Source organism: Micromonospora sp. DH14, assembly GCF_029809455.1.
Taxonomy (GTDB): domain Bacteria; phylum Actinomycetota; class Actinomycetes; order Mycobacteriales; family Micromonosporaceae; genus Micromonospora; species Micromonospora parva.
Genome location: NZ_JARVKT010000021.1, coordinates 57,672 through 111,204 on the forward strand (window position 1 = coordinate 57,672; position 53,533 = coordinate 111,204).

Annotated in this window: 55 protein-coding genes and 1 tRNA gene (1 of these 56 running past the window's edge); 37 read left to right on the forward strand and 19 right to left on the reverse strand. The window is 71.9% G+C overall.

Annotated elements, in window-relative coordinates:
- The 10 genes from QCZ28_RS23890 to QCZ28_RS23935 all read left to right on the forward strand — a co-directional run.
- Positions 1-887 carry the 3' portion of a phosphotransferase gene (locus QCZ28_RS23890; RefSeq protein WP_279518742.1) on the forward strand. 10 nt of this gene lie to the left of the window's left edge, so 887 of the gene's 897 nt are visible here — the last part of the coding sequence; its start codon lies off the left edge, out of view; the stop codon is at positions 885-887.
- A 9-nt stretch (positions 888-896) separates the two neighbouring features.
- The gene (locus QCZ28_RS23895; protein ID WP_279518743.1) at positions 897-3,488 is read left to right on the forward strand and encodes a M16 family metallopeptidase; all 2,592 of its coding nucleotides are present in this window, start codon (positions 897-899) and stop codon (positions 3,486-3,488) included.
- Between the two features lie 10 nt (positions 3,489-3,498).
- Entirely contained in the window at positions 3,499-3,975 is a 477-nt protein-coding gene (locus QCZ28_RS23900; RefSeq protein ID WP_279518744.1) for a hypothetical protein, read from the forward strand.
- Positions 3,972-4,283: a transcriptional regulator gene (locus tag QCZ28_RS23905; RefSeq protein WP_030330380.1), complete on the forward strand. Its 312-nt coding sequence runs from the start codon at positions 3,972-3,974 to the stop codon at positions 4,281-4,283. The genes QCZ28_RS23900 and QCZ28_RS23905 overlap by 4 nt, the downstream gene beginning before the upstream one ends.
- Positions 4,284-4,336: 53 nt before the next feature.
- Positions 4,337-5,488, forward strand: a complete 1,152-nt coding sequence (locus QCZ28_RS23910; protein WP_279518745.1) for a nucleotide disphospho-sugar-binding domain-containing protein — start codon at positions 4,337-4,339, stop codon at positions 5,486-5,488.
- Positions 5,485-6,408, forward strand: a complete 924-nt coding sequence (locus QCZ28_RS23915; RefSeq protein WP_279518746.1) for an ABC transporter ATP-binding protein — start codon at positions 5,485-5,487, stop codon at positions 6,406-6,408. The genes QCZ28_RS23910 and QCZ28_RS23915 overlap by 4 nt, the downstream gene beginning before the upstream one ends.
- On the forward strand, positions 6,405-7,259 hold the full coding sequence (locus QCZ28_RS23920) for an ABC transporter permease (RefSeq protein ID WP_030330377.1): 855 nt from the start codon (positions 6,405-6,407) through the stop codon (positions 7,257-7,259). Before QCZ28_RS23915 ends, QCZ28_RS23920 begins: the two co-directional genes overlap by 4 nt.
- Before the next feature lie 57 nt (positions 7,260-7,316).
- Positions 7,317-7,952 (forward strand): GPP34 family phosphoprotein, encoded by a 636-nt coding sequence (locus QCZ28_RS23925; RefSeq protein WP_279518747.1) that lies wholly within the window; start codon positions 7,317-7,319, stop codon positions 7,950-7,952.
- A gap of 5 nt (positions 7,953-7,957) precedes the next feature.
- Positions 7,958-9,169, forward strand: coding sequence for a glycosyltransferase family 4 protein (locus QCZ28_RS23930; protein WP_279518748.1), 1,212 nt, complete (start codon positions 7,958-7,960; stop codon positions 9,167-9,169).
- A gap of 310 nt (positions 9,170-9,479) precedes the next feature.
- Entirely contained in the window at positions 9,480-10,775 is a 1,296-nt protein-coding gene (locus QCZ28_RS23935; protein ID WP_279518749.1) for a helix-turn-helix transcriptional regulator, read from the forward strand.
- A 121-nt stretch (positions 10,776-10,896) separates the two neighbouring features.
- Here the strand turns inward: QCZ28_RS23935 and QCZ28_RS23940 are convergent, their stop codons facing one another.
- Entirely contained in the window at positions 10,897-11,103 is a 207-nt protein-coding gene (locus tag QCZ28_RS23940) for a hypothetical protein (RefSeq protein ID WP_279518750.1), read from the reverse strand.
- 282 nt (positions 11,104-11,385) lie between these two features.
- Here QCZ28_RS23940 and QCZ28_RS23945 point away from each other — a divergent pair, with 282 nt between their 5' ends.
- The 5 genes from QCZ28_RS23945 to QCZ28_RS23965 all read left to right on the forward strand — a co-directional run bounded on the left by QCZ28_RS23945 (position 11,386) and on the right by QCZ28_RS23965 (position 14,759).
- The gene (locus tag QCZ28_RS23945; RefSeq protein WP_279518751.1) at positions 11,386-11,808 is read left to right on the forward strand and encodes a hypothetical protein; all 423 of its coding nucleotides are present in this window, start codon (positions 11,386-11,388) and stop codon (positions 11,806-11,808) included.
- Between the two features lie 377 nt (positions 11,809-12,185).
- A complete protein-coding gene (locus QCZ28_RS23950) occupies positions 12,186-12,455 on the forward strand; it encodes a LysR family transcriptional regulator (protein ID WP_030330371.1) in 270 nt (89 codons plus the stop codon).
- A gap of 123 nt (positions 12,456-12,578) precedes the next feature.
- Complete coding sequence (locus QCZ28_RS23955; RefSeq protein WP_279518752.1) at positions 12,579-13,817, forward strand: FAD-dependent oxidoreductase; 1,239 nt, start codon at positions 12,579-12,581, stop codon at positions 13,815-13,817.
- Between the two features lie 121 nt (positions 13,818-13,938).
- Positions 13,939-14,015 (forward strand) — tRNA-Ile (locus QCZ28_RS23960).
- 354 nt (positions 14,016-14,369) lie between these two features.
- Complete coding sequence (locus QCZ28_RS23965; protein WP_279518753.1) at positions 14,370-14,759, forward strand: hypothetical protein; 390 nt, start codon at positions 14,370-14,372, stop codon at positions 14,757-14,759.
- 137 nt (positions 14,760-14,896) lie between these two features.
- Here QCZ28_RS23965 and QCZ28_RS23970 read toward each other — a convergent pair whose 3' ends face one another.
- The 3 genes from QCZ28_RS23970 to QCZ28_RS23980 are packed head-to-tail and all read right to left on the reverse strand — an operon-like array spanning position 14,897 to position 16,280.
- Entirely contained in the window at positions 14,897-15,457 is a 561-nt protein-coding gene (locus QCZ28_RS23970; protein WP_279518754.1) for an AAA family ATPase, read from the reverse strand.
- Between the two features lie 35 nt (positions 15,458-15,492).
- Positions 15,493-16,056 (reverse strand): alpha/beta hydrolase, encoded by a 564-nt coding sequence (locus tag QCZ28_RS23975; RefSeq protein WP_279518755.1) that lies wholly within the window; start codon positions 16,054-16,056, stop codon positions 15,493-15,495.
- On the reverse strand, positions 16,053-16,280 hold the full coding sequence (locus QCZ28_RS23980; RefSeq protein WP_279518756.1) for an alpha/beta fold hydrolase: 228 nt from the start codon (positions 16,278-16,280) through the stop codon (positions 16,053-16,055). Before QCZ28_RS23980 ends, QCZ28_RS23975 begins: the two co-directional genes overlap by 4 nt.
- A 332-nt stretch (positions 16,281-16,612) precedes the next feature.
- Between QCZ28_RS23980 and QCZ28_RS23985 the strand changes: the two genes are divergently transcribed.
- Complete coding sequence (locus QCZ28_RS23985) at positions 16,613-17,320, forward strand: uridylate kinase (RefSeq protein WP_279518792.1); 708 nt, start codon at positions 16,613-16,615, stop codon at positions 17,318-17,320.
- Between the two features lie 11 nt (positions 17,321-17,331).
- Here QCZ28_RS23985 and QCZ28_RS23990 read toward each other — a convergent pair whose 3' ends face one another.
- Complete coding sequence (locus QCZ28_RS23990) at positions 17,332-17,763, reverse strand: hypothetical protein (RefSeq protein ID WP_279518757.1); 432 nt, start codon at positions 17,761-17,763, stop codon at positions 17,332-17,334.
- 116 nt (positions 17,764-17,879) lie between these two features.
- Positions 17,880-18,500 (reverse strand): dihydrofolate reductase family protein, encoded by a 621-nt coding sequence (locus QCZ28_RS23995; RefSeq protein ID WP_279518758.1) that lies wholly within the window; start codon positions 18,498-18,500, stop codon positions 17,880-17,882.
- A 159-nt stretch (positions 18,501-18,659) separates the two neighbouring features.
- On the opposite strand from QCZ28_RS23995, the gene QCZ28_RS24000 reads away from it, so the two are divergent.
- The 5 genes from QCZ28_RS24000 to QCZ28_RS24020 all read left to right on the forward strand — a co-directional run bounded on the left by QCZ28_RS24000 (position 18,660) and on the right by QCZ28_RS24020 (position 24,217).
- Positions 18,660-21,422 (forward strand): BTAD domain-containing putative transcriptional regulator, encoded by a 2,763-nt coding sequence (locus QCZ28_RS24000; RefSeq protein WP_279518793.1) that lies wholly within the window; start codon positions 18,660-18,662, stop codon positions 21,420-21,422.
- Between the two features lie 94 nt (positions 21,423-21,516).
- Positions 21,517-22,236, forward strand: a complete 720-nt coding sequence (locus tag QCZ28_RS24005) for a hypothetical protein (RefSeq protein ID WP_279518759.1) — start codon at positions 21,517-21,519, stop codon at positions 22,234-22,236.
- Between the two features lie 40 nt (positions 22,237-22,276).
- Positions 22,277-23,161 carry a hypothetical protein gene (locus tag QCZ28_RS24010; RefSeq protein WP_279518760.1) on the forward strand — a complete coding sequence of 295 codons (885 nt, stop codon included), beginning with the start codon at positions 22,277-22,279 and terminating at the stop codon, positions 23,159-23,161.
- 213 nt (positions 23,162-23,374) lie between these two features.
- The gene (locus tag QCZ28_RS24015; RefSeq protein ID WP_279518761.1) at positions 23,375-23,617 is read left to right on the forward strand and encodes a hypothetical protein; all 243 of its coding nucleotides are present in this window, start codon (positions 23,375-23,377) and stop codon (positions 23,615-23,617) included.
- Between the two features lie 96 nt (positions 23,618-23,713).
- Entirely contained in the window at positions 23,714-24,217 is a 504-nt protein-coding gene (locus tag QCZ28_RS24020) for a hypothetical protein (protein WP_279518762.1), read from the forward strand.
- Between the two features lie 149 nt (positions 24,218-24,366).
- On the opposite strand, the gene QCZ28_RS24025 is transcribed toward QCZ28_RS24020, so the two are convergent.
- The 6 genes from QCZ28_RS24025 to QCZ28_RS24050 form a co-directional block, all read right to left on the reverse strand.
- On the reverse strand, positions 24,367-25,554 hold the full coding sequence (locus QCZ28_RS24025) for an FAD-dependent oxidoreductase (protein WP_279518763.1): 1,188 nt from the start codon (positions 25,552-25,554) through the stop codon (positions 24,367-24,369).
- Positions 25,555-25,636: 82 nt separating this feature from the next.
- Positions 25,637-26,581, reverse strand: a complete 945-nt coding sequence (locus QCZ28_RS24030; protein WP_279518764.1) for an RNA polymerase sigma-70 factor — start codon at positions 26,579-26,581, stop codon at positions 25,637-25,639.
- A 10-nt stretch (positions 26,582-26,591) separates the two neighbouring features.
- Positions 26,592-26,921, reverse strand: a complete 330-nt coding sequence (locus tag QCZ28_RS24035; protein WP_279518765.1) for a hypothetical protein — start codon at positions 26,919-26,921, stop codon at positions 26,592-26,594.
- Positions 26,922-26,956: 35 nt separating this feature from the next.
- Positions 26,957-27,967, reverse strand: coding sequence for an MFS transporter (locus tag QCZ28_RS24040; RefSeq protein ID WP_279518766.1), 1,011 nt, complete (start codon positions 27,965-27,967; stop codon positions 26,957-26,959).
- A gap of 75 nt (positions 27,968-28,042) precedes the next feature.
- Positions 28,043-28,522, reverse strand: a complete 480-nt coding sequence (locus tag QCZ28_RS24045) for a hypothetical protein (RefSeq protein WP_279518767.1) — start codon at positions 28,520-28,522, stop codon at positions 28,043-28,045.
- A 9-nt stretch (positions 28,523-28,531) separates the two neighbouring features.
- Positions 28,532-28,657 carry a hypothetical protein gene (locus QCZ28_RS24050; RefSeq protein WP_279518768.1) on the reverse strand — a complete coding sequence of 42 codons (126 nt, stop codon included), beginning with the start codon at positions 28,655-28,657 and terminating at the stop codon, positions 28,532-28,534.
- 112 nt (positions 28,658-28,769) lie between these two features.
- On the opposite strand from QCZ28_RS24050, the gene QCZ28_RS24055 reads away from it, so the two are divergent.
- From QCZ28_RS24055 to QCZ28_RS24075, 5 genes are all read left to right on the forward strand, one after another.
- Complete coding sequence (locus tag QCZ28_RS24055; protein WP_279518769.1) at positions 28,770-29,789, forward strand: aldo/keto reductase; 1,020 nt, start codon at positions 28,770-28,772, stop codon at positions 29,787-29,789.
- Positions 29,790-29,889: 100 nt separating this feature from the next.
- Positions 29,890-30,684, forward strand: a complete 795-nt coding sequence (locus QCZ28_RS24060; protein WP_279518770.1) for a class I SAM-dependent methyltransferase — start codon at positions 29,890-29,892, stop codon at positions 30,682-30,684.
- A gap of 443 nt (positions 30,685-31,127) precedes the next feature.
- Positions 31,128-31,397, forward strand: a complete 270-nt coding sequence (locus QCZ28_RS24065; RefSeq protein ID WP_279518771.1) for a hypothetical protein — start codon at positions 31,128-31,130, stop codon at positions 31,395-31,397.
- Positions 31,397-32,434, forward strand: coding sequence for a hypothetical protein (locus QCZ28_RS24070; protein WP_279518772.1), 1,038 nt, complete (start codon positions 31,397-31,399; stop codon positions 32,432-32,434). The genes QCZ28_RS24065 and QCZ28_RS24070 overlap by 1 nt, the downstream gene beginning before the upstream one ends.
- 66 nt (positions 32,435-32,500) lie before the next feature.
- On the forward strand, positions 32,501-33,430 hold the full coding sequence (locus tag QCZ28_RS24075; RefSeq protein ID WP_279518773.1) for an LLM class F420-dependent oxidoreductase: 930 nt from the start codon (positions 32,501-32,503) through the stop codon (positions 33,428-33,430).
- Between the two features lie 32 nt (positions 33,431-33,462).
- Here QCZ28_RS24075 and QCZ28_RS24080 read toward each other — a convergent pair whose 3' ends face one another.
- Complete coding sequence (locus tag QCZ28_RS24080) at positions 33,463-33,885, reverse strand: hypothetical protein (protein WP_279518774.1); 423 nt, start codon at positions 33,883-33,885, stop codon at positions 33,463-33,465.
- Between the two features lie 101 nt (positions 33,886-33,986).
- Here QCZ28_RS24080 and QCZ28_RS24085 point away from each other — a divergent pair, with 101 nt between their 5' ends.
- Together QCZ28_RS24085 and QCZ28_RS24090 are read left to right on the forward strand one after the other, a co-directional pair.
- Positions 33,987-34,757: a hypothetical protein gene (locus tag QCZ28_RS24085; RefSeq protein ID WP_279518775.1), complete on the forward strand. Its 771-nt coding sequence runs from the start codon at positions 33,987-33,989 to the stop codon at positions 34,755-34,757.
- Entirely contained in the window at positions 34,754-36,025 is a 1,272-nt protein-coding gene (locus QCZ28_RS24090; protein WP_279518776.1) for an FAD-binding protein, read from the forward strand. The genes QCZ28_RS24085 and QCZ28_RS24090 overlap by 4 nt, the downstream gene beginning before the upstream one ends.
- 81 nt (positions 36,026-36,106) lie before the next feature.
- Here the strand turns inward: QCZ28_RS24090 and QCZ28_RS24095 are convergent, their stop codons facing one another.
- The 4 genes from QCZ28_RS24095 to QCZ28_RS24110 form a co-directional block, all read right to left on the reverse strand.
- A complete protein-coding gene (locus QCZ28_RS24095; RefSeq protein WP_279518777.1) occupies positions 36,107-37,246 on the reverse strand; it encodes a site-2 protease family protein in 1,140 nt (379 codons plus the stop codon).
- 52 nt (positions 37,247-37,298) lie between these two features.
- On the reverse strand, positions 37,299-37,718 hold the full coding sequence (locus QCZ28_RS24100) for a PIN domain nuclease (protein ID WP_279518778.1): 420 nt from the start codon (positions 37,716-37,718) through the stop codon (positions 37,299-37,301).
- Positions 37,715-37,924: a type II toxin-antitoxin system VapB family antitoxin gene (locus QCZ28_RS24105; protein ID WP_279518779.1), complete on the reverse strand. Its 210-nt coding sequence runs from the start codon at positions 37,922-37,924 to the stop codon at positions 37,715-37,717. The genes QCZ28_RS24100 and QCZ28_RS24105 overlap by 4 nt, the downstream gene beginning before the upstream one ends.
- Before the next feature lie 233 nt (positions 37,925-38,157).
- Entirely contained in the window at positions 38,158-39,012 is an 855-nt protein-coding gene (locus tag QCZ28_RS24110) for an alpha/beta fold hydrolase (RefSeq protein ID WP_279518780.1), read from the reverse strand.
- A gap of 263 nt (positions 39,013-39,275) precedes the next feature.
- On the opposite strand from QCZ28_RS24110, the gene QCZ28_RS24115 reads away from it, so the two are divergent.
- Genes QCZ28_RS24115 through QCZ28_RS24130 form a run of 4 tightly spaced genes read left to right on the forward strand, consistent with a single transcriptional unit; the run spans position 39,276 to position 42,763 of the window.
- Positions 39,276-40,175, forward strand: a complete 900-nt coding sequence (locus QCZ28_RS24115; RefSeq protein WP_279518781.1) for an ABC transporter ATP-binding protein — start codon at positions 39,276-39,278, stop codon at positions 40,173-40,175.
- Position 40,176: 1 nt separating this feature from the next.
- On the forward strand, positions 40,177-40,977 hold the full coding sequence (locus QCZ28_RS24120; protein WP_279518782.1) for an ABC transporter permease: 801 nt from the start codon (positions 40,177-40,179) through the stop codon (positions 40,975-40,977).
- Between the two features lie 26 nt (positions 40,978-41,003).
- On the forward strand, positions 41,004-42,134 hold the full coding sequence (locus tag QCZ28_RS24125; RefSeq protein WP_279518783.1) for a histidine kinase: 1,131 nt from the start codon (positions 41,004-41,006) through the stop codon (positions 42,132-42,134).
- Positions 42,131-42,763: a response regulator transcription factor gene (locus tag QCZ28_RS24130; RefSeq protein WP_279518784.1), complete on the forward strand. Its 633-nt coding sequence runs from the start codon at positions 42,131-42,133 to the stop codon at positions 42,761-42,763. Before QCZ28_RS24125 ends, QCZ28_RS24130 begins: the two co-directional genes overlap by 4 nt.
- Positions 42,764-42,779: 16 nt before the next feature.
- Here QCZ28_RS24130 and QCZ28_RS24135 read toward each other — a convergent pair whose 3' ends face one another.
- Positions 42,780-43,691 carry a L,D-transpeptidase gene (locus QCZ28_RS24135; RefSeq protein ID WP_279518785.1) on the reverse strand — a complete coding sequence of 304 codons (912 nt, stop codon included), beginning with the start codon at positions 43,689-43,691 and terminating at the stop codon, positions 42,780-42,782.
- Between the two features lie 75 nt (positions 43,692-43,766).
- Complete coding sequence (locus tag QCZ28_RS24140; protein ID WP_279518786.1) at positions 43,767-45,212, reverse strand: alpha-amylase family protein; 1,446 nt, start codon at positions 45,210-45,212, stop codon at positions 43,767-43,769.
- 219 nt (positions 45,213-45,431) lie between these two features.
- Here QCZ28_RS24140 and QCZ28_RS24145 point away from each other — a divergent pair, with 219 nt between their 5' ends.
- The 5 genes from QCZ28_RS24145 to QCZ28_RS24165 all read left to right on the forward strand — a co-directional run bounded on the left by QCZ28_RS24145 (position 45,432) and on the right by QCZ28_RS24165 (position 53,469).
- Entirely contained in the window at positions 45,432-47,135 is a 1,704-nt protein-coding gene (locus tag QCZ28_RS24145; protein ID WP_279518787.1) for a hypothetical protein, read from the forward strand.
- Positions 47,135-48,598 (forward strand): NADH-quinone oxidoreductase subunit NuoF family protein, encoded by a 1,464-nt coding sequence (locus QCZ28_RS24150; protein WP_279518788.1) that lies wholly within the window; start codon positions 47,135-47,137, stop codon positions 48,596-48,598. Before QCZ28_RS24145 ends, QCZ28_RS24150 begins: the two co-directional genes overlap by 1 nt.
- A 52-nt stretch (positions 48,599-48,650) precedes the next feature.
- A complete protein-coding gene (locus tag QCZ28_RS24155; protein WP_279518789.1) occupies positions 48,651-49,331 on the forward strand; it encodes a redoxin domain-containing protein in 681 nt (226 codons plus the stop codon).
- The gene (locus QCZ28_RS24160) at positions 49,328-50,230 is read left to right on the forward strand and encodes a cytochrome c biogenesis CcdA family protein (RefSeq protein ID WP_279518790.1); all 903 of its coding nucleotides are present in this window, start codon (positions 49,328-49,330) and stop codon (positions 50,228-50,230) included. Before QCZ28_RS24155 ends, QCZ28_RS24160 begins: the two co-directional genes overlap by 4 nt.
- A 95-nt stretch (positions 50,231-50,325) precedes the next feature.
- Positions 50,326-53,469 (forward strand): discoidin domain-containing protein, encoded by a 3,144-nt coding sequence (locus tag QCZ28_RS24165; RefSeq protein ID WP_279518791.1) that lies wholly within the window; start codon positions 50,326-50,328, stop codon positions 53,467-53,469.
- Positions 53,470-53,533: the final 64 nt, after the last annotated feature.

The window sequence follows — 53,533 nt, forward strand, 5'->3', positions numbered from 1 at the left end:
CCACGGTGACCGCGCCGGCCGGCCGGGACTTCGGCACCGGCCTGCTGGTCACCGCGGTACGCCAGGAACCCGCCGGTGGGTACCGGTGGCGGCGCGCCCCCGGGCCGCTGGCGCCCGCGCCGTTCGTGCCGGCCGGCATCGCACCGCGCCGGCTCGGCGCCGCAGGACCGGGCGCGACGTCGGTGCGCTGGGTGGTGGGTGAGCCCGACGGCGACGCCCGCACCTACCGGGTACGGGGCGCGACCTCGGTGGCCGCCGTCCTGTTGGGCGACGGTCCCGAGCCGGCGCTGGCGTCGCTGTTGCACGGGCTCGGCCAGGCGCTGCGCGAGCTGCACGCGCAACCTGTCCCGCCGGGTGTCGCGGCGGGGGGAGCGCCGCGCGGGCTGGTCCGGTTCACCCGCTGGCTCGACGGGCGCTCACCGCACCCGCGTGGCGCGTACGCCGAATCCCTGCTGCGCTCCCGGCTCGGCGCCGCGGCCCTGGGGCGGGTGCGGGAGCACACCGCGCAGATCGCCGCCGACGAGGAGCGCGTCCTGTGCCATGGTGCGCCCGGTCTGGGCTCGCTCATTCCGGCGGAGGGGGAGCCGGCGGGCGCCGACGCGCTCATCGGCGAGGACGTGTGCGCCGCGCCCTGGTACTACGACCTCGGCTGGGTCCTCGGTGAACTCGTCGAGTTGCAGTGGTATCTGGGCGGCGACCGGCCGGCGTGGCAACTGTTGATCAACGCGTTGCTCGACGGTTACGGCCGCGAACTCGACGACCGGTGGCGCGAGACCGTCGCGTTCCGGGTGCTGCTGCACGTGCACGACTACATCAGCTACGTCGGCTGGGAGCCGAAGGTCTTCGACAAATACACCGGGTTCGCCCGGCACCTGCTGTCCTCCTGAGGAAAACCCATGACTGTCCCGGCTGGGTCACGGCCCGCTCATCCGCTGCACCGGCGCACGCTGCCGAACGGCCTGCGCGTGGTGCTCCTGCCCGACTGGCCGACCCCCCGGTGCGCGGTGAGCGTCCACTACGGCACCGGCTTCCGGGCCGAGTCGCCGGGTAGCGAGGGGATCGCCCACCTCGTCGAGCACCTGATGTTCCGGGGCAGCGAGAGCCTGCCGGACGGGCGGTTCTACGACGACCTGCACCCGCTCGGCGGTACGGCCAACGGCACCACGCACGCCGACTACACCGACTACTTCCAGGTGGTGCCGGCCGCGGCGCTGGAACAGGCGCTGTTCCGGGAGGCGGACCGGATGCGCGCGCCGCGGTTCACCGACGACGAGCTGGCCAGCCAGCTCGTCGAGGTGGGCCGCGAGATCGAGAGCATGCGGGACAGCCGGCTGTACGGCAGGCTGCCGTGGCCGGGCCTGCCCGAGGTGATGTTCCGGTCGTTCGCCAACGCCCACGACGGTTACGGCGACGTGGCCAGGCTGCGGACGTTGACGGTGGACGACTGCGCCGCCTTCTTCGACGCGCACTACGTACCCGCGAACGCGGTTCTCACGATCGTGACCCCGCACCCGGCGGCGGCGGTCTGGCCGCTGGTGGAGCGGCACTTCGCGGGGGTGCCCGCCCGGCCGGCGGACCCGCCGCCGTGGATCGCCGAGCCACCGCCGGACTCCGACCGGCAGGTCCGTCAGCGGGTCCCCGACGCGGTGCGGACCGCGCTGGCACTCGGCTACCGACTGCCTGATCCGCTGCGGGAGCTGCCGGACTACGTGGCGTGCATGGTGCTGGGCTGGATGACCACCCGGTGGCGGCCGCCGCGCTCCGGCGTACGCGCCAGCGCCGGCTGCGGCTTCTTCGGGCCGCTGGACGCGCTGGCGCCGGATGCCTTCGTGGTGACCGCCGTGCTGCCGGACGACGTGACGCCGGACGGCTTCGTCGGCGACCTGGCGGCCGAGTGGTCACGCCTCGGCGATCCGGCGCGGGCCGGGGCCGGAGTGCGCCGGGCGGTTGCCGAACTGGCCGGGCAGCACCGCCGGCGGCATGCCCGGCTGGAGGAGCGCTGCCGTGCGCTGGGCCGCTTCGAGCTGCTGTTCGGCCGGGCGGAGCTGGTCGACGACCTCCCCCGCCTGATCGCGGACACCCCGGCTGAGCGGGTGTCCCGGGCCGCTGCGGCGCTGGCCGCCGCGCCGAGCGCGCTGCTCGTCGCCGGCCCGGACGGGGAGGACCGGCCCACCCGACGGCCGGACTCCGCAGCGGCCGGGGCGCCGGGCCGGCGTCCGGGCCGGGCCCGGCGCACCGCCGCGCAGCTCGGTTCCAGCCTGGACGGCCCGCGCCAGCTGCCCGAGCTGGGTGCGGCCGTCCCGCCGACGCTGACCGGGGCGCGGGAGGTCAGCCTCGGCAACGGGCTGCGGGTCATCGCGATTCCCGATCGCCGGGCCGAGCTGGTGGAGCTGCGGTTGCGGCTACCGCTCGGGCCGGACGGCTGGCGTGATCCGCGGCGGGCCGCCGAGCTGCTGCGGGTCCTCGGCGCGCACACCGACGCGGCCCGGCGGGTCGCCGACATCGGCGGCGAGTTGCAGCTGACGCAGGACGGCCAGTGGGCCGACCTGAGCGCGTGGGCGCCGGTCGCGCAGTTGCCGGTGCTGCTGCGGGTGGTGGCCGACGTGCTGGTTCCCGGGCCGCTGCCCGAGTGGCGACCGCTGCCGCCGGCCCGGCCCGCGCCGGTCGCCCCGCAGCAGCGGATGGACGAGGCGCTGCGCCGGCACTGGGCCGGTCGGACCGGGCCGGCACCGGCGGACCCGAGCGCGCTGCACCTGCGGGTGTTCCGTCCGCAGCACGCCACGCTGGTCGTCGTCGGCGCCGCCGACGCCGAGGTGCTCCTCGCGCCGGTCGCCGACGTCCTGGGCGGCTGGCCTGCCGGGCCCGTTGCCCGACCGGCACCTGACGATCCCGGACCGCAGCTGCTGCTCCTGCGGGAGGCGGCCGGCGACACCGTCCATCTCACGCTCTCCGGGCGTGAGCCCGAGATCGGGTCGGCGGAGCCCGCCCGGTATCTGACCACCGCGCTGCTGGGCGGGCACACCGCCGCCCGGCTGGCCGAGCGGTGTCGTCGCCTGGGTCACGCCGATGTCATGTTGGCGCGCCGCGACGTGCTGGCCGGGTATCGGCGGGCGTCCGTGCGGCTGGCAGTGCCGCGGGAGCGGATCGGTGAGGCGGTGGCGGGGGTCCGTGCGGAGGTTGCCGCGCTGATCGCCGAGCCGCCGTCGCAGGAGGAGCTGGCGGCCGTGCGCCGGTACTGCTCGGCGCAGTTGCTGTCGGCCTTCGACTCACCGGCGGGGCTGGCGGACGCGCTGCGGCACACCACGGCCTCGGGGCGTGGCCTGGACTGGGTGGTGCGACGGCCCGAGCTGCTGCGTACGCCACGACCCGTCGACGTGTCCGCCGCCGCCCGGGACCTCTTCGGCGCGCTGAGTCACACCGTCGTGCTGGGTGATCCGCCCGCCGACTTTTCGACGGATCGACTTGCCGCTATGGAAAGTCGAGCCTAGACTTTCCATCATGGAAACAGGAGGAATCATGAACCGGATAGGCCCGCAGGAAGCGCGCCAGGCACTGGTCCAGGTCGCCGGTGGCCGCGAGATCATCGCCGGCCGGGCCGTCGCGCCCTGGTGGTACCACCTGGGTATCGGCCTGTCACTGCTGTGGGCGTTCGCGGCGGTCTCCATCGGCTGGGCGTGGATCCCGTACGGCGTGATCATCGGTCTGCTGGTCGGGCCACTGCTGTTCAATCTCGCGGCCAACCACGTCACCGGCATCTCACTGGACCGCTACCACGCGACCCCCGGCGCCCGCCGGATCAGCGTCCGCGCCGGTGCGGCGCTGCCCGTGCTGATCGTGCTCGGGCTCGCCCTCGAATGGGGTGCCGACCTGCGCGGCAGCATGGCGGTCTGCGGTGTCGTCATGCTCGTCATCACGATCGTCGCCGGCCGTCGCATCGACGCGGCGCTCGTACGTGACCTGGGCCGGCAGGCATGAGGTCCGGCTTCGACGAGGTCATCCACCCGCTCAACCGACTGCAGATCTGCGCCATGCTCAGCCGCGTCGAGTCGCTGTCGTTCTCGACCATCCGCGACGCCCTGGCGGTCAGCGACTCGGTGCTCAGCAAGCAGCTCAAAGTGTTGCAGGAAGCCGGTTACGTGACAGTACGCAAGGAGTCATTCAATTCTCGAATCCACGCTTGGGTGGCGCTCACACCGCTCGGTAGAACTGTCTTCACCGCGCACATGGCCGAGCTTCGCCGAGTCGCCGACAGCGTGGTGACCGACGACCGCCCCCGTCCGTAGCGACCCGATCGTTCGCACCGGCGGCGGCCAACCTGCAAGAGGGGGGAACAACCGTGACGCCAGCCCACTCGCCGCCCGGAGCCCACATCGCCTTCATGTCCGTGCCGCTGCACGGTCACGTGAACCCCATGCTCGGCGTGGTGGCGGAGCTCGTCGGCCGGGGGCACCGCGTCACCTTCGCCACCGCACCCGCCTTCGGTGCGCTGGTCGAGGAGGCGGGCGCCACGCTGGTGCCGTACACCTCGACGTTCCCGACGCCCGGCGCCCCCGGGCGCGGATGGCTCGCCACCGACGACGACGGCCGGCAGGCCGCCACGGTCTTCGCCCGCGAACGCGACGTCGCGCTTCCGCAGGTCGCGGCGGCGTACCAGGGCGACCGCCCGGACCTGATCGTGTACGACACCGTCACCGCCCACGCACCGCTGCTGGCGAGGCACTGGCGGGTGCCGGAGGTGCAGTTCTCACCGACCCACGTCTTCTACTCCGGCAGCGAGGAGCAGATCGGCGCCCCCGTGCGGGTCGCCCCCGACGTCAAGCCGTGCGTGGTGGCGATGCCGCGATCGTTGCAGGTCAACGCCGCGCAGGTGGACGACTCGTACCTCTTCGTCGGCCCGGTGCCGTGGCGTCGACGCACCGACGGTGACTGGACCGCCCCGCCGGGCCGCCCGGTGGCCCTGGTCTCGCTCGGCACCACGTACAACACCCGGCCCGGTGTCTTCGCCGACTGCGCCGCGGCGTTGGCCGGCGACGGCTGGCACGTGGTGATCGCCACCGGCACCACAGTCGATCCGGCCGCGCTGGGCGACCTGCCGGCCGGCGTCGAGGTGCACCGCTGGGTGCCGCAGGTGCGGGTGCTGGAACAGGCCGGCGTCTTCGTGACCGCCGGCGGCACCGGAAGCGTCCTCGAAGGGCTCACCCAGGGCGTGCCGCTGGTGGTGGTCCCGCAGGGCGTCGAGCAGTTCGTGACCGCCGCCCGCGTCGAGGCCCTGGGCGTCGGCCGGGTCGTCCCGCCCCGGGCCTTCGACGCGGAAGCCGTGCGCGACGCGGTGCGGGCCGTCACGACCAGCCCCGACACCCGGGTACGGCTCGACGATCTGCGCGCCGAGATCGCTGCCGCCGGTGGTGCCCGCGCCGCCGCCGACCACATCGAACTGCACCTGCCCCTGGCCGGGGCGAACCCTGTCGAGAAAGGACGCGCGGCATGACGAGCACTCTCACCGCACCGGATCCGGTCCGGACCGCCCCCGCGGAGCCGCCGCCCGTGGTGCGGGTGAGCGGGCTGCGGATGAGCTACGGCACCCAGCAGGTGCTGCGTGGCATCGACTTCACCATCACCCGCGGCCAGATCGTCGCTCTGCTCGGGCCCAACGGCGCCGGCAAGAGCACCACCATCGAGATCCTGGAGGGCTTCCGGCTCCGGTCCGCCGGTGAGGTCAGCGTGCTCGGCGTCGACCCCGCCCGTGGCGACGAGGCGTGGCGGGCCCGGCTCGGCATCGTCCTGCAGTCCTGGCGTGACCACGGCAAGTGGCGGGTCCGGGAGCTGCTGTCGCACTTCGGCTCCTTCTACCGGCCGTACGCGACCGACGGCGTGACGCGGCCGTGGGATGTCGACGAGCTGCTCGCCGCCGTCGGGCTGACCGAGCAGGCCGACAAGCCGATCGCCGCGCTCTCCGGCGGGCAGCGCCGACGACTCGACATCGCCGTCGGCATCGTCGGCCGGCCCGAGGTCCTCTTCCTGGACGAGCCCACCGTCGGCTTCGACCCGCAGGCTCGGCAGGAGTTCCACGAGTTGCTCCGAACCCTGGCCGACGCCCGGATGACGATCCTGCTGACCACCCACGACCTGCACGAGGCCGAGAAGCTGGCCGACCAGGTGCTGATCCTGGCCGGCGGTCGGATCGCCGCCCGGGGGACGGTCGCCGAGCTGGCCCGCGAGTTCGGCGGGGAGGCCGAGGTGACCTGGACCAGCGGCGGCCGGGCGCACAGCGCCCGTACCGCCGATGTCTCCGCATTCGTGCGGCAGCTGATCCAGGATGGCGCCGAGGTCGACGACCTGCAGGTGCACCGGGCCGGTCTGGAGGAGATCTACCTGTCCATGGTGGCGGGCGAGGAGGCGAAACGATGAACGTGACGGGCAACGCCGTACGGCAGGGCCTGAGTCGTGGCGGCACCGAGCTGCGCCAGGTGCTCAGCAACGGCCAGGACCTCGGCAGCAACCTGGTGTGGCTGATCGGCCTGCTGGCACCGATCTACTTCCTGCGCGACAACATGCTCGCCGGCACCGACGTGTCGGTGGCCGCCTTCGTCCTGCCCAGCCTGCTCAGCATGTGCATCGGCTTCAACGGCCTGCTCAACCTGGCGCAGCAACTCGTCGTCGAACGCGAGGACGGGACGCTGCTGCGACTCAAGGCGCTGCCGCACGGGATGGTGTCGTACCTGATCGGCAAGGTGCTGCTGGTCGCCGGCATGGTCCTGGTCGCCTGGGTCGCGGTGCTCGGCACCGGCGCGCTGCTCGTCGACGGTCTGCACCTCGGCGAGGCCGGGCGGTGGCTCACCCTGCTCTGGCTGTTGCCGCTGGGCCTGCTGGCGATGCTGCCCCTCGGGGCGGTCTTCGGCTCGCTGATCGAGAGCCCGCGCAGCATCGGTCTGATCATGCTGCCGGTCTTCGCCCTCGCCACCATCTCCGGCATCTTCCACCCGATCGCCGGGTTCCCCACCTGGTTGCAGGTCGTCGCGCAGGTGTTCCCGCTGTACTGGCTGGGGTTGGCGGCCCGGTCCGCGCTGCTGCCGGAGAGCGCCCTCGCCGCCGAGATCGGCGAGTCGTGGCGGCACTGGGAGACGGTGGCGGTGCTCGGCGGTTGGGCGGTGCTGGGCATGCTGGCCGCGCCGGTGGTGCTGCGCCTGATGGCCCGCCGCGAGTCCGGCTCCACGATGGCCGCCCGCCGTGACCGTGCCCTGAGCCGCCGCGCCGCCTGACCCTGATCCACCCGTTAGCTGTTCGATGTTCATCCGATCCCACCGAGGAGAGTGCTCATGTCCCGACTGGCCGAAGACCTTGTCCTGCTGCTGCTCGACGACGAGAGCGGGCGCAGCACCGTCGACCTCGGCCGCCGGTACCGGGCGGTCGGCAGTGCCGTGCTGCTCGACCTGGTGCGGGCCGGTCGCATCTCGATCCCCGCGTCGGGCGACGCCCGGGAGGCCCGGGTGGTGGTCTCCGACGGCACCCCGACCGGCGACGCCGCCCTGGACACCGCGCTGGCGAAGCTGGGGGAGAAGCCGACGAAGGTCGGCTGGGCCGCCGAGAACCTCGGGCACGACTGCTGGAAGCCGCTGCTGGAACTGCTCACCGCCGACGGCGCGATCCGGGTCGAGGAGAATCGCGTGCTCGGCCTGGTGAAGACCCGCAGCTTCCCGAGCGCTGACGGTTCGCGGGAGCGGGAGATCCGGGCCGGGATCGACGCGGCCCTCAACGGCGCGCGGCCCGACGAGGAGACCGCCGTGCTGATCACGATCCTGCACGGCATCGGCGCGGTCCCCGGTGCCCGGGACGAGGCGACCCGGCAGCGGGCCGCCGAGATCGCCCGGACCGCCTGGGCGTCCGGCCCGCTGCGGGACGCCTTCCACGGGCTGGACACGGCACAGCTCCTGATCCTGTTCGCCGCGAGCTGACCGCCGTGTCGCCCGCCGCCGACCTGGTCCTCGTCGTCGACCACCAGTTGCCGACACCGGACCGCGACTCCGGTTCGTTGCGCCTGCAACGCGTCATCGACGAGCTGCTCGCCCTCGGGCGTCAGGTGGTGTTCCTTCCGCAGAACGGGACGGCCGAGCGGCAGTACGCGGACCGGTTGCGGGCGGCCGGCGTCGGTGTCATCACCGACCGGAGGCAGCAGATCCGGTTCCTCGCCGACCAGGGGCACCGGATCGGCCTGGCGCTGCTCTGCCGCCCCGAGCCGGCGGTGCGGATGCTGGCGCGGGTGCGCGACGCCGCGCCGGGCTGCCTCGTCGCGTACGACACGGTCGATGTGCACTTTCGTCGACTCGACCGGCAGGCGGAGCTGGCCGCCGCGCAGGGCAGCCCGGACCGGTACGCGCTGCGGGCCCGAGCCGACAGCATGCGGGCGGTGGAGTTGCTGCTGACCCGTGAATGCGACGTGACGCTGGTGGTCTCCGACGAGGAGCGTCACCTGCTGCGGGAGTTGGTGCCCGACGCGTGGGTCGAGGTGCTGTCGAACATCCACCGACCGGCGCGGACCACTGCGCAGCGGGCGTCGACGCCGAGGGTGCTCTTCGTCGGCAACTATCTGCACGAGCCGAACGTCGACGCGGCCCGCTGGCTGTGTACCGAGATCATGCCGCTGGTCTGGGCCGAGATGCCGGAGGTGACGGTGGATCTGGTCGGTGACGCGGCGCCGCCGGCGGTCAGGGCCATGGCCGGTGACCGGGTCACCGTGCACGGCTGGGTGCCCGATCTGGCACCGATGTACCGGCAGGCCCGGGTGGCGGTCGCGCCGCTGCGCTACGGCGCCGGCGTGAAGGGCAAGGTGGGCGAGGCGATCGAGCACGGCGTACCGGTGGTCGGCACACCGATCGCCTTCGAGGGCATGGGCCTGGTGGCTGGCGTCGACGTCCTGGGCGGGGAGACCGCCGCGGAACTGGCCGGCGAGTTGGTCCGGTTGCTCCGGGACGACGAGCTGGCCGGACGCCTCGTCGCGACGGCCGGAGCGGGGCTGTCGGCCCGGTTCGACGCCCGGGTGGCCCGGGGGGTCCTGGACCGGTTGCTGAACCGCCCACCTGCCGGTGCCGCACCACGCCAGGCGTCGGCGCCCGGTGTCGATTCGAAATCTTCAATAGCGACTTGTCGGACTGCGTCGGTTTCGGTGGGATAGAGGGGAGCAGGCGCGACCCGCCCGGAGGTGTCCAGTCGGACACCGTCGGGCGGGTAGCCGGGGCCAGTCATATGCCGGGAGTCATCACCTCCGGGCCGTGACGGGTCCCGGCCCCCGCGAGCACCTTCCCCCGGGGTCGCTCGCGGGGGCGTTCACCGCCCCCGCTCCCGTACCCCGGTATGGTCCCGGCAGAATTCAGCGCGGGCCATTCGGCGGAGGCGATACGTCGGCGTGCTCGGCGTATTCTGCTCCCTGGTCCAGCGTCGGACCGCGTCGTATTGGATTACGGAAAGGCACACGAGGTAGTCGCATGGCCACGCAGATTGCTCAGCCCGACTTCGGGCGACGGCTGCGACGCCTCCGCACCGAACGCGGAATGTCCCAACGGGACCTTGCCGTGGGTGCGGTCAACCAGTCCTACATCTCGCTGCTCGAGTCCGGCACCCGGGTGCCGACCCTGGAGGTCGTCGCCCACCTGGTCGGTGTCCTCGGCGTACCGATGGCGGCCCTGGTCGACGACGCCGCCCTGGACCCGGCGCCCGCGCCGACGTCGGGGCCGCGACCGTCCGACGACGGTGCGCGACCGCCCCTGGAGGCCGCCCGGCTCGCCCAGGAACTGGTCACCAGCAGCGCCATCGAGCAGGGCGATCTGGTCCGCGCCGAGCAGGGGCTGACCAGCGCCTACCGTGCCGCCCGGGAAGCCGGTGAGGCGGCGTCGATGCTGAGCCACGGCCTGGCCCTGGAACGAATCCTGGAGCAGCGCAACGACCGGGTCGCCCGACACGCGCTGCTCGAGGCACTCGTCGAGGTCGCCGAGAAGACCGGCGTCCCGGAGGCGCTGGTGCGCGCCCGCATCGCGCTGATCGGGGCGGCCCGTGACGTGGGCCGCCTCGACGAGGCCTTCACCCACATCGAGCTCGCCGAGCAGGAGATCACCAGCACCGCGTTCGTCCGTGGCAGCGAGCACATTCGCCTGTACGCGGTGCACATCTCGGTGCTGAGTGACGCCGGCGGCGGGGCCGAGGTGATCCGGATCGTCGAGCGGATGATGGCGATGGCGCTGGAGCTGGACAGCCCCGCCATCACCGGCCGCGCGCACTGGGTGGCGAGCATCGCGATGGCCCGGATGGGCGAGGTCGAGCGGTCGCTGGAGCACCTGCGCTCGGCACGGGAGATGCTGGCCAACCCCACCACCTCGCTGCGGGACTGGGCGCGGTTCGCCGCCGCGGCGGTGTCCGCGCTGATGGACGCCGAAGCCGACCTGTCGGAGATCACCGCGCACATGGTCGCCGCCCGCGCCGCCATGTCCGCCGCCGATCTCGCCTCCTCACCGTCCGCCGCCGCCAGCCTGGAGGTCCGGTACGCGGTCGCCGTCGGCGAACCGGAGCGGGCGCTGGAGATCGCCAGCACGGTCGACGAGGCCGACCTGTCGGCCATCGAGCGGGTGCGTTTCGTCCTGGCGGTCGGCCGTGCCCAGCGCCGGTGCGGGCGATCCGAGGAGGCCGCCGGCTCGTTGCGCCGGGCGGCTCAGCTCGCCGAGGCGGCTTCGGCGTACCGGCGGGCGGTCCAGATCTGGCGTGAGGTGGATGACGCCCCGGCGTCCTGAGCCGGGTCCGCGCGGAAGCGGTGGGCACATGAAGAAGCCCCCCAGCACCGTCAGGTGATGGAGGGCGCGAAGCCGGCCGCGGCTCCCTCGCTGCCGCGACCGGCCGATCGGGCGTCGTCGTTCACCAGGGCCAGTCGGCCGACGCCGGGGCCGCGAGCTCCGGCGCTTCGGCGACCGCGACGACGCCGGTCTGAGACGTGTCGGTGGCGGTCTCGTCGGTGGCCTCCGAGCCGGCGAACGCGATCGCGGCGAACGCGATCGCCGGCATCACCAGGCGGCGAACGAGGCGGGTGTCGTCAGTGGCGGCGGCTGCGGTGTGCTTCGTCATGCCTCTATGTCTAGTGGCTCGCGTCGCGCCGGTGGAGTCTGGTTCGAATTTTTTGGAGCCAGGCTGATCGGGGGTGGCGTAGGGCTGCCGGCTGCCCTTAAAATCGCGCGCCGCCCCGCCGGCGGCCGGCGGCTCTTTCAAGAGTTCGATATGGCGTTGCCCGCCCCGTCACCCGATGGCTGAGATTGCTTCGGCGAGAGCACGGCAATGTGATCGGTAACCTGCCGCATCATTTCCGCCGCGCCGCTTCCCGAACCATCGATCGGTATTCGGAGGCAATTCATGTCCCTGTCAGGAAAAGTCCGCCGGGTGGTCACCGCGACCGTCCTGATGACTGCCGCCGCGGTCTCCGTCGCCGCGCCCGCGCTCGCCCGCCCGGCCGCCACCACGTCCGTGCTGCCGCTGGCGTGGCAGGTGACCTATGACGGTGCCACGGCGAGCGGCACCCAGACCGTCCAGCAGGACCCGCTGGGCATCGGCCAGAAGCGTACGGTCAAGGGCATCATCACGACCGGCACCGCCACCGGCTGCTTCCACGTGCAGATCCAGCACGGCGGCACCACCTGGGAGTCGCCGGTGACGTGCGCCGGCGAGAGCCCGCAGTCGTTCGTCACGACCTTCCAGACCTTCCTGGTCGGTCGGCCCTCCGCCACCGCCCGGCTGTGCGCGGGCACCGCCTGCGGCGCTTCGACGACGCTCTGGTGACCAGTGCCGGGCGGGCCGCGGCCCCCTGGTCGAGGTCGGGTGCGGGCGGCACCGACAAGCGGTAATCACGAGGACCTCCGGTCGAGGTGGGACTGCCACCTGCGACGGAGGTCCTCGTCGTCGTGCGGGACGACCGACCGCCGACGGTGGCCCTCATTCCGATCCAGTCATCGAGTATGACTGAATCTTCTGTAGCGCATGACTCTGATGGAGTCACCACAAGTTGGCTGTGTACTTCCTGAAAGGTGCTCTGACCGGGCACGATGTCGCTGGGACTTCCGCCGGACGGTATTGACCGGCATGACGAAAGTCATTACTCTGATGACTGCCTGGTGATGACAAGCCAGGCGGAGCCGGTCGATATTCGGGGGTATCAGGTGAACGAGCGCGAACTACAGGCCTTCGTCGCGGTAGCCGAGCACGGACGGATGGACATGGCGGCCCGGGCGCTGGGCTACTCGCAGCCCGCAGTGAGTTACCAGATCAAGTGCCTGGAGATGACCCTCGGCACGAAGCTGTTCGTCCGTACTTCCGCCGGCGTCACGCTGACCCGCTCCGGCGCGTTGATGCTGCCGTCCGTCCAGGCCGTCCTCACACTCATGCGCGGCATCAAGGCCACGACCGCCGATCTGGCGCTCGCCGGTTGACGTTCCTCCCGAACCCCGGGGCCTCGGAACTGCCGAGAACCCGGGGTTCGTTCGCGTCCACGTACTCCTCGCCACCCGCGGCAACCACCGAGGTCGCGCGGCTGATCGGCTTAGGATGAGGGCATGGGCGCTGAGGTCGACGTCGTCATCATCGGCGGCGGCCTGGCCGGCCTCGCCGCCGCCCGCCGACTGCACCGCGCCGGCGTGCCCTGGCGGCTGGTGGAGGCCAGCGACCGACTCGGTGGCCGAGTCGCCACCGACGTGATCGACGGTCACCTCATCGACCGGGGTTTCCAGGTGCTCAACACCGCCTACCCTCGGCTCGGCACGCTGCTCGACACCGACCAGCTCAACCTCGGCTACTTCACCTCCGGTGTGCTGGTCCGCAAGGGCGACAACCTGCTGCGGCTGGTCAACCCGGTGCGCGAACCGACCGGCGGGCCCGGCACCGCGCTCGCCGGGGTCGGCTCCCTGCTCGACCGGCTGCGCTTCGCCGCGCTCGCCACCGGCTGCGCCACCCTGCCCACGTCCCGGCTGCTCGCCGCGCCCGAGACCAGCACCGAGACGGCGTTACGCCGCGCCGGCCTCTCCGACGCCATCATCGAGGAACTGCTGCGACCGTTCCTCTCCGGTGTCTTCATCGACCGGGAGCTGTCCACCTCCAGCCGCGTACTGGCAATGGTGCTGCGCTCCTTCGCCCGCGGCCGGATCGGCCTGCCCGCCGAAGGGATGGCCGCGTTGCCCCTGGCCATCGCCGCGCCACTACCCGCCGACCTGCTCGACCTGGACACCCCCGTCGCGGAGGTCACCCCGGGCCGGGTTCGCACCCAGGCCGGCGACATCCGCTGCCGGGCCGTCGTGGTCGCCGTCGACCCACCCGCCGCGTCCGCGCTGCTGCCAACCCTGGCGAGGGTACGCATGCACAGCTACACCACCTACTACCACAGCGCGCCGGAGCCGCCCCTCACCGAGCCGATCCTGCTCGTCGACGGCGACCGGCGCGAACTCGTCGCCAACACCGTGGTGCTCAGCAACGCCGCCCCCACATACGCGCCCGCCGGACGGCACCTGATCGCCACCTCGGTGGTCGGCCCGACGGCCCCACCCGAGCCGACCATCCGGGCCGAGCTGACCAGACTGTACGGCCGCTCCACCGCCGACTGGACACACCTCACCACCGTCGCCATCCCCGAGGCGCTACCCGCGGCACCACCACCGCAGGGCCAACTGCGCAAGCCGGTGGCGTTGAGGGAGGGCCTGTTCGTGGCCGGTGACCACCGGGACAGCCCATCGATCCAGGGCGCTCTCACCAGCGGCTGGCGCGCCGCCGGCGCGGTGCTGGACGAGCTGCGTGCCGGCTGACAGGCGTACCTGAGCACGCTGTTATATTCCTGTTGCCCATCGTGCTGGCGCAGGCGTGGGCGCCGGCCGGCGCGGTGCTGGCTGCTGACCGCCGAGCGGGATAAGATCCGGCGCGGTGTTCGGGGCGGTAGCTCAGCCGGTTAGAGCAGGGGACTCATAATCCCTCGGTCGCGGGTTCGAGTCCCGCCCGCCCCACCAGCCGTCCCCCCCAGTCTTCGGCGTGCCAAACACCGCTCGACCTTGACCTCGGTCACGGACTCCACCACCAGCAGCCGGCGCTTCACCAGGTCCACCCGCCGCACCCGAAGCGCGGCCAACTCGCCCCAGCGCAGACCGGCCGCGACGTCGCGAGTCGGCCGGCTATCCCGAACAGCCAGAGGTATGGCTGTACTGCGACGCCGAGACGACGCACTCCTACATCAGGCGGCGGGGCGCAGAAGGGTCTACAACTGCCCGACGAGGAGATCAGTTTCCTGCCCGCAGCGGTCTTGCCTGCATCACCTTCCGCGTGAAGACTCAGTCACCATCTCATGCGGTTGGAGCGGAGGACGCATGTCTGCCGAGCAGCTCACCAAGCCGAAGAGAAAAATTCTCGTCGCAGTCGCGGTCGCTATGGTCCTCCTGGTCAGCGCCTACGCCACGGTGAGCGCGATGCATCGTGCGCAGGAGTTTGAGACTTCGGTGGCCTCCTACAGGGCAAGCAGTGACCCCAAGGTCCTCGATGCACGCGTCGAGATGCATCCCGACTTTGAGATCGTGCGCACGAACGCTGACGATCAGGGTGATCATGTGACCTTGCACGTGGTCGCGCGGCAGCCGACCTTGTGGTGGTCGGGCGACGATCACGCGGAGGTGAGATGGGTGCGGGTGAGGCTTGACAAGCCAATCGGTGACCGGCAGGTGCTGGATGCTGTCAGTGGCAGCCCTGTGCCACGAGACTGACTGACCACTCGATTACGGTCCGGGTCCGAGGCCGGGCAGTCCGCATCCAGTCCGCAAGATCCCTCGGTCGCGGGTTCGAGTCCGCCCGCCCCGCCCCGCCCGGCCAGCCATGCTGCCGGCGAGCCGGACAACGACCGTTAGTACCGATCTTCAGGTCTCGCCAGGAGCGTGCCCGGGGTATTCCCGGTGGCCCTGAGAACGATCTGCTGGGCTGCTTGGGCGGGCGTGAGGTGCGTGGTGTCAACGACCTCGGCTTCGGCATGCAGCCAGGTGCGGGCCGCCTCGGCGTAGGGCTCAAGGTATTTGAGGCGGAACGGGGAGGGAACGGGGTGTTCCCCCTCGATACGCCTGCGGAGGGTGTCCTGGTCAGCGTGGAGGACGAAGTGCCTCACCGGTATGGCGTGCTGGGCGAGGCCTCCGCTGATTTCGCGCCAGTACTGCTCGACCAGGACGGTCATGGGCATCACCAGAGTGCCGCCGGTGTAGTCGAGCACGCGGTGGGCGGTCTCGAAGACGAGTTGCCGCCACGGCGGCCAGTGCTGGAAGTTGTCCGTCTCGGGCAGCCCCGGCGTGATGTCCATGAGTGTCTCGCCGACCTTCTCGGCGTCGAACACCCGTGAATTCGGGATCAGTTGTTGCACGAGCGCGCTGGTCGTCGTCTTGCCCGCGCCGTGGGTGCCGTTGATCCATACGATCACGGGGCACACTAACGCGGGCGAGCAACCGGGCGGCGTTATGGACGGGTCGCGGGTTCGAGTCCCGCCCGCCCCGACGGTCGTTCCCCCTGTTCAGCCATGCCGCCGACGGCCTGGACCGATCGCGTCGGGGTTCCGAGTTCGGACAGAAAGGCGCGAACGGCGGCGAACTGTGCCTGAGCGTCGTGATGCACCACGTGACCGGCGGGCAGTTCGGCAAGACGGGCCTGGTCGGCGCGACGGGCGATCATCTCGCGAGCGTGGTCCGCCGCCAGTTCATCGCTGCGCGTTCCACGAATCAGGAGCGTAGGGCAGCTCACCGAAACCCAGTCCTTCCAGTGGTCACCGCTGAGGGCCTGCTGGGACGCGACCGTGTCGCCGATGTCGAATGAGAAGCCCCATCCGTCCTTGAACTGGCGGAAGGAACACTCCAGGTAGGGTGCCGCCGCGCCCAGTGCCGAGGTCAGCGCATCACGCGATGGCGCGTGGCGGGGGAGGCTGGTCGTGAACGACCAATCAACGTCCACGACCGCGCCGATGTCCTCGACGATCAGCGCGGTGACCCGGTCCGCGTACCGCCCGGCGTACTGGTAGGCGTTCACTCCGCCACATAGTCGTCACGCGTATAGCTCTCGGCACGGTCCGACGCTCCATGCCCGCGCTGATCGAGCGCGATCACCCGCCACTCCGGTGCCAACGCCTCAGCCAGCGGCGCGAATGCCGACGCCTCGTTGTAGTGCCCGTGAAGAACCAGGAGGGGAGCACCCGGGCCACCGAAGTCCAGATAGGAAAGAGTCCGACTCCCAACGGTGAAGAACCTACGCATGGCCGGGGATGTTAGACCCGTGATTCCCCGCGCGTCGGGAGCGGTGTGGGGTCCGAGCCCTGCCCGCCCCAGTGTCAGCGTGTCCGGCTGACAGAGGAGACCCTCGGCAGCAGGAGAAGCACGACCAGCCCGTACGCACTCCACTCACGGCGCGCGTCCAGGGCGAGCAACACCAGTGCCACCACGTGTCCGCAGACGACAAGCGGGGGCGGAGGTGCGCCAGCAATCGTGCGACCATACGTGATGTGACCCACTGTGACAGGGTTTCGCATCCAGTTCGCGGCCCGTCGACGGACCGGTGGGGGAGCGATGTGAGACGAGAACCGGCAGACCTGACCCACGGCACCCGCGACGACCTGCTCCACCGCCTGGCTGAGGCGGTCGGGTCCGTGACCGTCACCCACCCGACGCGGGTCGCCGTCGACGGACCACCCGCCGCCGGCAAGACCACCCTCGCCGACGAACTGGCCGTCGTCCTGCGCGACCAGGGCCGCGACGTCATCCGCGCCACGATCGACGACTTCCTCTTTCCCCGGGCGCGGCGTTATCCGCGCGGCGAGTACTCGGCCGAAGGCTGCTACCACGACACCCACGACAACGACGCGCTGAAACGGGTCCTGCTCGACCCGCTCGGGCCGGGCGGAGATCGGCGCTTCCAACACGCGGTCTACGACCGCGCCGCGGACGCTGTGCTGTCCCCGCCGGTCACGACCGCCCCACCCGACGCCGTGCTCCTCTTCGACGGCGTCTTCCTCCTGCGCCCGGAGTTGGTCGACCGGTGGGACCTGCGCATCGTCGTGACGATGGCACTGGAGAAGACAGTGGATCGTGCCGTGTTCCGGGAGCGGCTGGTGTCACCCCGGGCCGACGTCGAACGACGGTGGCGCGAGCGTTACATCCCGTCGCAACAGCTCTACCTCGCCACGGCCAACCCTTTGCGGCACGCCGACATCGTCGTGCACAACGACGAGCCGCAGCGACCGGTCTGGGAAACCGCCCGCCGAGAAGATCCGTTCACCGAAACCCCGGGCGGCCGGTGAGAGAGCCGCGGCTACGGATGGTCCGGGGCAGGGTGCTCCACGTAGTCGCCAAACGGTTCGACGGATCCATCCCACCCGTTCCAACCCCGCTGGGTCACCCGCCCGTCCGCGTAGGTGTACGACCAGCGGGCCCCGTCCTCACCCTCGATCTCCACGGTGCCCTCGCGCACGAACGGCGCAATCGCGACGTAGAAGGCGGTCGCCCGGTCCGACCACTTGGGATCGCCCTCGTCGTCGTGCCCGAACTCGATCCAGTCCGCGTCGCGGACGATGGAGGCGCGGGCCGCCTCCGCGAGGTCGACCAGCGTGCCATCCGACGGAAACCCGTCCGGCCCGTACCAGTCACCTCGTTCAGCCAGCGCGGCCTGGACGGCGATGGCCGCAGCGGTGTCCTCCGACTCCGGAAGGTGCAGACGGCCTGACGGTGCCACGGTGTATCCCACGGCGGCACCCTACAACGGTCGATGTGCACCACGCCGCAGGCGTTCGCTGCCGCCGATGCGGCTGACGCCTGCCACCGTCACCACTCCCTGACCCATTCACGCGGTGGCGCACCGCCTCACTGCAGCACGCGGTAGGTCACGTGCAGCACCGAACTCGCCGCCCGCGCCGTCAGCTGTTCGAGGTTCAGGGGCGGCACACCCTCGAACAGCCGCACGCCGGCACCGAGGGTGAGCGGCACGATGTGCAGCCGAAGCTCGTCGACCAGACCGGCGGCGAGGTACTGGTTGATGGTGGTCGAGCCGCCGTGGATCAGGACGTCGCCGTCGCCGGCCGCGGTGCGCGCCTGCGCGAGCGCCGACTCGATCCCGTCCGTGACGAAGTGGAAGGTGGTGCCGCCCTCCATCGGCTGCGGCTCACGCGCGTGATGGGTGAGCACGAACACCGGCTTGTGGAACGGCGGATCGTCACCCCACCAGCCGTTCCACTGCCGGTCCCACGCGCCGCGCACCGGGCCGAACATGTTTCGCCCCATGATGACCGCCGAGGCGGCTCTGGTCTGGTCGAGTTCGGCCCGGTTCTCGTCGGCGGCGTCGAACATCCAGGAGTGCAGCCCCGCGCCCCAGCCGTCACCGCCGTCGTCGCCGAACGGGCGTTCCTCGGTCTGGTTGTGCCCGGCCGAGTACCCGTCGGCGGAGATGGTCTGGTCGACGATCACCTTGCCGCTACGTGTGGTCACTGCGCTCTCCATCGACGAGTCAGGGGGCGGGAGGTCAGCCTACGACCGACCCCCGGCTCCGGCCGCGCGTGCTGCCCGGCTCGACAGCGGATCGTGTCCAGTGCGCGACGAACAGACCGAGCTCGCTGGGCTCAGGAATAGCCTGACCTGGTGATCTCAATGGCTGGCACCGGCGTGCGTGTCAGGTTGCTCGGGCCGGTGGAGGTGGTCGTCGCCGGCAGTCCGCAGGCGGTGAACGGCCTGCGCCGCAAGGCGGTGCTGGCGACGTTGGCGCTGCACGTGGGCCGGGTGGTCAGTGTCGACCGGCTCCTCGATGTGGTCTGGGGCGACCACCTGCCGGCCACCGCGGCGAACACGTTGCAGCGCCACGTCTCCTACCTGCGCGGGGTGCTCGGCGAGCCGGGATCGATCGTGGCGCGCCAGCCCGGTTACCTGCTCGACACCGGGCCGGACTCCACTGACGTGCAGGTCGCCGAACGTCTCATCGAGCTGGCCCGGCGGTCGACGGACGGCCACGAGCAGGTGAAGCACCTGACGGCGGCGGTGGCGTTGTGGCGGGGTCCACCGTTGGCCGACGTGGCCGGGTCGGCGTGGCTTGAGGAGCAGGCGGAACACCTGGCACGGCTGCGGTTGGAGGCCGAACGGTCGCTCGTCGAGGCCCGGTTGTCCGTCGGTGAGCACGCGGGGCTCCTGCCCGGGTTGGAACGGCTGGTCCGACAGCACCCCTTCGACGAGCACCTGCACGCCCAGCTGATGCTCGCCCTGTACCGCGACGGCCGACAGGGCGAAGCGGTCGCCGCGTACCGACGGCTGCGCGACAACCTGCGGGAGAACCTCGGCATCGACCCGGGTCCGCGACTGCGGGACCTGGAGTGCGCCATCCTGCGCCAGGACACCGCCATCGCCGCGCCCGCCCCGGCCGCGGCACCGGTGGCGGCGCAGCTGCCTCCTCCCGTACCCACTTTCACCGGGCGCGCCGCGGAGCTGGCCGCCCTCGACGCGCTCGTCGAGCGGGGCGGCGCCGTCGTGGTCTCCGGGACCGCCGGCGTCGGCAAGACCGCGCTCGCCGTGCACTGGGCGCACCGCGCGGCCGCACAGTTCCCCGACGGGCAGCTCTACGTCAATCTGCGGGGCTTCGACCCGGCGGCCACACCGACCGACCCGGCGCGGGCGTTGCACGGCTTCCTGGAGGCGCTCGGTGTTCCGGTGGCCCGGATGCCCGGCGACCCGGACGCGATGGTGAGTTTGTACCGCACCACGCTGGCGGGCAGGCGCCTGTTGGTGGTGCTGGACAACGCGCGCGACGCGGAACAGGTCCGGCCGCTGCTGCCCGGCTCACCGCACTGCCTCGCGATCGTCACCAGCCGCGACCAGCTCATCCCGTTGGTCGTCACCGAGAGCGCCCAGCCGGTGCCCCTCGACCTGCTGAGCCCTGGCGAGGCCCGCGACATGCTGGTCCGCCGGCTCGGCGAGCGTCAGGTGGCCGCCGAACCCGCGGCGGCCGACGACATCGCCGACCGCTGCGCGCGGCTACCCATCGCCCTGGCCATCGTGGCGGCCAGAGCTGCCACCAACCGGCAGTTCTCGTTGGCGGCCGTCGCCGGTGAGCTGGGCGACCTGAACGCCTTCCACGCGGGTGACGAGGCCACCGACGTCCGGGCGGTCTTCTCCTGGTCGTGCCGGACGCTCAGTCCGCCCGCGGCCCGACTGTTCCGGCTGCTGAGCCTGCATCCCGGCCCGGACGTGTCCGCCCCGGCCGTGGCAAGCCTGGCCGGCGCTGACGGGCCGGCGATCGGTCCGCTGCTCACCGAGCTGACCCGGGCGAACCTCTTCACCGAGCACTCGTACGGGCGCTACGCGTTCCACGACCTGCTGCGCGCGTACGCGGCCAGCCTCGCCGACGAGGCGGAGCCGCCGGCCGAGCGGCGGGCCGCCGTGCACCGGCTGCTCGACCACTGCCTGCACACCGCGCACGCCGCCGACCTCGCACTGCACCCGCACTTCAGCGCGATCAGCCTCCCGCCGCCCCGCGCGGGCGTGCTGCCGGAACGACCCCGGAACCGGTCGGCCGCCGCGGCGTGGTTCAGCACCGAGGTTCCCGTCCTGCTCGCCGCGGTGCCGCTCGCGGCGCGGTCCGGGTTCGAGGGGCACGCCTGGCGACTCGCCTGGACCATGGCCGGCTTCCTGCACCGGCAGGGGCACTGGCAGGACTGGCTGGGCACGCAACGGATCGCGCTGGCCGCCGCGTCCCGCATCGGGGATCAGGCCGGGCAGGGCCACGCGCACCGCAGCCTTGGTCTCGCCTGCTCCCGGCTCCGACGGTACGACGAGGCCGACGACCACCTGCGGCGGGCGCTCGACCTGTTCACCGACGTCGGCGACGACGCCGGACGAGCGCACACCTGCCTGAACCTGGGTCAGCTGGCGGAGCGGCAGGGCCAGCACCAGCAGGCGCTCAACCACTCCCGGCGGGCGCTGGCCCTGTTCCGGTCGGCGGGGAACCGGGCCGGTCAGGGCTACACCCTCAACGCGGTCGGTTGGCAGGAGGCGCTGCTCGGCAACTACTACAGCGCCCTTGCCTCGTGCGGTGAGGCGCTGCGGATGTTGCAGGAGGTGGACGACGTCCAGGGGCAGGCCGACACCTGGGACAGCCTCGGCCACGCCCACCACCAGCTCGGCGACGACCGGCGGGCGATCGCCTGCTACGAGCACGCCCTCGAACTCTTCACACAGGTCCACGACCGGTACGCCGAGGCGAGCACGTACGTCAATCTCGGCGGCAGCCACCAGGCGCTCGGTGACCTCGTTGCCACCCGTGCCGCCTGGCGACGGGCCCTGACCATCCTCGACGAACTCGGCGATGCCGACGCCGACTCGATCCGCGTCAACCTCGACCAGCTCGACGCGAGTCGACTGCGCTGACGTACCCCGCTTTCAGCGCCGTTTCCGGGCCGCTTCAGCGCGGCCCGGCACTCTTCGGACACCAGTTTCTTCCGCACCAGGAATGGAGCGTTCGATGAGTCTTTTGGCACACCGCCTCGCGGTGATCGGGGTGGCCAGCGCGACGGTGCTGGCCATGTCCTCCGCCGCCGTGGCCCAGACCGTCAAGCCGCCGCGCAAGGGCGCCGACTGCGTGGTCCAGCACGTCGACGAACGCGGCGGAACCGTCCGTACCGAGACAGCGCCCGAAGGCAAGGAGTACGGCGCGTTCCGCTGCGTCGGCGGGCAGTGGACGTTCGGCTGGGCGCCCTTCGCGGCCGACGACCTGATCACGGTCGGTGAGGTCCAGGTCGACCCGGCCGGTGCCGTGTCGGTGCGGCGGTTCACCGGGCCGGCGCTCGGCAACGACCTCACGGTGGGCGAGATCGCCGGCATCGCCCAGGCCGTCAGCGGCAGCCGGGAGGTGTTCGTCGACCGCGCGATCGTGGCGGTCGACGACGGCAAGCAGCGGACCCCGGAGCAGGTCGCGGCGCTGCTGGCGGGCAAGGACGACACCGGGGTACGGGTGCTGGACATCGTCGAGAAGCCGGACGCCGCCATGTCGACGAAGGAGATCATCGACGAGGCCGGCGGCACACCCGAGACGACAGTCGTCTACTTCAGCCTCTGGGGAGCGATCAAGTCGGTGTTCGCCTGGATCGTCGACACGATCGGCGAGATCGGTGAGTGGATCGACGACCACTGCGACTGGGGATCCCCCAACGACGTCGGCGACATCGTCACGTGCCGCTGGTAGCCCGACCGACAGTGCTCATCGAGACAGTGAGGGGAAGAAGATGACAACTCTGCGGGACATCACCAGGCGCGTCGCCGTCGTCACGACCGCCCTGATCGTCGGGCTGACCGCCTCGTACGCCCCGTCGCAGGCCGCCGACGATGCGGCCCGGACGACGATCACCGACCATCCCGGTGCGCCGGGGACGATGCTGCAACGGTTCGAGGAGCTGACCGGCCGGCCCGTCGGCGACCTGGACAAGGTGCTGGCCGTCGACACCGGCGGGCGGAACCTCACCGGCGACGAGCTCGAAGCGCTCGCCACCGGCAAAAAGGTCGACGGTGTCACCGTCGTCGGCACGATCGCGGGCAGCCGGGACGTCCTCGGCACGACCATGGCCGACCTCGCCGACGGGACGCACGACGGCACCGGCGACAGCCCGACGGCGACCTCACTGCTCTTCGCGTCGTCCGCCCCCGGCGGCCGGGAGTGGTGCCTGACCATGTGCGTCGCGTCGGGCAAGTCCATCTGGGAATGCCTGCTGTCGCGCCGGACGGGCGACCTGATCCTCACCCTCGACCTGGCCGGCGGCACCACGATCGGCGAGACGAAGGTCGCCTTCGAGAAGGCCAACGGCGTCGCCGTCGACGGCCCGTACAGCGTGGAGACACTGGTCGGTGAGGATGAGCCGTCGGCGGACGAGATCAAGACGCTCCTCGACGGCAGGGACGTCGAGTCGTTGCGGCGGGTGGCGACAGTGGACGGGCCGGACCCCGGGTGGGCGCTCGCCGACATCGCCGAGAAGTCCGGTGTCGTGTACGCGAAGACCAAGGGACACCTCTTCACCCTCAACCTGCCGATCCTCGGCAAGATCCTGGTGTTCTGCGTTTCGCAGGATGGCGGGAAGACCTGGAAATGCTCGGCCCGGCAATGGGGCGGGTTCTGAGGTGTAGGCCGCCGGACGGTCCCGCTCCGCCCCACCGGTCGAGGCGGAGCGGGACCGCACGCCTGCGGCAGCTGGTCACCGGGCGACAGTGCCAGCGCATGTCCGACAGGGACAGCCGGGAGCCGGGCGTTCCCCGATACTCCTCAGGTGATCAGCAGCGACCCTCGCGGCCCGTGGCCGTCCCGCTCGTCCCACCCGGCGGACAGTTCGACAATGCCGCTCTACATGGTCCTCTTCTTCGTGCTGGGCCTGATTGCCTTCGCCGCGCACGGGGCCGGCGACGGCCGGGAAGCACTCATCATCGCGAGCATCGTCTCGGGGGTGTTCTTCGCGTGTTTCCTGATTCTCTTCGCGGTCTACTGGATCGGATACCTGCTCAAGGAGCACGCCGTCTGGCTGGCCGGGCGCCAGGCTGAATCCGGTGGGCCAGCCTCGGACCAACAGCCGGAGGAGTGAGTCGCCGGCTCGGGCCGGTGGGCCAGAAGCTCCGGTCAATGTCCGGAGATCGACACTGCTGGGGACAGGATCCCGACGATGTCGGACGCTGACAGAATGTCGCACCTGGATGGGGAGCAGCGGGAGCGCGCCGTCTTCATCGCTGAAGCCGAGTTGCTCGAACAGCGGCACGACGGCTGGGCTGTGCTGCAGCGGAAACAGGCCGCATGGTGGCAACGCTGGAACACCCTGACCACTGTCTCGTCGGCGGTGATCGCGGGTGCTTCGGGGGCTGTCGGGCTGGCCTCGGCTGAGCTGGGCACGGTAGCCGCGATCGCCGCCCTGGTGGCCGCCGGCCTGGCCTCGATCGCGAGTAGTTCCGGCGCGGCGCACCGCAGCGAGGTGGCATTCGTCTCCGCTGCGACCAACCAGGCCCTGGCCGACCAGGCCAGGGCCTTCCGGACGATCTGGGCGCCACACCAACCGCTGGCCGATGTGCGCGCCCGGTTCGCCGAGCTCTCCCTGCAACGCGACCAGGCGGTCACCAACGCGCCGTTGCAGTTGGGTCGGCGGCCGTTGGCGCGGTATCTCCGCAGGACCGCGCGCTCGGCCAGCCCCTGACGCTGGACCCGGCTGCTGGCACCTCAATCTGCCGGACAGCCGTATACCTCAGAGGTATGAATATGCCTCTGAGGTATACCGCTCACCACCGCATCCGCCCCGACGAGGATGACCGACGGTGACCGGCCGACCCGCAGTCCGCCGTCAGGTCAGGACACGCCGGTGCGGATCTCCGATCGGGTCGTGACCATGCGGTGGCGGCGCACCGGGTACATGATCGGGTGGGAGATGCTCCAGGCGGCGCCCGCGCAGACGATCTCCTTGTAGCGGGCCGCCAGCTTCCCGGTGAGCAGAGCCGGCTTGGCCCGGTCGTCGGCGGTGACGTACTGGATGAGGCCGTCGCGGCGGCCGAGACTGATGCACTGGTTGAAGTAGCGCAGCGGGGCCTTGGCGAACTTCGCCCGACCGGTGAGCCGCGCGGCGATGGCGTCGGCGGCCTGCCAGGCCATCGGGACGCCCGAGGCGCACGACATCCGCAGCGGCTTGCCGCCCGGTCCCGCGGCGATCGCGGCGTCGCCCACCGCGTACACCTCTGGGTGGGAGACCGACCGCATGCTGTCGTCGACGATGATCTGCCCGGTCTCCGCGACCGCCAGGGTCGTGGCGGCGGCGATCGGGTGCACGGCGAAGCCGGCCGTCCAGACCGTCACCTGGGCCGGGATCTCCCGACCGTCGCGGGTGAGCGCGCCGGTCGCCTCGACCCGCGCGATGTCGGCGTGCTCGTGCACGGTGATGCCGAGCCGGTCGCAGACGCCGCGCAGGTGCTGCTGCGCCTTGCCGTTGAGCCAGTCACCGAGACCGCCGCGGGCGGCGAGCGCGACACGGAGATCCGGGCGGGCCTCCGCGATCTCGGTGACCGCTTCGAGGCCGGTGAGGCCGCCGCCGACGACGAGCACGGTCCCGCCGGCCGCGAGGTGGGCGAGGCGGTCGCGCAACCGCAGCGCCGAGGGCCTGCCGGCGATGTCGTACGCGTGCTCGGCGACCCCGGGGACGCCATGGTCGGCGGCGGTGCTGCCGAGGGCGTAGACGAGCGTGTCGTAGGTGATCTCGTCGGTGCCGTGGTCGTCGGTGAGCGCGACGGTCCTGCGGTCGGCGTCGACGGCGGTGACCCGCGCCAACCGGAGGGTGACGCCGGTGCCGGCGTAGATCTCGCTCAACGGGCGGGGTTTGAGGTCCTGCCCGATCGCGAGTTGGTGCATGCGGACCCGCTCGACGAAATCCGCGTCGGCGTTGACGACGGTGATCTCGGTGTCGCCGGGGTGCAACCGCTTGGCGAGGCGCCCAGCGGCCATGGCTCCGGCGTAGCCCGCTCCGAGGACGACGATGCGGTGCTTCATGGTGGCACTCCTGTCTCGGTTGTGGTCGCTTCCTGAACCGGACAGCGCCCCGATTCCTGACAGGAGCGGGCTATGAGCTGGATCACCAGACGTGCAGGGCGGGATCCTCGTGCTCGGATTCGGACCACCGCCGGCTGGCGCGGCCGAGCTTGTCGGGGTTGACCTGGCTGTGGATGGCAGTGACCCCCTCGGGCGTCACCTGCAGCGACATCACGCCGATGACCCGGTCGTCGACAACGACCACCACCGCCGGAGCGCCGTTGGCGGTGGCGACGTGCAGGGCGGGGCTGCCGCCGACCAGGTCCCGTTTGACGTCGGCGGGCTTGAACAGGCCGCGCAGGAACTTCGCCACCGCCAGTGCGCCGACGATCGGCGCGGACCGGGCCGGGATCTTGCCGCCGCCGTCGGCGGTGCTCGTCACGTTGTCGGTCAGCAACTCGACCAGCCGCTGGATCTCGCCGTTGTTCGCCGCCGTGAGGAACTCCGCGACGATCTTCCGGGCGGTGGCCCGGTCGACCTCCGCGCGGGCCCGCTCGGCGCTGACGTGTTGCTTGGCCCGCCGGTAGGTCTGTTGGCAGTTCGACTCGGTGATGGCGAGGATCTCGGCGATCTCACCGTGCGAGTAGCCGAACGCCTCCCGCAGCACGTACACCGCGCGCTCGTTGGGCGACAACCGTTCCAACAGGGTGAGCACCGCCATCGAGACCGATTCGCGTTGCTCGGCGGTGTCGAGGGGGCCGAGCATCCGGTCCCCGGCGAGGACCGGTTCGGGCAGCCAGGTGCCCACGTAGGTCTCCCGCCGGGCCCGCGCCGAGGTGAGCTGGTTGAGGCACACGTTGGTGAGGACCTTCGTCAGCCACGCCTCGGGCGTCTCGACGTGCTCCCGGTCGGCGGCCTGCCAGCGCAGGAACGTGTCCTGGACGGCGTCCTCCGCGTCGCTGGCCGAGCCCAGCAGGCGATAGGCGATCGCCTCCAGGCGGGCCCTGGAGCGCTCGAACAGCTCCACCTCGTCCGGACTGAGCGGCATGGTTCGATAGTCAACCACGCCCGCGACCCCGCTGACCGATCGACGGCGTACGTCGACACGGTTCACCCGGGGCGGGGCGGGGCGGCGCGGTGGTCGTACCCTTTCGGTGGTGACGTCCGATGCGCTGCGCCGTGCCCTCACCGCCCCCGCGGACCCGCCGCTGCGGCCCCTGCCCGAGCAGGTCGTCGCCCTGCTGGAGACCCTGCACGCGCTGCCGCGTCTCGCCGCGCACCTGCGGGCCGTGCACGAGGTCGCCGCGCAGCTCACCGACGCGGTGGCGGCCCGGTTCCCGCAGCTCCCCTTCGACCGGGAGGCGGTGCTCTTCGGTGCCGCCACCCACGACATCGGCAAGGTCCGGTACGCGGGTGACCCCGGTCAGCGGCTCGCCGGGCTCGTTCCGGCCGTCCGGTGCGGCGGCGCGGGCACTGTCGGCGTCTGGCCGCGCGCCGTCGACCGACGGGTGACGGTGGCGGCCACCACCGCACCGAGGACGGTCGCCGGCCACCACGGCAGGCAACGTGCCAGGCAGCCGAGCGCGAACAGCGCCGTGCCGGCGACACCGACGGCAACGGCACCCCGGGCCGCGACGAGCCGGCCGACGATCAGGCCACCGAGAATCGAACCGGCCCCCTGCGCGCTGGCCAGCACACCGAGGAACGTCGTCGGCAGCCGCAGCTCGGTCACGACGATCGCGTAGGTCCCCGCCGTGGTGAAACCGGACATGGCGATGGACACCGCGGCGAGCACGACCGGCAGACGTGTCGCCCGTGCTCCGAACAGGACCACCAATCCGGTACGCAAGCCGCCGCCGGCTTCGATCCGCTGGTCGGCGGGCGTCCGGCGCAGCCGGAGCACCGCGTACAGGACGGCGACCAGGATCGGCATCGCGGCGCTGAGCACGGCGACGACGTGACCGCCCCGCCACGCGTAGAGGCCGGCCCCGGCGAGGGGAGCGACGAGCTTCATGCCCTCCTGCGCGCTGGAGCGCCACCCGTTGACGTCGCCGAGTTTCGTGGCGGCGAGGGCCGACGGCAGCAGCGCCGTCTCGCCGGCGTCGATCAGCACGTAGCTGACGCCGTACGCGCACGAGACGGTGAAGATGAGCCAGGTCTGCCCCGGCCCCCGCACGGTGAGCAGGGTCAGCAGGGCGGCTGCCAACAGGAGGTTGACGGCGATGACCAGCGGTCGCCGGGGCACCCGGTCGAGCAGGCCGCCCAGCCAGGGCCCAGCGAGCACCGGGGCGTACACGCAGAGCCCGGCGAGGGCGGCGAGGCCGGTGGAGCCGGTGAGGTCCAGGATCCAGATGCCGTTGACCAGTGACATCGCGCTGCTGCCGAAGCCGGACAGCAGGGAGATCGCCACGAACAGGCTCGCGTTGCGACGCATGAGCGCTCCGAGTTGAGTCGAGGTGACTCACATCCTCAAGCGTGAGCTGGGTGCGCGCAATGCTGTTCGACGCTGTCAATGCTCCGTTGACAGTGCGGCGTTGATCTTGGTTGCGGCGGCTCGGGCGGGCGCGGGCAGTCGCTCGCCCGCTTCGGCGAGATCGGTGGCGAGGTGCACTGTCAGCGCGTACAGCGAGCCCGGGGCGGCGTCCAACGCGGCCTCCACAGTGCTCCGGACCAGAGCCGCGCGGCGAAACCGGCTGTCCCACCGCTGATCGGCGCCGATCCACCGGGCGAGGTCGGCGACCGCAGCCCGCAGTGCCGCCACCTGCGGAGGCAGCCGCAGGTCGAGCTGTTGCCGCCGCGACCACCGCGCCGCCACCAGCCGCTGTCGCCGCTGCTCGGCGGCCTGTCGACTGCCGAGGCCGAGGGTCGTCGCGATCTGCGCCCAGGTCGCGCCGTCATGGCGCGCCCGATCGATGATCTCCAGCTCCTGCTCGTCCAGGAGGGCGCGGGCGGCACGCACCTCCGCCAATCGCGCCAGCACCGACGTCATCTGTCAACGTTACATTGACAGGCCCTCGTCGTTGATCACCCTGGGCGCGCGGACCAGGAAGACGTCCACCGGATCCTCGGCGTCGACGGTGAAACCGTGCCGCTCGTACAGCATCCGGGCCGTTGCCTCCGTCACTTGTCAAACGGAACGGTGTTCCGTATCGTTCTTAGCGGAACGTGGTTCCACTTGCTCGGGATGTCGGAGCGGGTGGGCCAGTGTCACCTCACCCTTCCGTGGAGGAACAGCCATGCAGTACCGCACTCTGGGGCGCACCGGCGTCCAGGTCAGCACCCTCGTGCTCGGCGCGATGAACTTCGGCAAACTGGGGCACACCACCCAGGGCGAGGTGACGGCGATCGTCGACGCCGCGTTGGAGGCCGGGATCAACCTGATCGACACCGCCGACATGTACAGCCAGGGCGAGTCGGAGCAGTTGGTCGGCAAGGCCATCGCCGGCCGTCGCGACGACATCGTGCTGGCCACGAAGGCCGGCATGCCGATGGGTGACGAGCGCAATCAGCGGGGCAGCTCGCGCCGCTGGCTGGTCACCGAGTTGGACAACAGCCTGCGCCGCCTCGGCGTCGACCACGTCGACCTCTACCAGATCCACCGGTGGGACCCGACCACCAGCGACGAGGAAACCCTGTCGGCGCTGACCGACCTGCAACGGGCGGGAAAGATCCGCTACTTCGGCTCCTCGACCTTCCCCGCGTACCGCATCGTGCAGGCCGAGTGGGCCGCGCGGGAGCACCACCTGGGCCGGTACGTCACGGAGCAGCCCAGCTACTCGATCCTGCAACGGGGGATCGAGGCCCACGTTCTGCCCGTGACCGAGCAGTACGGGCTCGGCGTGCTCGCCTGGAGCCCGCTCGCCTCGGGCTGGCTCTCCGGCGCGATCCGCGCCGGCCAGGAGATCACCACCAGCCGCTCGGCGCTCCTGCCCGCCCGCTTCGACCTCAGCGTCCCGGCCAACCAGGCCCGGCTCCACGCCGTCGAGCAACTGGCCACCGTGGCCGACGAGGCGGGGCTCACCCTGATCCAGCTCGCACTCGGGTTCGTCACCGCGCACCCGGCCGTGACCAGCGCGATCATCGGCCCCCGCACCATCGACCACCTGCACGCCCAACTCGCCGCCGCGGACACCGTGCTCCCGGCCGACGTGCTCGACGCGATCGACGCGATCGTCGCACCCGGGGTCGACCTCGCCGCAGCCGAGAAGTTCGACACCCCGCCCGCCCTGCTCGACCCGGCGCGGCGGCGTCGCTGAGCCAACGGGTGCGGTGACCGGCGCCGTTGGTCCCGCCCCCGCCGACCATCTCGACTGAACGCCAGCACCGACGGCCCCTGGCCTGTCGTATCGTTCCGGGATGGTGCAGCCGGTGTGGGCGAACGGTGACGCGTACGAGGCGTACGTGGGTCGGTGGAGCCGCCTGGTCGCTGTGGAATTCCTGCGCGGGTTGGCCGTTGCGCCGGGGCGGCGCTGGCTCGACGTGGGCTGCGGCACCGGAGCGCTGACCTCGACGATCCTCAGCCACAACGACCCTGTCGAGATAAGCGGCATCGACCCGTCGGAGGGTTTCGTCGCGGTCGCGCGCACCCGGGTCACCGACCCTCGGGCGGCCTTCCAGGTCGGTGACGCGCGGGCCCTGCCGCTGCCTGATCGTGTCGCGGACGTGGTGGTCAGCGGATTGACGCTCAACTTCGTGCCGGAGCCCGCACGGGCGGTGGCGGAGTTCGCCCGGGTGGTCCGGCCGGCCGGGGTGGTGGCCGCCTACGTCTGGGATTACGCCGAGGGCATGGCGATGATGCGGCACTTCTGGGCCGCCGCCGCACAGCTCGATCCGGCCTCGGCAAGGCTGAACGAGGGGAACCGCACCACGGTGTGCCAGCCCGACGCGCTCCGCACGCTGTGGGAGCGGGCCGGGTTGCGGGACGTGTCGGTCTGGCCGGTCGACGTGCCGACGACCTTCACCGACTTCGCCGACTATTGGACACCGCTCCTCGGCGGCCAGGGGTCGGCGCCGGGGTACGTCGCGACGTTGGCCGAATCCGACCGGGCCGCGCTGCGGGAGTTGCTGGCCACCCGGCTGCCGGTCGAGCCGGACGGGTCGATCCGGCTCACCGCGCGGGCCTGGGCCGTACGCGGCACGCCGCCCGAGTAACCGTCGCGCCGAGCCCCACCGGAGCCTTGTCGCAATTCGGACAAGACGGTAAAGCCCCTGGTAGAGCACTCTTGGGGCAGGTGGAGGTAGACGGGTGGCGGGCCACATCCCGATCCTCCGGCCCGGTTCGAACAAGATCGTCCGTACCGGTGCCGCCCTCACCCAGCCCGGCCTCGAAGCCGCGACGGTCACGGCACAGCTGCCGCTCCGATCGCGCGTACGACAGGCCGAGGCTGCCACCGACACCCCTGCGGGCGCCCGCAGCGGTGCCCCCGCCCACCGGGACAGGGACGTCAGCACCGTCGGCTGTCAGGCAACGCCGTCCGCCGGCCGTGCCCGCCGTCCCCGTGCCCCGCCGGCCTTTCGCACCGTGGACCCCGCCGGGGTCCGGCGTCGCTCGACCGCGCGCCGAGCCCTGGCGACCGAGCCAGAAAGGGCCCGACATGGCCGCTCCCACCGCGACCGCAGCCTTGAACGCATCCGTCTTCACACCGGGTGACCAGATGCTGCTGACCGTGACCTACTCGGACGCCGACACCAAACCGCTGACCGTCACCATCGTGGTTACCGACGCGCAGGGCAACAGCAGCGCGCCGGTCAAGGTCACGGCGGTCATCGACCCGCTCACCGTGACCGTCTCCGACAACTCCGGGCGTACCTGGACCCGGGTTTCCGACAACGGCTCCGTGGCCGTGTACCGGTCGGTGGCGTGATGCCCCGGGTCACCGTCCAGGTCCGTGACGCCGCCGGCAACACCGCGACGGCCGCCGCCGACTACAGCCTGGGCCAACCCGTGCTCGGCGGCTACTACCTCTCCGGGGGTGCCGATCCGACCGCCGACATGGCCGGCGGCAACTTCCGGTCACTCACCCAGTACCGCAGCCTCGCCGACGGCTACATCTTCCCCGGCTACAACCGGCCGTGGCTGGTCAATCTGGGCAAGGCCGGGGTGCAGATGAACATGGTCCTGGAGTTGAAGCACTACGGCGCCTCGAACTACGGAACCCAGAGCTTCTCGGTGGACGGCACCAGCTACACGGTGCCGGCACCGGCGATGACCATCCAGCAGCGACCCGGCACGACCTGGCCGAGGGCGTACGGGTACGGGCAGGTGATCAAGGGGCAGTGCGACGGGTTGCTGGCCCGCGCGCTGTCGCAGTACCGCACGCTCGGCTTCGGGGTGAACATCCAGCTCGCCTCGGAACTGGACACCGACCATGAGTTCGGCACCACCGAGGACGGCAAGGCGTACAGCTGGGCCGAGTCGGACGCGCGGGCGGTGCAGGCGATGAACTACATCCTGACCTGGTTCAAGGCACGGACGCTGCCGGCCGGCACTACCTTCTCGGTGGGGCTGGGCGGTTTCGACAGGGCCTGCTTCCAGCGCACCCACCCGGAGTCGCTGATGTCCCGCCTCGACTATCTCCAGTGGAACGCGTACGCCACCAACGCCAGCCACACCGCGCTGGCCCGGTTTCGTCGCACCAAGGACTGGGCGGTGGCCGATCTCGGCCCGGTGGCGCTGTCCCGACCGGTGATCATCGCCGAGTGGGGGGTGCGGGTGGCCGAGATCCCGAACCAGGCCGCCTGGATCGCCACCGTGCCGGCGGCGATCGCCCAGCTCAACGCCGAGCGTGGACCACGGATCGTGCGGACCAACTACTTCAACTCCGGTTGGGGCACCCTGACGCCGAAGGCGCCCGGGTTGGCGGCGCTTCGCGAGGCGTACGCCAAACGGCCGTACGTCTGAGCTGACGCCGACGGTCCGGTCGGCATAGCGCCGGCCGGGCCGACCGGGGAACCCTATGCTCGGATCATGGAACTTCGGATCTTCACCGAGCCCCAGCAGGGCGCCACCTACGACCAGTTGCTCGCCGTCGCCCGGTGCGCCGAGGACGCTGGCTACGGCGCGTTCTTCCGCTCCGACCACTACCTGATGATGGGTGACGTGAGCGGCGAACCCGGCCCCACCGACGCGTGGACCACGCTCGCCGGCCTGGCCCGGGAGACCAGCCGCATCCGGCTCGGCACGTTGATGACCGCCGCCACCTTCCGGCTGCCCGGCCCGCTGGCGATCACCGTGGCGCAGGTCGACCAGATGAGCGGCGGCCGGGTGGAGCTGGGCATCGGCACCGGCTGGTACGCCGAGGAACACAGCGCGTACGGCATGCCGTTCCCGCCGCTCGCCGAGCGGTTCGACCGGCTGGAGGAGCAGCTTGCCGTCATCACCGGGCTGTGGTCCACCCCGGCGGGGGAGCGGTTCCACCATGACGGCCGGTACTACCCGGTCCGGGACTCGCCGGCCCTGCCCAAGCCGGTGCAGCAGCCGCGCCCACCGATCCTGCTCGGCGGGACGGGTCCGAAGCGCACCCCTCGGCTGGCCGCCCGCTACGCCGACGAGTTCAACCTGCCGTTCGCCTCGGTGCCGGACACGGCGGCGCAGTTCGACCGGGTCCGCGCGGCCTGCGCCGAGATCGGCCGGGACCCGGCCGGGATGGTCTGGTCCAACGCGCTGGTGCTCTGCTGTGGGCGTGACGACGCCGAGGTGGCCCGCCGTGCCGCCGCCATCGGCCGCGAACCGGACGAGCTGCGGGCCAACGGTCTGGCCGGGACGCCCGCCGAGGTGCTGGACACCATCGGCCGGTACGCGGAGATCGGCAGTGAGCGGCTCTACCTCCAGGTGTTGGACCTCAGCGACCTGGAGCACCTGGAGCTGGTCGCCAGCGAGGTGATGGCGAAGCTCTGAGCCGGGCGGGTGGTGGGGAGCGACGCCGCCGGTCAGGCCCGGTGGGCGCCGCTCCCGACCGCGTCCGGGTCGCCCAGCACGGTGTCCAGCCGCCCGTCACGGTCACTGTCGACGTAGGTGATGTCCGGGACACCGTCACCGTCCACGTCGATCTGGACGACGTCGGCGACGCCGTCACCGTCGAGGTCGGTCACCACCTCCACCGAGCCGTCCAGGTGACGGGTCACGATCGTCTGGGCGCCGGGGGCGCGCGGTGGCGGACCGGGCGCCGGCACCGGTGTCGGGGCGGGCGCGGGCGCCGGAGTGGGCCGGGGACCGGGTGTGGGCGACGGGTGACTCGGCAACCCGTCGGCCGGCGGTGCGCTGGCCTGCTCGACCCCGGTGCCGGTGGGGTCCAGCTCCTCCTCGGACGGGAAGACGTCGCCCCGTGGGGCCGGATCACGGTAGCTGCTCATGAGCGTAGGGTTCCCCGACGATGACGAGAACAACCGTGCCCGATCGTCCGGTGTCCCCGGTGCCCGGTTTGGCGGAAGATGCGGGGACCGACGCCACGGTCATGAACGGGGGTCCGAGCGTGGAACTGCGCCGGAGTCGGGGCGCCCGGGTGCTCGCCCTGGTCTGCGTACTCGGCGGGGTGCTCTTGTTGGTCTATCCCAGCGACGGCGCCCTGCTACGGACGATCATCGCGGTGGGGGCGATCGCGCTCGGCGCGGTGGCGCTGGTCAGCGCGTTGCGCCCGTTCCGTTTCGGGATCCACGCGGACGGGCTCACCATCCGACGGCCCGGCCTGCGCCGGGACATCCGGTGGGCCGACGTCGGCGCGCTGGTCCTCGACGAGCCGCCCCGACGCGACGGTCATCCCGAACCGCCGCGACTGCTGCTGGTTCCCGCGCCGGGAGTGCGGCTCGAACCGGTGACCGCCCGTCACCCGATCGACGGCCGACCCGCCATCGAACTGCTCGTTCTCGACCAGGTCCGGGAGCAGCCCGACCAGGTGTCCGCCGCGCTCACCCGCTACGCCGGAGGTCGTTTCGTCGACCTGCTCGCGCTGCGGCGCGCCGCCTTCGACACCCCGGACCTCCCGGTCGGCCTGCGTGGGTACCACATGGACCGGGTCGACCGGTTGATCCGACGCGGCCAGGACGCCCTGATGTCCGGGGACGCGGCGACCCGGCAGGCGGCCCGGGGCGAGATCGAACGCGCCAGCGCGGCCGGGCTGCCGATCGCCCAGCGTGGCTACCACACGCTCCAGACGGATACCGTTCTGGACGCCCTCGTCGCCGCGTTGGCCGACCAGCAGAGCACCGATCGGGAGACCGCCACATGACCGCGCAGGGACCGCACGCCGCGTCGAGCACCGACGTTCCGCGCCGCAACTGGGCCGGCAACGTACGGTACGCCGCGAAGGCGTTCCACCGGCCCACCTCCGTCGACGACCTGCGCCGGCTCGTCGCCGGCAGCAGCCGGATCCGGGCGGTGGGCAGCGGGCACTCCTTCAACAGTCTCGGCGACACCGACGGTGACCTGGTCAGCCTCGCCGGGCTGCCCCCGGTCGTCGAGGTGGACCACGAGCGCGGGCAGGTCACCGTGAGCGGCGCGATGCGCTACGGCGACCTCGCCCGACAGCTGCACACCCAGGGGTACGCGCTGGCGAACCTCGCCTCGCTGCCGCACATCTCGGTGGCCGGCGCGGTGGCCACCGCCACCCACGGCTCCGGTCAGAGCCACGGCAACCTGGCCAGCGCCGTCGCCGGCCTGGAGCTGGTCACCGCCGACGGCGACCTGCTGCGGGTCGACCGCGACACCGACAGGTTCGCCGGCATGGTGGTCGGGCTCGGCGCGCTCGGCCTGGTCACCCGGGTCACGCTGGACGTGGTGCCAACCTTCGCGCTGCGCCAGTACGTACGCCTCGACCTCGACCGGGCGGCGCTCGACGAGGCGCTCGGCTCGGCGTACAGCGTGAGTGTCTTCACCGACTTCCGGACGCCCCGGCTGCGCGAGGTGTGGCGCAAACAGTTGGCGGACCAGCCGCCACCCCCGGCGGACTGGCTCGGCACCACGGCGGCCGACCAGCCCCGGCACCCGGTGCTCGGGATGCCGCCGGAGAACTGCACCCCGCAGCTCGGCGAGCCGGGCCCGTGGCACGAGCGGCTGCCGCACTTCAAGCTCGGCTTCACCCCCAGCAGCGGCGACGAACTGCAGTCCGAGTACCACGTCGCACGGGCGGCGGCGGCTGACGCGCTCGCCGCGCTGGACGACGTGGCGGAGCTGATCGCCCCGGTGCTGCTGGTGTCCGAGCTGCGCACCGTGGCGGCCGACGAGCTGTGGCTCAGCCCGAACTACCGGCGGGACAGCTTCGTGCTCCACTTCACCTGGGTCGACGACACCGCGGCGGTGCTGCCGGTGGTGGCCGCCGTGGAGGAGCGCCTGGCGCCCTTCGCGCCCCGCCCGCACTGGGGCAAGGTCTTCGTCACCGACCCGGCCGAGCTGGCCGCCCGCTACCCCCGCCACGCAGACTTCGCCGCACTCCTCACCGACCTGGACCCCAAAGCCAAGTTCCACACCGACGCCCTGGACCGCCACTTCCCCCGCTGACCTCGGTTGGCCCCGCTTCTCCCGCGTTGATCATGAAGTTATTGCCACTCGGCGCGGCGTGTCGGCGCAATAACTTCATGATCAACGCGATGGGGTGGGGGTGCGGAGGGTGCTGCGTTGGACGGCTCTGCTGATGTCGCTGGGGGAGATGATCCCTGTCAGGCGGCCGTCTCCGGTTATCACCAGGGCTCGGCCGTCGGCGCACTCGGTGAGGCGGGGGAGCAGGTCGTTGAGCTGTTCATCGGGCTTCGCCAGCACCAACTGGTCGGCGCGGCAGGCCACCTCGGCCAGCGTGGTCGATGTCCGCCGCTCCGGCGGTACGCCGCGCACCCGGTCGACGGTGACCAGGCCGGTCGGCCGGCCGTCCTCGGTCAACGGCAGCGCCGAATGCCGGTAGGCGAACAGGTAGTGGTCGACGAAGTCCGCGACCGTCATCTCCGCCGAGGCGGTCTGCGGCTGCGGCGTCATCACATCACCCACCCGGATCCCGCGCAGCGCGGTGCCGGTGCGGGCCTGCCGTTCCTCCATCCCGGCCGCGCCGATCAGGAACCAGCCGATCAGCGCCAGCCACAGCCCACCGAAACCGACCCCGGACAGGAACTGCCACAGCCCCAGGCCGATCAGCAGCACCCCCAGCACCCAGCCGGCCCGGGCGGCGACCACCGACGCGCGGGTCCGGTCGCCGGTGGCCCTCCAGACCGCCGCGCGCAGCAGTCGTCCACCGTCCAGGGGCGCGGCCGGCAGCACGTTGAAGATGGCCAGCAGCACGTTGATGCCCGCCAGCCAGGCCACCGCCCCGAACAGCAGCCCGCTCTGTCCGGCCAGTGCGAGCAGCGCCGCGATGGCACCGAAGAACGCCCCGATCAGCAGGCTGACCAGCGGGCCGACGCCCGCGATCCGCAACTCCGCGCCCGGGTCACGCGGCTCGCCCCGCAACTCGGCGACGCCGCCGAACAGCCACAGCGTGATGCCGTCGACAGTCAGCCCGTTGCGCTTGGCCACCACCGCGTGCGACACCTCGTGGGCGAGCAGGCCGACGAAGAAGACCACAGCCGCGGCCAGCCCGGCCAGTGTGTACGCCACCGGCGAATGATCGGGGTACGAGCGGGGGAACTGGTTCGCGGCCAATCCCCACGCGATCAACGCGAAGATGACCAGCACGCTCCAGTTGACGCCGACCGGCACTCCCGCGACCCGGCCAAGCCGGAAACTGGCCCTCATTCCGGCCCCATACCCCTACTCAGCCCGCCCATGCCAGTCGACGAGGTAGCGGCTAATCAGCCGTCCCGGCCGGGACCACCCAGGCGGTGGGCTGGCCGGTGATCGCGGTGATCAGGTCGAAGTCGCCGTCGTAGTGAAGGACGGTGACTCCGTGCCGCTCGGCGGTGGCGGCGATCAGTAGATCCGCCATCGACAGCGCCCGGTGGTTGCCCTTGTGCAACGCCTGCACCTGAATGTCGATCGCCCGATCCCAGATTTCGTCGGGCATGGCCAGCCACCGGAAGCCGCTCATCAGCCATCTGGCGCGCTGTGCGTCCTTGGCGGTGCGGGCGCTGTGGATGACCTCGATCTCGACCGCCCCGCACACCGCGAGCAGCCCGCGATCGGAAAGCTCGCCGAGCACCGGGGACACGCGTGGCTTGGGCCAGCGAGCGAGGGCTGACTTGTCCAGCAGGTAGTGCTCGTGGTTCACGCTGCGTCCGGCTTGGCCGCCTCGACGGGACCCGTCAGATCGGGCAGCCCTCCGCTCTTGAGCCAGTCGGCGAACTGCCGCCGCTTCTCGCGGTCGACTACAGCCTTGAGGGCAGCGTTGACGGTGGCCTTCTTCGTTGTGGTGCCGAGAATCTGGCCGGCCTCGGCAAGTAGTTCGTCATCGACATCCAGGATTGTCCGGCTCACGGGTGCCTCCTCTAGTAGGCGATACTGGCCGATGATATCAATCTGACGCCTTCTTGATATCAATGCCTACTGAGTCGCCATGGCCGGAGGCGAAGAGTTCCTGTGGCGGAAGCTGACCGGACAACCGCACGCGCCACTACTGCGCCAGGTCTCGCCAGCGGTGCAGCGGGCCGGCCGGGCGCCCTCGCGCTGATCCCCCAACGGGGATGCCGCACCTGTGAGCTGGCGGCCTGTCAGCGGCGGGGGGTCTCGCTGGCGATGGTGGCCTCCCGGGGCAGGGCCGCCGCGCGCAGCGCCCAGTCCAGCGCGTAGTCGGCGATCTTCTCCCAGCCGTCCTGCCCGACGGTGAAGTGCGAGCGGCCGGCGAACTGCTCGTACGCGGTGAGCGCCCGCGACTTCTGGTAGAGCCCGGCGTTGGCGCGGACCACCGACGCCGGCACCACGTGGTCGACCTCGCCGGCCATCAGCAGCAGCGGCGCCCGGTCGTTGCGCCCGACGTCGACCCGGGCTGGCGAGCGCGGGTCGAGGTTGGCGAACGCGCCCTCGAAGTAGACCCGCCCGGCGCCGGGGACGGCGTAGCGTTGCCAGGCCCGGTCGGAGTCCTCCCTGCTCATGGCGTTGCCGAAGGTGTAGGCGAAGTCGTCCGGGGTGAACGGGACGGCCTTGTTCCGGTTGGCGGGGCTGCGCAGGATCGGGAAGCCCGAGCGCAGCTGACTCAGCGGCACCTTGAGCACGCCCTTCACCTGCGCGGGGTGCACCCCGACCGCCGCGGCGCCGAGGCCCCGGTCGACGAGGATCTGGGTGAACAGGCCGCCGAACGAGTGCCCCATGATGATCGGTGGTCGGGGCAGCGCCCGGATGATCTTGTCGTAGTGCGCGACGATCGTGGCGATGCTCTGCTCGGCGATCGGGCTGGGATCGTCCCGCAACTGCTCCACGGACCGGTCCATCCCGGGCCAGGCGGGGGCGATGACCCGCATGCCACGCTCGGTGTACCGCTGCGCCCACCCCTCCCAGCTGCGCGGCGTCATCCAGAGCCCGTGGATCAGCACGACCGTGTCGACCTGGCCCTGCGGCGTGGCACCCATCTCGTCCCCCCGGTGTCGCGGCATCCGGGGCAGCGGTTACCCGCTGCCGTGCCGGGAATTCCTCCGCCGGTTGCTCGCCTCGACGGGTCGCGTTCGGGGGCGGACGTGACAGTGGGCGTGATGACGCAGGGGCATCACGCTCGTCGCGGTGTTTGCTCGCACGGGGGTCACTCTCCGTGGCGTCCGGCCCCTGACAAATGTCACGGCCGGGAGGTGACGGCCGCTCCGGGCATCGGGGTACGCCCCGCCGGAGTATCAGTGCCATGACCAGTACGCATCCGGCTGTCGAGTTGGACGGCCTCAGCAAGAGCTTCGGCGCGGTCACCGCTGTCGACGGGTTGAGCCTGCGGGTGCAGCCCGGCGAGGTGGTGGCGTTCCTCGGCCCGAACGGGGCGGGCAAGACCACCACCATCGACATGCTGCTCGGGCTGTCCCGCCCGGACGCCGGCACCGTCCGCGTCCTCGGCGGCACCCCGGACGACGCGGTGGCCCGGGGTCGGGTCGCCGCCGTCCTGCAGACCGGCGGGCTGCTCAAGGACCTCACGGTGGGCGAGACGGTGCGGATGACCGCCCACTTCTACCGGCACACCCGCCCGGCGGCGGAGGTGCTGGAACGGGCCGGTATCACCGACATCGCCGACCGGGTGGTCGGGCGCTGCTCGGGTGGTCAGCAGCAGCGACTGCGTTTCGCGTTGGCCCTGCTGCCCGACCCGGACCTGATGGTGCTCGACGAGCCGACCACCGGCATGGACGTCGAGGGTCGGCGGGACTTCTGGCAGGCCCTGCGCCGCGACGCCCGACGTGGACGGACCGTCATCTTCGCCACCCACTACCTGGACGAGGCGGACGCGTACGCCGACCGGATCGTGCTGGTCCGGCAGGGGCGCATCGTCGCCGACGGCACCACCGCCGAGATCAAGAACCTGGCCGCCGGCCGTACGGTGCGGGCCACCCTGCCCGGCGCCGACCAGGCCGCGCTCGCCGCACTGCCCGGCGTGGACGCCGTGGAGGTGCGCGGCGACAGCGTGCTGGTGCGGACCGGCGAGTCGGACGCGGTCGCCCGGCACCTGCTGACGCGGACCGCCGCCCGGGATGTCGAGATCACCTCCCGCAACCTCGAGGACGCCTTCCTCGCCCTGACCACCACGCAGACGGGAGCCTGAGATGACCACCTCCACCTCCACCCGCACCGCTGTCCCGGCGCCGGACCGTCGGCTGCCCGCACTGGGCGGCTTCGCCCCGGGTGCCCTGGGTATCGAGCTGCGCCGGGTGCTGCGCAACCGCCGCACCCTCGCCTTCACGCTGATCATGCCGGGCGTCTTCTTCCTCATCTTCGGTCTGCCGCAGGGCGGGCAGTCACTGGACAACGGTCGCCCGGTGACGGCGTACGTCATGATCAGCCTGGCCGTGTACGCGGCCATGGTGGCGACCACCAGCGTCGGTGGTGCGGTGGCCACCGAGCGGGCGCTGGGCTGGAGCCGACAGCTGCGGCTCACCCCGCTGCGCCCGGCGGCGTACGTGGCGACCAAGCTGATCACCGCGATGAGCCTGGGCCTGCTCGCGGTCGTCATCGAGTTCCTGGTGGGTGCCGTGGCCGGCGTCCGCGTCCCGGCGTACGTCTGGCTGCTGTCCGGGCTCGCCGCCTGGGTCGGCTCGCTGGTCTTCGCCGCGTTCGGTCTGTTCATCGGGTACCTGGCGCCGGCCGAGAACGTCATGCAGATCATCGGCCCGGTGCTGGCGGTGCTGGCCATGTTCGGCGGGCTGTTCGTCCCGGTCGAGGTGCTGCCGGACGTGCTCCAGCAGGTCGCGACGTTCACCCCGGTGTACGGCATGGGTGTGCTGGCTCGCGCTCCCCTCACCGGCGACGGGGTGAGCATGGCGGCGGTGGTCAACCTCGTCGTCTGGGCACTGGTCTTCGGCGTCGGCGCGGCCCGGCTGTTCCGCCGGGACACCGCGCGGGTCTGACCGGCCGGGCCGATAGCGTGGACCCGATGGACCTCTCGACGGGGCAGCCCTGGCCGGTGAACCGCCACTGGCGGTTCACCGGTTGGCTGCTGGCCGCGGTCTGGCTGTTCTTCCTCAACGTGCCGCTCGCCACCGCGCTGCGCCAGCCGGAGCTGTGGCGGCGGATCCTCGGTGTGGCCGCCCTGGTCGTGTTCAGCATCGGCTACGTGCTGCTGTTCCAGTGGGCCCGCAGGCTGCGCCAGTCGCTGCTGCCAATCCCGGTGGGTCGGGCGCGGGCCGGGTTGGCGTTGCTGCTCGCGGTGGGCCTGGCCAGTCTTCCGGGCACCGGCGGGGACTGGCTGGCCACCGTGGTCTATGTGGCCGCGGCGGCGGTGTTCCTGCTGCCCCGGTGGGAGGCGTTGGCCACCGTGCTGCTCTGCGCGGTGACCCCGGTGCTGACGTCCTGGCTGGTGCCGGGGTGGGAGGCGGAGAAGGGCATCGTCTTCGCCGTGCTGCTCGCCTCGTTCGCCATGTTCGGGTTCTCCCAGTTGGCTCAGCGCAACAGCGAACTCCGGGCCGCCCAGCAGGAGATCGGCCGCCTCGCGGTCGCCGAGGAGCGGGCCCGCGCCGCCCGCGACCTGCACGACATCCTCGGGCATTCGCTGACAGTGGTGGCGATCAAGGCCGAGTTGGCCGGCCGTCTGATCGAGGTCGACCGGGACCGGGCTGCCGCCGAGATCGCCGAGGTGGAGGCGTTGGCCCGGGCCGCGCTCGCCGACGTGCGACAGACGGTCGGGGCGTACCGCGAGGTCAGTCTCGGCGCGGAGCTGGCCGGCGCCCGGTCCGCGTTGGCCGCGGCGGGCATCGCGGCGGACCTGCCGGTCGAGCTGCCGGAGCTGCCGGAGGAGTGGGACCGGTTGTTCGGCTGGGCGGTACGGGAAGGGGTGACCAACGTGGTCCGGCACAGCGGGGCGCGGTGCTGCGTGATCCGGGTGCACCCGGACCGGGTCGAGGTCAGTGACGACGGCCGCGGTCCGTCCACTCCCGACGCGAGCGGGCACGGGCTGGTCGGCCTGCGGGAGCGGGCGCGGCGGCTGGACGCCGTGGTGACCGTCGGTCGCCGGCCGTCGGGCGACGGCTTTCTGCTGCGGGTGCACAGCCAGGAGGCGGCCCGGTGAGCGGCGGTCCGACGCCGATCCGGCTGTTGCTCGCCGACGACCAGGCGCTGGTCCGGGGTGCGCTGGCTGCCCTGCTCTCGCTGGAGGAGGACCTGACGGTGGTCGCCGAGGTCGGTCGCGGCGACGAGGTGGTGCCCGAGGCGCGACGCAGCGCCCCGGACGTCGCCCTGCTCGACGTGGAGATGCCCGGCCTGGACGGGATCGCCGCCACCTCCGCGTTGCGGGTGGCGCTGCCGACCTGCCGCGTGCTGGTGGTGACCACCTTCGGTCGACCCGGCTACCTGCGTCGGGCGATGGAGGCCGGTGCGAGCGGGTTCGTGGTCAAGGACACCCCGGCCCGGCAGCTCGCCGACGCGGTCCGCCGGGTGCACGCCGGCCTGCGGGTGGTCGACCCGACGCTGGCCGCGGAGACCCTGGCCACCGGCGCGAGCCCACTGACCGAGCGGGAGACCGAGGTGCTGCGGACCGCTCGGGGCGGCGGCACCGTCGCCGACCTGGCCCGGGCCCTGCACCTGTCCGAGGGGACGGTCCGCAACCACCTGTCGGCGGCGATCGGGAAGACCGGCGCCCGCAACCGGGCCGACGCGATCCGGGTCGCCGAGCGCAACGGCTGGCTGCTCGGCGAGTGACCGGGTGTGCCGCCGCTCAGGCGGTCGGCGGCGGCGCGGGCAGTTGGTCGACCACCACCACGCTGCTGCCGGGGCGGACCTCGGCGAGCAGCTCCCGCTGCCCGGAGCGGGTCAGCCGGATGCAGCCGTTCGTGGTGTCCTCGCCCAGCTCGTCGTCGTTGTGCCAGGTGTGCACGCCGATGTGCGCACCGCGCAGCCCGGCCGGCACCGACTCCGGGTCGTCCGGCACCGAACCGAGGGCGTAGATGTCCACCCCGCCGTAGACCGACTCCGGTGGTGGGGTGCGGCCCAGGATGAAGGTCCGCCCGAGTGGAGTCTCCTGGCCGGACTGGCCGAGGCTGACCTCCCAGGAGCGCACCGCCTTGCCGGCCCGGTACCAGGTGAGCCGGTGCGCCTTGCGTTCGACGACGATCTGGTCGCGCAGCGGCACCGTCTCGAACCCGCCCGGGGGCAGCCAGGCGAGCCGCCGGTTGGCCGAGGGCAGCAGGACCGCCGTCCACCCGGCCTGCCGGTCGGCGATCGGCATGGTCAGCTCCACGCCCCGGATCGTCGGTTCGAGGAAGGCGCGCGGTCGACCGCCGGGCGCGTCGTACGCGGCGATCCGTCTGGTCGGGTGCGCGCCGTCGGTCAGCGGCGTGACGTCCATGGTGGCCGGATCGGCGGGGAACCCGCCGGGTGCCGGGTCGTAGTCGACCACCGGCAGACCGTCCGGGGCGGGAGCGGCCGGGAGGACCGACTCGTCCGGGCTCTGCTCCACACTGCTCGGAGTCGGGTCGGCCACCACCACGTTGCTGTCGTCGGGGGCCGTCGAGCTGGGGGTGAGGGCCTGGCCGACCAGCAGCGCGGTCACCAGCAGCGCGGGTACGCCGATGGCGGCGGTCACCCAGACGCCGCGACGGCGGGACGGAGTCTTTCGGTCAAACGACACGAAATCACTCTATGGTGGCGATTGCGCCGGGACCTCCGGTTCGGCGAAACCCGCCGTCCGGAGGCCCCGGTCGAATCAGATTCGCGCGCCGATGTGGATGGCCACGGCGTCGTGCGCGGGCACGTTGGCCGCGAACCAGCCGTTACCGTCCACCGTGATCACTGGTCCGCTGCACGTGCCGCCCGCGTACGTGCCGTGGATGACGTCGCAGTACCGGCCGGCGGGCAACCCCGTGTAGTAGGAGCGGCCGTTCACCGCGGCGTCCTCGTCGTTCACGGTGATGAAGCCCTTGCCGCTGCGGCTGAACGCGATGTGGTTGTCGCCGTTGTCGTACCAGTTGGCCACCCCGGCGCCCTCGGTGGCGTTGCGGAAGCCGACCATGTTGGCGATCACCGGCCAACGGTGCTCGCACTCCCAGCCGGAGTAGCAGGTGGTGTTGAGCGTCTTGTTGGCCCCGTCGGACGGCGGGCCGGCGTCGCGGCTGCTGAAGGTGTAGCTGGACATGACGGTGGGGGAGCCGTACGGCCAGGCCAGCATGAAGGCATTCGCCAGGGCGTAGATCCCCCGGTCCTTGTAGGTCAACACCCCGCCGGAGTCGCGCTGGGTGTCGTGGTTGTCGACGAACACCGAGGCCGGGCCGGTGGGCAGGTGTCCCCAGCCCTCGCCGAAGTTGCGCAGGTACGCCAGCCGCTCGGAGCGGAACACCCGGGCCAGGTCCTTGCCGTAGCGGAACTCGTGCACGTCACCGTTGCCGGTGTACTCGGTCGGCTGGACCGGCTCGCCGGCACCGTGGATGACCTCCTGCACGATGTACGCGGAGCGGGACAGCTTGCCCCTGATCGCGGCGATGTCGGCGGCCGGCATGTGCTTGCTGGCGTCCATCCGGAAGCCGTCGACGCCGAGGGAGAGCAGGTCGTTGAGGTATGAGGCGATCTTCGTGCGGACGTAGTCCGACTCGGTCTTCAGGTCCGAGAGGTTGACCAGTTCGCAGTTCTGCACCTCGTACCGGTCGTTGTAGTTGGCGATGTCGTCGCCGCCGTTGCGCCCGCAGTGGTGGAAGTCCTGGGTCTGGTAGATGCCCGGGTAGTCGTAGTGCGAGTAGGACGAGCCGGCCCAGCCGGTGCCGCCGTTGTCCTGACCGGACATGTGGTTGATCACCGCGTCGACGATCACCTTGACCCCGGCCGCGTGGCAGGTGTTCACCATCGACTGGAACTGGGCCCGGGTGCCCTTGCGGGACTCGATCCGGTAGCTGACCGGTTGGTACGCCAGCCACCACTGGTTGCCCCGCACGTGCTCCTGCGGGGGTGAGACCTGCACGTAGCCGTAGCCCTTCGGGCCGAGGGTGCTCTGGCACTCGCTGGCCACCGAGGGCCAGTTCCACTCGAAGAGCTGGACGATGACCTTCTTGGCGCCGGACGGGGCGGCGACGGCCGGGGGTGCCGTCACTGTGGTGGGCACGAGCAGGCTGGCGATCAGGCCGAGGGCGAGGAGCGCCGAGCCGCGTCGACGTCGGTGCATGGGGACTCCTGACGGGAGCGGGAGCGGGGGTGGTGGTGCGGTGGGGGAACGCCGGGTTGCCGGAATCTTGCAACCCGGGCTGAAATTTGCTGAAAGGTTACAAGCGTGTTGCAGGGAGTGTCAATGCATGCACGTTCGTCACTGTCCGATCTGGTGGGTGGGAGCGGGGTGCAACGCACGGCCGTGCCCCTCGGTTCGATCCCGGCCCAGAAATTTTTCGTGACGGGTGATCCGCACGCCCCGTCGGTCCGTACTGGATGGGGGAGCAGGGGTCGGCCGGTGGTACGCCGCCGCGAGACGATCGAGGAGCAGATGGCCCGGGCACAGCAGGACAAGCAGGCGACGACCGTCCGGACCACCGCCAGCAGTCGGGGGGTGCGTACCCCGTCCCGGTCGGCGAGCGCCCTGCTGATCGCGTCGATGCTCGCCGCGCTCTGGGCGGCGATCATGCTGACCGGCACCGGTCAGACGGCGTACGCGTACGGCTTCTTCTTCACCGAGTTCTTCGCCGGGGTGGTCTCCCTGGTGTCGTTGAGTCTCACCGTCATGCTCGGTCTGCTCGCCACCGACCGGCTGGTGCTGCGTATCCCGCACCGGGTGCTGATGCAGTCGGCGCACCGGGCCACCGGTGTGCTGGGGGTGGCCGGGCTCGGCTTCCACGTCCTCACCAAGATCGGCACGGGGCGGGCGGCGGCGACCGACGCGCTGGTGCCGTTCGTCGGCGGCCGGGGCCTCTACGTCGGGCTCGGCACCGTCGCCGCGCTGCTGATGGTCAGCGTGATCTGGACCGGCATCATCCGCGCCCGCTTCGCCGGCGTCGGTCCGAGGTGGCTCTGGCGCGCGCTGCACTCGACCGCGTACCTGGCCTGGCCGTTCGCCATCGTGCACGGCCTCAACGCCGGTCGGGCCGCAGCGCCCTGGGTGATGTTCAGCTACGCCGGCTGCGTTCTGCTGGTGGTGCTGGCCCTGCTGGTCCGGTTCTCGGTCACCATCGGTCGGCGCAGTCGCGAGCAGCACCAGGCAGCGGTGCGCAACGCGGTGATGGCCGGCCGGGCCGAGGAGGCGAAGACCGCCCGATCGCTGCTGGCCGGGTTGGGTCGGCGCAGCAAGGCCGTCGACAAGCGTCCCGCCTGGGCGGACACCACCACCGCCACCTGGACCGCCCCGCCCGCCCGCCGCGACCCGGAACGGTTCACCGTCCCGGTGGTGCCCGAGCCCGGCTCGCTCGTCGAGCCGACCCGGCCCAGCCGACGCCGACGGGAGGAGGAACCGGCGGCCTACCGCGACACCGAACGGTCCTCGCGCGGCCGGCGCGCCGAGGAGGAGCCGACGCCCCGCCGGTCGGCCCGCCGCGGCGTGGACGACACCGACACCCGTCGACGCGACGAGGAGGAGGTCGAGCCGGTGACCCGGCGGCGCGCCTCGCGTACCCGTGACGAGGTGGCACCGTCCGGGCGGCGACGGGCCGAAGAGCCGGCGGCCGAACGGCCCCGGCGCCGCTCCCGCAGCGAGGACGACGGCAGCCGCTACTCCGCGCCGCCGCAGCCGGCGCTCTCCGAGCCCGAGGAGCCGTGGGACAGCCCGCGCCGCTGGCAGGGCACCGAGCCGATCTCCGCCGGCCCGGTCTCCGCCGAGCCGATCTCCGCCGGCCCGGTCTCCAGCAGCCCGATCTCGTCGGCGCCGCGCAGCGGCAGCGGCCGGCACAGCGCCGAGGACGACCTGCCCGAGGAGCCGGACTACTGGCGCCCGCCGGCCCGGTACGTGCCGGACGAGGTGCCCGTCGACGACACCCCCACCCTGGTCGACCTGGCGTCACGGCGGGCCAAGCGGGCAGCCGGCGAGGGCCGGTCCAAGCGGCGCAAGGCCAGCGCCGACGCGGTGGACGGGGCGTACTGGGCCGGGCTGCGGGGTGAGGCGAAGTGATGCGCACCGCCGTGCCACCGGTCGCCTGTGTGGGCGAGCCCCGGCTCACCGCCGGCTTCGCCGAGTACGGCCGACTCGACCTGATCGCGCACGAGGAGGTGCACGGCCCGATCGGCCCGATGGAGCCGGCGCAGCTGCTCCGACTCGCCGAGGGCATGCAGCTCAAGGGCAAGGGCGGGGCAGGGTTCCCGTTCGCCCGCAAACTGCGCGCGGTGCTGGAGTCCTGCGAGCGGCAGGACCTCGCCGCCGTGGTGGTGGTCAACGCCACCGAGGGGGAGCCGGCCAGCTGGAAGGACAAGGTGCTGCTGACCCGTGCCCCGCACCTGATCCTGGACGGCGCGGCGCTGGCCGCGTACGCCCTGGACGCCGACGAGATCGTGATCGGCGTGGCGGACGACGGGGTCGGCCGGGAGTCGCTGATGGACGCCCTCGACGAGCGCCGGATGCCGGTGCAGACAACGATCGTCACAGTGCCGCACCGGTTCATCTCCGGCGAGGGCGGCGCACTCGTCAACGGGATCAACGGGTTGCCGCACATCCCGCCGGGCACCAAGAAGCGCTCCAGCGACTCCGGGGTCAGCGGCCTGCCCACCCTGCTGTCCAACGCCGAGACGTACGCCCAGCTCGCTATCGGCGCCAGACTGGGCCCGTACGAGTACGCGGCGCTCGGCACCGACGACGAGCCGGGCACCGTGCTGCTCACCGTGACCGGGGCGGCCGGCCGACCGGCCGTTGTGGAGTGCACCGCCGGCATGCCGCTGCGCGACGTCCTCGACCTGTGCGAGGTGCCGGACGTCCAGGGCATCCTGATGGGCGGCTACCACGGCAAGTGGATCACCCCGGAGGCGGCGGAGAAGGCCGAGGTCTCCCGCAAGGGCCTGGCGGCGGTCGGCGGCACACTCGGCGCGGGCATCATCGTCCCGCTCGGTGTGGACACCTGCCCGCTCGGGGAGGCCGCCCAGGTGGTGCGTTACCTGGCCGGTGAGTCCGCCGGGCAGTGCGGACCGTGCAAGATGGGCCTGCCGGACCTGGCCCGCGCGGTGGACCTGGCCGTCGCCGGCAGCCAACCGGCCGACGTGGTGCGGGCCGCCGCCGGCGAGGTGAAGGGCCGGGGCGCGTGCAGCCACCCCGACGGCACCGCCCGGTTCGCGCTCTCCGCGATCGAGGTCTTCGCCGAGGACCTGCGGCTGCACAGCACCGGCGACGGCTGCGGCCGGCGGGTCAAGGGCGTGATGGGGCTGCCGGGCGCACCCGACGCGAACCCGCAGAAGCTCACCCTGGACTGGTCGCGCTGTGACGGGCACGGCCTGTGCGCGCACGTCGTCCCGGACTTCATCCGCCTCGACGCGAACGGATATCCCGCCTTCCCGGCCACCCCCGTGCCGACCTGGCTGCGGGAGGGGGCGCTGAAGGCGGTCAAGGTCTGCCCCGAGTTGGCCCTCCGACTCGCCAAGGCCGAGTAGGTAAGCCTCAGGTCCAGCAAGGGTCCCTTCCGGACCGGAGACGGAGCAGCGGATGCGGATCAGCAGGACGTGGACAGCGGCCGGGCAGGTACGCCGCTGGACAGCGGCCGGGCAGCTGCGCCGCTGGACAGCGGCCGGACCGGTACGCCGTGGCGTCACCGCTGGGGCGCTCGCGGTGGCCCTGTCCGGCGTCGCCGCCTGCACCGGCGTCGCGCCGGGCGGACCCACCGCCGCCGGATCGGCCCCGCCCGCCGTCGCGCCGACCGGGACACCGCCCTCGCCGACCGCCGCGCCGACCGGCGGACCGCCGGCCGCGCCGGCGCAGGTCCCGGACGTGCTGCGCTTCACCGGGACCACGCTCGGCGGGGCCGCGTTCGACGCGGCGCAGCTCGCCGGCAGACCGGTGGTGTTGTGGTTCTGGGCGCCGTGGTGCGCCACCTGCGCCAGTCAGGCCTGGACGGTGGCCGAGATCGCCCCGAAGTACCGGGACACCGTGCCGATCGTCGGCGTCGCCGGGCTGGGTGAGCGCAAGGCCATGAAGGAGTTCGTCACCGAGTTCGAGCTCGACGGCACACCGCAGATCGAGGACAGCAAGGGAGTGCTCTGGAAGCGGTTCAAGGTGACCGAGCAGAGCATCTTCGTGGTCATCGACCGCAGCGGCGCGGTCGTCCACCAGGGATTCCTGGACGGTGAGGCGCTCACCGCCAAGGTAGCCGCACTGGCCGGGGCGTGACCGGCGCACTGCTGCTCGCGCTGACCGCCGGCATGCTCGGCGCGGTCAACCCGTGCGGCTTCGCGTTGCTGCCCGCGTACCTCTCGCTGTTGGTCGCCGGGACGTCGGACACCCGCGGCGCGGTCGGCCGCGCGCTCACCGCGGCGGCCGGGCTGACAGTGGGGTACGTGCTGGTGTTCGGCGCGTTCGGCCTCGCGCTCGCGCCGCTGGCCGGCTGGTTGCGGCCCCGGCTGCCGTGGCTGACAGTGGCGCTCGGTGTGCTGTTGCTGGTGGCCGGCTGCTGGTTGCTCGCCGGTCGGCGGCTGCCCACCCCCGGCTGGTCCGCCCGGGCGCCCCGGCTGACCCGGTCCTGGCCGTCGATGGCGCTGTTCGGCGCGGCGTACGCGCTGGCGTCGCTCGGCTGCGCCATCGCACCGTTCCTGGCCATCGTGGTGACCAGCCTCCAGGCCGGCTCGACCGGCCAGGGGTTGGCGTTGTTCGGCGCGTACGCCCTCGGGATGGGTCTGGTGGTCGCTGTGGCCGCGCTCGGGGTGGCGTTGCTGCGCGACGGTCTGGTGGCCCGGCTGCGCGTCGCCGGGGCGCTGGTGCCCCGCCTCAGCGGCCTGGTGCTGCTGCTCGCCGGCGGTTACGTCGCCTGGTACGGCTGGTACGAGCTACGGCTCGCCGCCGGTCGCCGCGACGCCCTGCACGACCCGGTCATCCGAACGGCCGCCCAGGCCCAGCGAGCCCTCGCCGACGCCCTCGACCGGATCGGCCCAACGGTCCTGCTGGCCGCCCTGGCCCTGCTCCTCCTAACCGCGCTCCTCCTGAAGCGCCGCCCGACCCCAGCCCCCGTTGATCATGAAGTTATTGCCCCGACACGCCGAGGCGAGGGGCAACAACTTCATGATCAACGATGAGGGCGCGGTGGGGATCTGAGGTAACGCGTCGGTCTTGACATCCGGAAACGATCACCGGAGGCTGTCTGACAACGTTGTCACACCGAAGGACCACCATGCGCATATCCGAACTCGAGTTGAGCAGGCGGCGGTTGCTCCTCCTTGGCAGCGCCATCGGCGCTGGACTCGCCATCGCCCGACCCGCCGCCGCCCAGGCCGCGCCATCCGCCACCACGTCACCGGCCGCCGCCATCGGCCCGGTTGCCAAGACCTACCACGCGCTGCTGCTCGCCCACACCCGATGGGCCGAGGAGCAGTGGGATCCGGCGATCAACGCGTACCGCCTCGCGGACTTCAGGTTCGCGGTCGTCCTCGGTAACGCGGTCCTGCTCACCTCGCCCGGGTACGATGCGGCGGCGGCAGGCGTCGACCGGGACACGCTGCACGCCCGTACCGTCGCCACCATCCGCCGCTTCGCGGCCACCAACCGGCTCACCGGCGGCACCGAGTGGGGCCGACAGCTGTTCTGGGACAGCACCTTCGAGCTGTACTTCGTCCTGGCCGCCCGACTGCTCTGGTCCGACCTGGACGAGGTGACCCGCACCAACGTCGACCGCATCGCACGCGGGCAGGCCGCGTACGCCCACTCCCTCGGCACCGGTAACGACCCGCTCAGTGGCAGTTGGACGCCGAACGGCCTCACCGGTGGCTGGATCGGTGACACCAAGCTCGAGGAGATGGGGGTCTACGCCCAGGCGATCGCGCCCGGCCTGGCCTGGGCGCCGGACGACCCCGCAGCCGCGGCGTGGCGCGAGCGGTTCTCGATGTGGACGCTGAACGCGAGTGGACTACCGGCCGCCGACCGGGCCAACCCCACCGTCGTCGACGGGCGGGCGGTCGCCGACTGGAACACCGCCCACAACATCCACGACACGTTCCTCGTGGAGAACCACGGCTCCTTCGGCCCGCACTACCAGGAGGAACTGTGGCGCACCGCGGGTCGTACGGCGGCGCACTTCCTGACCGCCGGCCAACCGCTCCCCGAGGCACTTTCCCGGCAGCCCAACGGCGACCAGCTGTGGCGGACCATGCGGCTGCTGGCCAGCGACGCCGGCGAACCCTTCATGCCGATGGTCGCGGACCGCTACCACCTGTACGGCCGTGACGTCCTGCCGCTCGCCTTCCTCGCGCAGGTCCAGGGTGACCGGCACGCCGCCCGGGCCGAGGCGGACCTCGCCGACCGGCTCATGCCCTACCTGAACTACCCGCCGGAGAATCGGCTCACCAAGTTCAGCGGCGAGCCGAAGTACGAGCCCGAAGCCCGGGCCGAAGTCGCCATCAGTTACCTCTTCCACTCCTGGCGGGCGGCCAACGGCGGCGTGGTCGAGCCGGTCGCCAGCACCGCGTTCTTCGCGGCGGCGGCGGGCACCAGGGACTTCGGGGGGCAGGCCGGGCTGACCGCCCACCAGAGCGCGACCGCCTTCGCCGCGGCGGTCAGCAAGACCGGATTCGTCTCGTTCCAGTGGGCGCCCGCCCACGACAACTGGTTGTTCGACACCCGGGCCGCCTCGCTGCTGCCGAGGCAGTCCGCGCCGGTCCTCGGCCGCACCTCCGCCGCGTACACAGTGGCCCGGGACGGTGTCGACGCCACGGCGACCGTGCTCCGCGTCGCCGGCGGCACCGCCGGATACGTCACGCTGCCCACCGGCACGGTCGTGTACGCCACCACCGGCACCGGTGCCGACGAGGGCACGCTCACCCTGTTCAATCTGGACATGCCCGGCGTACCCGGGCTCACCGGCACCCGTACCTTCACCGGTGAACAGGGGTCGGTCACCCTGGCCGGGCAATCGGGCGTCGGCGACGGCGGCACCGACCAGATCAGCTTCGCGCCTCGCCCCGCCCGGTACGTGCGGATGCTCGGCCGAACCCCCGCCACCCAGTACGGCTACTCGCTGTTCGCCTTCGCCGTGCTCGACGCCGGTGGGGTCGACCGCGCCACCGGCCGGCCCACCACGGCCTCGTCCGCCGACCCCGCCTACCCGGCGGCGCGCGCGACCGACGGCAACCCCTCCACCCGTTGGGCGGTCGCCCGGGAGGAACGCGCACGCGCGGACAGTTGGCTCGCCGTCGACCTCGGCGAGCCGATCGACATCAGCGGCGTGCGCCTGGACTGGGAGGCCGCGTACGGCACCCGCTACGTCATCCAGACCTCGCTCGACGGCACCGACTGGAGCGACGCGGCGGTGGTGCCGGACAGCCCGACCATCGCCGGCTCCTGGCTGGACGTCGACGGACGAGCGGGGCTGGTGGTCCACAACGCCCAGAATCCGATCACCGTGACCGCCACCACGGTCACCCTGTCCAGCGGACCGGCCACCGGCAGCACCCGGCTGGTCATCGAGGGGTACGCGGGCGCGAGCAGGTCGGCCCTGGCCGCCGCGGCGTCTCGAACCCTGCCCAGCGGTGGTTCGGCGGCGTTGCGGGTGAGTGACGCGGACGGATACCTGAGCCTGTTCAACCTGTCCGGCGACGACATCACGGGGGCGGCCGTCACGCTTCCGCAGCCCGCCACGCTGCGGCTGTACCACGGAAGCCAGGTCACCGGATCGGGGACCAGCACCTACCAGGTCGACCTTGCCGCCGCGAGCGCACGCGTCGAGCCGCCCCGGTTCACCGTGACCGCGGCACAGCCGGAGAAGGCGATCCCCGCCGGTACCCGGTTCGAGGTCACCGACTCGCACCACCTGCGGGTCACCGCGCCCGCCGGGCACGTCGTGAAGGTGCAGGTGGAGTCCGCGGCTGGCGGCGCCCGACAGCGGGTGACGGTCCCCGCCGGACACCGCAAGGACGTCACGTTCGCGGGTGCGACGGTGACGCCGACCAACGACCTGGCCCGGTCCCGGACGACCTACCCGACGTCACCGCTCCCGGCCGGCATGACCGACCCGTCGGCCGCCGTCGACGGTGACCCGGGGACCGCCTGGCAACCCGGCCCGAACGGCCGAATGGTGATCGACCTCGGATCGCTGCGGGATCTGGCCTCGGTCCGCCTCACCTGGACCCCCGGTCGGCGGCGGCCGGTCACCGTGGCCACCTCGGCCGACGGGCTCGGCTACGTGACGGTCGCCTCGGTTGCGAAGCCGAAACCCGAGACGACCATCTCGACCAACTCGTCCGCGCGGTACCTGGCGGTCGCGGTAGCCGACTGGCGGCCCGGTGACGCCCGACTGACCCACGCGGAGGTGTTCGGTGCCTGAACCGTCGGGATCGACCACGGTCTGACACCCGTGGCCCGAAACGACGACGGCGGGGGAGGTGCGG

Coding starts and splice junctions, on each gene's coding strand:
- QCZ28_RS23895 (WP_279518743.1), top strand. CDS start 897: ATGACTGTCCCGGCTGGGTCACGGCCCGCTCATCCGCTGCACCGGCGC.
- QCZ28_RS23900 (WP_279518744.1), top strand. CDS start 3,499: ATGGAAACAGGAGGAATCATGAACCGGATAGGCCCGCAGGAAGCGCGC.
- QCZ28_RS23905 (WP_030330380.1), top strand. CDS start 3,972: ATGAGGTCCGGCTTCGACGAGGTCATCCACCCGCTCAACCGACTGCAG.
- QCZ28_RS23915 (WP_279518746.1), top strand. CDS start 5,485: ATGACGAGCACTCTCACCGCACCGGATCCGGTCCGGACCGCCCCCGCG.
- QCZ28_RS23920 (WP_030330377.1), top strand. CDS start 6,405: ATGAACGTGACGGGCAACGCCGTACGGCAGGGCCTGAGTCGTGGCGGC.
- QCZ28_RS23925 (WP_279518747.1), top strand. CDS start 7,317: ATGTCCCGACTGGCCGAAGACCTTGTCCTGCTGCTGCTCGACGACGAG.
- QCZ28_RS23935 (WP_279518749.1), top strand. CDS start 9,480: ATGGCCACGCAGATTGCTCAGCCCGACTTCGGGCGACGGCTGCGACGC.
- QCZ28_RS23940 (WP_279518750.1), bottom strand. CDS start 11,103: ATGACGAAGCACACCGCAGCCGCCGCCACTGACGACACCCGCCTCGTT.
- QCZ28_RS23945 (WP_279518751.1), top strand. CDS start 11,386: ATGTCCCTGTCAGGAAAAGTCCGCCGGGTGGTCACCGCGACCGTCCTG.
- QCZ28_RS23955 (WP_279518752.1), top strand. CDS start 12,579: ATGGGCGCTGAGGTCGACGTCGTCATCATCGGCGGCGGCCTGGCCGGC.
- QCZ28_RS23965 (WP_279518753.1), top strand. CDS start 14,370: ATGTCTGCCGAGCAGCTCACCAAGCCGAAGAGAAAAATTCTCGTCGCA.
- QCZ28_RS23980 (WP_279518756.1), bottom strand. CDS start 16,280: ATGCGTAGGTTCTTCACCGTTGGGAGTCGGACTCTTTCCTATCTGGAC.
- QCZ28_RS24000 (WP_279518793.1), top strand. CDS start 18,660: ATGGCTGGCACCGGCGTGCGTGTCAGGTTGCTCGGGCCGGTGGAGGTG.
- QCZ28_RS24005 (WP_279518759.1), top strand. CDS start 21,517: ATGAGTCTTTTGGCACACCGCCTCGCGGTGATCGGGGTGGCCAGCGCG.
- QCZ28_RS24010 (WP_279518760.1), top strand. CDS start 22,277: ATGACAACTCTGCGGGACATCACCAGGCGCGTCGCCGTCGTCACGACC.
- QCZ28_RS24015 (WP_279518761.1), top strand. CDS start 23,375: ATGCCGCTCTACATGGTCCTCTTCTTCGTGCTGGGCCTGATTGCCTTC.
- QCZ28_RS24020 (WP_279518762.1), top strand. CDS start 23,714: ATGTCGCACCTGGATGGGGAGCAGCGGGAGCGCGCCGTCTTCATCGCT.
- QCZ28_RS24025 (WP_279518763.1), bottom strand. CDS start 25,554: ATGAAGCACCGCATCGTCGTCCTCGGAGCGGGCTACGCCGGAGCCATG.
- QCZ28_RS24030 (WP_279518764.1), bottom strand. CDS start 26,581: ATGCCGCTCAGTCCGGACGAGGTGGAGCTGTTCGAGCGCTCCAGGGCC.
- QCZ28_RS24040 (WP_279518766.1), bottom strand. CDS start 27,967: ATGCGTCGCAACGCGAGCCTGTTCGTGGCGATCTCCCTGCTGTCCGGC.
- QCZ28_RS24045 (WP_279518767.1), bottom strand. CDS start 28,522: ATGACGTCGGTGCTGGCGCGATTGGCGGAGGTGCGTGCCGCCCGCGCC.
- QCZ28_RS24055 (WP_279518769.1), top strand. CDS start 28,770: ATGCAGTACCGCACTCTGGGGCGCACCGGCGTCCAGGTCAGCACCCTC.
- QCZ28_RS24060 (WP_279518770.1), top strand. CDS start 29,890: ATGGTGCAGCCGGTGTGGGCGAACGGTGACGCGTACGAGGCGTACGTG.
- QCZ28_RS24065 (WP_279518771.1), top strand. CDS start 31,128: ATGGCCGCTCCCACCGCGACCGCAGCCTTGAACGCATCCGTCTTCACA.
- QCZ28_RS24070 (WP_279518772.1), top strand. CDS start 31,397: ATGCCCCGGGTCACCGTCCAGGTCCGTGACGCCGCCGGCAACACCGCG.
- QCZ28_RS24075 (WP_279518773.1), top strand. CDS start 32,501: ATGGAACTTCGGATCTTCACCGAGCCCCAGCAGGGCGCCACCTACGAC.
- QCZ28_RS24080 (WP_279518774.1), bottom strand. CDS start 33,885: ATGAGCAGCTACCGTGATCCGGCCCCACGGGGCGACGTCTTCCCGTCC.
- QCZ28_RS24085 (WP_279518775.1), top strand. CDS start 33,987: ATGAACGGGGGTCCGAGCGTGGAACTGCGCCGGAGTCGGGGCGCCCGG.
- QCZ28_RS24090 (WP_279518776.1), top strand. CDS start 34,754: ATGACCGCGCAGGGACCGCACGCCGCGTCGAGCACCGACGTTCCGCGC.
- QCZ28_RS24095 (WP_279518777.1), bottom strand. CDS start 37,246: ATGAGGGCCAGTTTCCGGCTTGGCCGGGTCGCGGGAGTGCCGGTCGGC.
- QCZ28_RS24110 (WP_279518780.1), bottom strand. CDS start 39,012: ATGGGTGCCACGCCGCAGGGCCAGGTCGACACGGTCGTGCTGATCCAC.
- QCZ28_RS24115 (WP_279518781.1), top strand. CDS start 39,276: ATGACCAGTACGCATCCGGCTGTCGAGTTGGACGGCCTCAGCAAGAGC.
- QCZ28_RS24120 (WP_279518782.1), top strand. CDS start 40,177: ATGACCACCTCCACCTCCACCCGCACCGCTGTCCCGGCGCCGGACCGT.
- QCZ28_RS24125 (WP_279518783.1), top strand. CDS start 41,004: ATGGACCTCTCGACGGGGCAGCCCTGGCCGGTGAACCGCCACTGGCGG.
- QCZ28_RS24140 (WP_279518786.1), bottom strand. CDS start 45,212: ATGCACCGACGTCGACGCGGCTCGGCGCTCCTCGCCCTCGGCCTGATC.
- QCZ28_RS24150 (WP_279518788.1), top strand. CDS start 47,135: ATGCGCACCGCCGTGCCACCGGTCGCCTGTGTGGGCGAGCCCCGGCTC.
- QCZ28_RS24155 (WP_279518789.1), top strand. CDS start 48,651: ATGCGGATCAGCAGGACGTGGACAGCGGCCGGGCAGGTACGCCGCTGG.
- QCZ28_RS24165 (WP_279518791.1), top strand. CDS start 50,326: ATGCGCATATCCGAACTCGAGTTGAGCAGGCGGCGGTTGCTCCTCCTT.